Genomic DNA, 46,085 nt, shown 5'->3' on the forward strand with positions numbered 1-46,085 from the left:
ATCACGGGCTCTAGGCTCAAAAAAGAACCGGTCTTATACCGTCTATTCAATTATAGCATACGGATTGCCGCTATGAATCTAAACTTTTCATTTATGATGGTGCCCTTAGGCATGTAAGTTTGTATCATTTTCTAAATTTTTTTGCTCGACCTGTCATTTATGACAGTATCCATTTTTTTTGTATTGTGTTACAATATAGGAGAACTTTCAGAACACTCACGTTTATTCATCCAAAGGAGGAAGAAGCATGGGACTCATCCAAGCAGCAGTTGGCTCTGTCGGCGGCGTGCTCGCCGACCAGTGGAAGGAATATTTCTACTGCGACAGCCTTGACAAGGATTCGCTCGTTGCAAAGGGGCAGAAGCGCGTCAGCGGCCGCAGCTCCAATACGAGCGCGACGGACAACATCATCACGAACGGCTCCGTCATCGCGGTCAACGAGGGGCAGTGCATGATTATCGTCGAGCAGGGCAAGGTCGTCGAGATCTGCGCAGAACCCGGCGCGTTCACCTACGACAGCTCGACCGAGCCGACGGTCTTCGGCGGCGACCTCGCGAACGACCTCAAATCCGTACTGAAGAACATCGGCAAGCGTTTCACATTCGGCGGCGATGCGCCCAAGGATCAGCGCATTTACTTCTTCAACACGAAGGAGATCATGGGCAACAAGTACGGGACGGCGCAGTCGATCCAGTTCGAGACCATGATCGGCCAGTATATGCTGAACGTCAACATCCGCTGCTTCGGCGAGTACAGCTACCGCATTGTGAACCCGATCCTCTTCTATACGAATGTCTGCGGCAATGTCGAGGGCGTGTACGAGCGCAGCGAGATCGACTCGCAGCTCAAGAGCGAGCTGCTCACCGCCCTGCAGCCGACGTTCGGGCGCATCGCGGCAAAGGGCATCCGCTACACGCAGCTCATCAACTACACGAAGGACATCCGCAACGAGCTGTCCGCGGAGCTGTCCGACGAGTGGGGCAAGCGGCGCGGCATTGAGATTGTCTCCTTCGGTGTGTCGAGCGTCAAGGCGGACGAAGAGGACGAGAAGCGCATCAAGGAGATCCAGGACAGCGCGATCATGAGCGATCCGAACCTGCGCGCCGGTCGTCTCGCGAGCGCGACGGCAGACGCCATGCGCACCGCCGCCGGCAACGAGGCGGGCATGGGCGGCGCGTTCGGCTTCATGGGCATGGGCATGGCGGGCAATGCCGGCATGAGCGCGATGGGCGCGTTCGGCCCGCAGGGCGGTCCGGCACCGCAGGGCAATCCGCTCGCAGGCGGTGCAGCAGTCGGCGGCATGGCAGCGGGCGGCGCGGCAGCAGGATGGTCATGCTCCTGCGGACAGACGGGCAATACCGGCAAATTCTGTGCGGGCTGCGGCAAGCCGAAGCCTGCTCCGGTGAATACGTGGAACTGTCCCTGCGGGCACACGGGCAACACGGGCAAATTCTGCGCCGAGTGCGGCAAGCCGCAGCCGTCTGCCGAGGGGTGGCAGTGCTCGTGCGGCACAATGAACCAGGGCAGGTTCTGCGCGAACTGCGGCAAACCAAAGCCGGCGGGCGCACCGCTCTATGCGTGCGACAAGTGCGGCTGGAAGCCCGACGATCCCACCCACCCGCCGAAGTTCTGTCCGCAGTGCGGCGACGTGTTTGACGAGAACGACAAGCAGTAAATTTTTCTTTTAAAAGAGAGGTGATTGATATGGCAGATACAAGCGTCAGCTACAAATGCCCCAACTGCGGCGCGCCCCTCTCCTTTTTGCCCGGGCACGACCACGTAACCTGCGAGTACTGCAACACCGAGCTTGACGTTGCAACCGTTGAGTCGCTCTTCCAGAAAGCACAGGAAAAGGCAGCCCTCGCCGCTGAGGCAAAGGAATCGAAGTGGAAGACCGAGGGTGCGGGCAGCGAATGGGATACCGGCGAAGCAGATGCCATGAAGATCCAGACCTGCTCCTCCTGCGGCGCAGAACTCGTCTCCGACGGCAACACCATGGCGACCGAGTGTGCCTACTGCGGCAGCCCGAACATGATCCCAAGCAAGTTTGACGGCATGCTCCGCCCCGACTTCGTCATCCCCTTCCAAAAGACGAAGGAGGACGCCATTGCCGCACTCAAGGAGTTCTACAGCGAGGGTCTCAGGAAATACATCCTCCCGAGCGCATTTACCTCCGAGAACCGCATCAAGGAAATCCAGTCCATGTATGTCCCGTTCTGGCTGTTCGACTCGAAGGTGCGCGCGAGCGCGACCTTCCGCGCCGAGAACGACAGCGTGCGCGAGACCTCGGACGAGATCATCACCGAGACCAGTCACTACAGCTGCGAGCGCAGCGGCTCCATGGCGTTTGAGCGCATCCCCGTCGACGGCAGCGAGCGCATGGACGACAAATACATGGAAAGCATCGAGCCGTTCGACTACAGCGAACTCGTCCCCTTCTCCGCCGCCTACTTCACGGGACACATCGCGGACAAATACGACGTGGACGCAGAGGCGAGCGTCCCGCGTGCCGACAAACGCGTCAACAGAAGCGCTGTCGGGGTTCTCGAGAGCACCGTCAAGGGCTACGACCGCTGCTCTCTCGACGGCGAGGCAAGCGTCATCAAGGAGGACGGCACCGTCAGCTACGCGATGGCACCCGTCTGGATCCTCACGACGAAATATCACGAGAAACCCTACACCTTTATGATGAACGGACAGACCGGCAAGGTCGTCGGCTCCGTCCCCATCGACCGGGCGAAGGTGCTGCTCTACTCCATCATCCCCGCGATCGTGAGCATCCCCATCTTCTACTTCCTCGCGAAGTTCGTTCTGTCGGATTAAGGAGGCGCAGCAATGTTTACGAAAAATAAAAAGAGCCTCAGCGCACTCCTCGCCCTCCTCCTGCTCCTCTGCCTGACCTCCATCGCCCTCGCCGTGCCGAAGCAGGCACCTCCGCCTAAGGCACAACAGGAACAGGGCCTCGAAGCAGCACGCGTCGTCGACGAGGCGGATATCCTCACGGCGGATGAGGAAAAAGCGCTTGACGCAAAACTTGCCGCCGTCGAACAGTCGCATAAGGTACGCATCCTCGTCGGCACGATGAAAGATACGGGCGGCGCAGCACTGGGGAAGGTCGCAAACAATGTCGTCGACCAGATCCCCGGTGAGAACGGCACCATCGTCCTCCTCCTCTCGATGAAGGAGCGCGACTGGTATATCTCCACCGACAACAAGATGCGCACGCGCATCACCGACGGCAAGGGCGTGGACTACCTGGCAGGTGAATTTCTTCCCGATCTGAAGGAGGGCAAGTACGCCGCCGCATTCACCGCATTTGCGGCAACCACGGACGAGATGCTGACCTACTACGAGAAGGAAGGCGAGCCGTACGATCCCGCCAATGCCTTTAACCTCATGGCACTCGGCATCGCTCTCGCGTGTTCGCTCATCCTCGGCGGCACCATCTACTACATGCTGTACGAGTATGAGAGCAACGTCAGGTCCGCCGCCGAGGCGGATGCCTACCTCAATCAGGACAGCTTCCAGCTCACGCGCAGCGAGGATGACTTCCTCTACACCACCGTCACACGTCGGACCAAGGAAAAGAAGGAATCCTCCTCCGGCTCCAATGTCAGCACCTCCAGCAGCGACAGCAGCCACGGCGGCGGCGGCGGGAAGTTTTAGGAGGCAACCCTATAGCAGATACAAGCGTCAGCTACAAATGTCCCAAATGCGGTGCACCGCTCACCTTCCTCCCGGGACACAACAACGTCACCTGTGAGTTCTGCAATACGAACATCAGCATCGCCGAGATGGATGCCCTCTTCGAAAAGAAGCAGGAACAGGCAGCGCAAGCAGCAAAGAAGGCGGAGGAAAAAGAAGCGCAGTGGAACACCGAGAATGCAGGCAGCGCATGGGACGGCGCCGAAACGGCGCACATGATGATCCAGACCTGCTCCTCCTGCGGTGCAGAGCTCGTCTCCGACGGCAACACCATGGCGACCGAGTGCGCCTACTGCGGCGGCCCGGACATGATCCCGCGCCGCTTCGACGGCATGCTGCGCCCCGACTTCATTATCCCGTTCAAGAAGACGAAGGAGGAGGCAGTCGCCGCACTCACGGAGTTCTACAAGGGGAAACGCCTGCTCCCGAAGGAGTTCACCTCCGAGAACCGCATCAAAGAGATCCAGTCCATGTACGTCCCCTTCTGGCTGTTCGACGCGCAGGTAAGCGCCAGCATGGACTTCAGCGCGGAAACGAGGAGTCGGCGTGAGACGGCGGACGAGATCATCATCGAGACCAGCCACTATCGCTGCGAGCGCAGCGGCGAGATGACGTTCCGCGGCATCCCCGTCGACGCGAGCAAACGCATGGACGACAAGTACATGGACAGCATCGAGCCGTTCGACTACAGCGAGCTCCGCCCCTTCTCCGCTGCGTATTTCACGGGACACCTCGCCGACAAATTCGATGTCGATGTCAAGGAATCCCTGCCGCGCGCCGATACGCGCCTCACGGCGAGCGTCATCCACGCGCTGAGCAAAACCGTCAGCGGCTACGACTGAACCGCCCCGAGCGGCAGCTCGAAGATCTGAAAGCAGTCGGGCGATGTCTGCTACGCCATGATGCCCGTCTGGATCCTCACCACGAACTATCAGGGCAAGCCCTACACCTTCATGATGAACGGACAGACCGGCAAATTCGTCGGTGCAGATCTGCCCAAGGATACATTCAAGGAGTATGTCTACCCGCTCATCCCGTCCGCCCTCGTCTTCGCCGTCCTCTTCTGGATCGGCTGCCTCATGTTTGATCTGTAGAGGTGCGGCACATGATGAACAAAACAACCAACGGACGCAGTGCGCTCCTCGCCCTGCTCCTCCTCTGCCTCAGCATTCTCCTCGCCGTCCCCAAGGCGGCGGATGCCTCAGGCACCGGAAACGCACGCGTCATCGACGAGATGAACCTCCTCTCCGATGCCGAGGTGCAAAAACTCGATGCGCAGCTCGCGGCAGTGGAACGGACACACCGCATCCGCATCCTCGCGGCAATCGTCGGTGATTGGAAAGACAAGCCGCTGAAGCCGCTCGCGGAGAACATCATCAAGACCATCGCTCCCGGCGGTGAACATGGCGCAGTCCTGCTCCTCCTCTCGCCCGAAAACAACACCTACTACGTCGCCACCGATGCAAAGCTCAGGACACGCATTACCGACGAGGGCATTGAGCACCTCACGGAGAAATTCCTGCCCGCCTTCGAGAGCAAGAAATACGCCGATATGTTCACGGCATTTGGTCAAGTCGCGGGCGAAATGCTCACCTACTACGAGAAGGAAGGCAAGCCCTTCACCACGGGCGGCGCGCTCAGTGCCGTTGCACGTGCAGTCGCAGCTGGGGGGACACAGACAGGGGATGCGGGACTAGGTGCTTTGCGCGTGATCGACGAGTCCGACCTCATCACCGATGCCGAGGAGCAGGCACTCGACGCGAAGCTCGCCGCCTATGAAGCGGCGCACGGCATCCGCATCCTCATCGGTACGGTCAAGAACACGCACAAACAAGTGCTCGGCAAGGTTGCCAACGGCGTTGTTGACCGCATCGCGGACGGCGGTGCAAACGGCACCATCGTCCTCCTCCTCGCGCCGAAGGACCGCGACTTCTACATCTCCACCGACAACAAGATGCGCACGCGCATCACCGACGACGACGGCATCGAACACCTCGCCGGGCAGTTCGTCCCCTCCCTGAAGGAGAACAAATACGCCGAGGGATTCACCGCATTTGCTGCCACTGTGGACGAGATGGTGACCTACTACGAAAAGGAAGGAAAGCCCTTCAACCCGGATGCCTTCCTGCTCACCATCGTCACCCTCGTCGGCGCGCTGATCCCTGCTGCCATCGTTTACTGGTTCGTCTTTGCCAATCTCTCGGACAGCATGCTCAGTGTGAGGGGCGCCCACGAGGCGGACGACTACGTCGAGCGGGGCAGCTTCCGCCTCACGCACAAAGAGGACGTCTTCCTCCGCACCACAGAGGCCCGTCGGACGAAGTACAAGGAGACCTCCTCCTCCTCGTCCTCCTCGGGTTCCTACATCTCCACCTCCAGCCGCGACGAAAGCCACGGCGGCGGCGGCGGGAAATATTAGGGAAGCGCCGATAAATTCAGCCGCGCCATCTTAGTGCATCTTTTTTGCCCGAACAATGCCTGCAAATCCTCCACATAGCTTTTGCTATGCGTCCGGTCTGCCTCCTTGTTCGGACGAAAAAATCTATGCCAATCTGACGGACTTCATTATTATCAGCGATTCCCTGGAGGTGCCCATGCCCGATACAAGTGTCAGCTACAAATGCCCCAAATGCGGTGCGCCGCTCACCTTCCTCCCCGGACATAGCCACGTCACCTGTGAGTTCTGCGATGCCAAGATCAGCATCGCAGAGATGGATGCCCTCTTCGAAAAGAAGCAGGAAAAGGCAGTGGATGCGGCGGAGAAAAAAGAGGCGCAGTGGAACATCGAGAACGTCTCCGGCACATGGGATGATGCCGAAACGGTGCACATGATGATCCAGACGTGCTCATCCTGCGGTGCAGAGCTCGTCTCCGACGGCAACACCATGGCGACCGAGTGCGCCTACTGCGGCAGCCCGAACATGATCCCGCGCCGCTTCGACGGCATGCTGCGCCCCGATGTCATCATCCCGTTCAAGAAGACGAAGGAGGAGGCAATCGCCGCACTCACCGAGTTCTACAAGGGAAAACGCCTGCTCCCTAAGGAGTTCACCTCCGAGAACCGCATCAAAGAGATCCAGTCCATGTACGTCCCCTTCTGGCTGTTCGACGCACATGTGAACGTCGATGCAAATTTCAATGCGGAGCGCAGGAACACCCGCGAAACAACGAATGAGACCGTCACCGAAACATCCCACTACCGCTGCGAGCGCAGCGGCGAGATGACCTTCCACGGCATCCCCGTCGACGCGAGTGTGCGCATGGACGACTCCTTCATGGACAGCATCGAGCCGTTCGACTACAAGGAGCTCGTTCCCTTCTCCGCCGCATATTTCACAGGGCATCTCGCGGACAAGTACGATGTCGACGTGAAGGAATCCCTGCCGCGTGCCGACAGCCGTCTCGCAGAGAGCGCCTCCTGGGTTCTCGCCACCACGGTCAAGAACTACAGCAACATCACCCCCGAGGGCGCGCCGCTGATCCATAAGGAAGAGGGGAATGTCTGCTATGCGATGCTGCCCGTCTGGATCCTTACCACGAATTACAAGGGAAAGCCGTACACCTTCATGATGAACGGACAGACCGGCAAAGTCGTCAGCTCCTCGCTGCCGCGGGACAAGTTCAAGGAACGCTATTACCCCCTCGTGCCCGCCGTCCTCGTCTTTCTCATCACCTGCTACATCGGCTGGCTGATCTTGGACTGGTAGGAGGTACGGCACATGACAATCGAAAAAAAATCACGATACAGCCCCATTCTCGCCCTGCTCCTCCTCTGTCTCAGCCTTTTCAGCCTCACCGTACCAAGGGCGGCGGATGCCTCTGACATCGGAAACGCACGCGTGATCGACGAGGCGGATCTCCTCACCGATGCCGAGGAGCAGGAACTCGATGCCAGCATCGCCGCCTTTGAAAAAGCGCACGGCGTGCGCATCCTCGTCGGCAACATCAAGGACACGCACGGACAGGTGCTCGGCAAGCTTGCAAATGCGGTCGTCGATCGGATCATGGATGGCGGCGCAAACGGCACGATCGTCTTCCTCGTCGCGCCGAAAGACCGTGATTTCTACGTCTCCACCGACAACAAGATGCGCAAGCGCATCACCGATGAGTACGGCATCGAGTACCTCGCAGACAGCTTCGTCCCCGATCTCAAGGACAACGAATACGGCAAGGCATACACCGCATTTGCCGCCACCGTGGACGAGATGCTGACCTACTACGAGAAGGAGGGCAAACCGTACATCCCCCTCGATCCGTGGGCGATCGTCGGGATTCTCGGCACGGCTCTTCTCCTCGCAGCGATCGTCTATGGTTCAATTTCCTCCTACCTTGAGGAGGGGATGGATACCACCGAGCACGCCTCCGAGGCAGATGACTACCTCTCATACAGCAGTGTCCGCATCACACACAGCAAAGACATCTACATCCGCACCTCAGAATCCCGGCGGGCGAAATACGAGCCAAAAACCTCGTCCTCCGGTTCCCACATCACCACCTCCAGCAGTGACAGCGATCACGGCGGCGGCGGTGGAAAATACTAAAGGAGTGATTATCATGAAAACACGATTCCTCAGCCTTCTCTGCACCGCCCTGTTTGCCGCAGGCATCCTCCTCGGTGCAGCGACAGCATCGGCCCACGGCATGACCTATTGGGAAGCGACACTTGTCCTGGATGATACGGCTACGGGCGAGCAGAATCGACTGGAACCACGCAAAGCCACACTCGCTGATGCCCGCAGGGCTATCGTCCGCGCAGGGCTTGCGGACGACTACCAGGGCAAGGACTTCACGGGCGACGGCATGCGCTTCATCACCTTTACCTTCAACGGTGCCGAGCCCTTCGTCTTCCGCGCCGTCACAGGCGCGAAGGATACGCGCGACGCCGGTGCGCTGACCGTGACGAGCTACGATATCATGGGCAAGAGCGTCCGCACCCTCAGCGGACTCTGTGTCGGAAAGAGCTACGAGGACATCGAGGAGATGTACGGCGAACCCTCCTTCTCCGAGACAAACGAGGATGGGCTCACCGCCTGCACATACGCATTTGATGACAAAGCCGCTACGCTCACCTTCGATATCGACGATGCGGGCATCATTCAGGCAATTCACTTCCGCACCGAGATCTGAGTATTTCTGCACACAAAAAACCACCCGCATTTGAGTGGTTTTTCGTGCTTATGGGAAGCACTGATAAATTCAGCGATTCCTTAATAATTTTCGTCCTATACTCCCGTCGTTCCTGCCAACCGTTCCACCTCTTCCTGCGATAGCTGTGTCGCCTCAGCAATCTGAGAAAGCGTGAGTTTTCCCAAAGCGAGCAACGCCGTAGCCGTCCGGCGAGCCGCCTCGATGCGTCCTTCCACACGTCCTTCCATACGCCCCTCAACACGCCCTTCAGCACGACCTTCCAGAAGCCCCGCCTCACGGCCCTCAATACGCCCCTCTTCCAGCTTCTTCTCTCCAAATTTCTCCATCAGCTCGCACATGGCATTTACCCCCTCTGCTTCTGCCTTAAAGTAATCAGCGCGTTTGGCAAGTTCTTGGTAATTCATCTGCTCCGGGCTCTCACAGAAAAAATCCTGCATAAGCCGTCCGAGCGGAGTGTCTTCACGGTTTGCCCCGTTGACGTAAAGGATATGCGCCCCATCATCAAATGACCGCTGTAACTCTTGGACGATCCTTTCAACATGATAGAGCGGATATCCCGCACCATAGACATCATTTTCCGTGATAAAGATCACCCATGTTGCCGGAAGTTCGGAAAAATCTGCACCTTTTGCCAGCTCTCGCGCATCCATCATACTGCTGTTGTAGCGTGCTCGACATGGCACCGCACCTTCGTTGGCACGCTGAACCTCACAGTTGTAGAGTCGTCCCTCACTGTCCTCCGCCAGCACATCAAAACGCACACCACGTCCATAAAGATTGTCTGCACTCTGCTGCGTAACAACATGCTTGACGACAAGGTCGTCCCGTCCAAAGAAGATACGCAGCAGAAGCTGCATTCCTTCGGTGAAGTTGTCAAAACATACGTTGAAAAACGTATCATCAATCAGGCGGAACTTTTGAATCAACACACCATATTCCGCAGGAACATCCTTCTTGAGCATTCTCACTGTGTCGATCCTCCTCATATTGTTCTACCATCATAGTATGCACTGCACCAAATATTGTCAAGACTGAAAATAGTTCCTGCAATAAAACGAGCTTCCAATCACCGGATCGGACGAATGGAAGCTCTCTTTGCGTCGATAACATAAAGCCAACGAAAGGTATCATGTCGCTCGATATGAATCAGCAGAAACGCCCTTCATCCATAGACAACATCATCCTCCGCATCATCGAATACGTCTTCGTCCGCGTCTTCCTCCGCCTCCTCCATCTCAACCCAATCCGCCGAATCATCCGAGGAGCATTCCTGCTCATCCTCATCCTGCATCACCTTATAGATGCCATAGCCAAGGAGACCTGTTACAAGAAGTGCCGTCGTGATTCCAACCGTTTTCAATGTGCTCATTTCTCTGCCCTCCGCTCCGTTACCGCGTCCGCAGATCCGTCGTGAGTGCCGATATGGCGTTATACGCCACGGCCGTCCCTGCGGCATTCGCCATCCAACCTCGCGCGAACTCCGCGCCAATGCCGATTTTCGCCGCCTCCGTGACCGCGTCCATATTCGCGCCGAAGAAGACGAACTCCCAGCCGTACTTCTCCTTCTGGTGCTCGATCCGCTCCTTGATCTGCGCCGCCGAATACTTGCGGCTGGAGTTCTCCTCCCCGTCCGTGATGATGACAAAGAGCACCTTCTCCGCACGGTAGTCCTCCGCCGTCTGCTTCTGCACCGCACGGATCTTCTCAATCGTGCGCCCGATGGCATCGAGGAGAGCCGTGCCGCCGCCCACACGATAATCCTTCTCCGTCAGCGGCGCAACTGCACGGATGTCTATCCGGTCATGCAGCAGCCGATACTGATTGTCGAACAGCACCGTCGTCACTCGCGCCTCGCCGGCAAGCTCCGCCTGCTCCTTCAGCATGGAGTTGAATCCGCCGATCGTATCCTTCTCAAGCCCCGCCATCGACCCGCTCCGATCGACAATAAACACCAGCTCCGTCAATCCCTTCTTCATGACAAATCCTCCTTCGTCTCGATACCATAACCTGCGGCTTTCGCCTGTCTATGGTTACAGTATAGGGAGGAAGGAGGACATGTTTTGTCTATTTTGATTTTTTGATCCACGCAAAAACTTTTCGGACTCAATCATCGAGATTTTCAAGCACATCCTCACCCAAGAGATCCGCAAGCTTCGCCTTTGCCTGCGCTTTGATCTCGTCTGTGATATAGATCTGGGCGAGTGCAACCGCCGTTGCAACCGCGACGGCATCATCCGCATAGCCAATGCCGGGCATGATATCTGGAATCAGATCAAACGGCGAGATCAGATAACCGAGCGCACCGATGATGCCCGCCTTGATCTTCGGCGGGCAGTTTGGCGACTGCGCCACATAGTAAAGGAGCAGTGCCTGATAGATCACCTTCACACCGATCTTTGCGATGTTCTTGCGAATCTTGTCCCACAGCCCAGACTCAGAGTATTTTTCCTCATACTTCTCAAAGTCCAGATTCTCAATCTCCTCGACTTTGATATCATCATGTGTGCTCATACGATAACCGCCCTTTCAAATAGACCAATCCGATGACACGTTCACAGCAGCTTTCTAAAAAAGCCAATCATGAGAGAGATTCCACCACCTTCACTGCATCCCCCTGACTTCGTAGCCACATATCAATCCCATTTCCATACACCTCGGCGGTAATGCGATACACACCGTTCTCCTGCGAAATAATCTTCGCCGTGGGGAGGCGGTCAAGGACAGCCTCGACGGAGGTGCCGCTGTAGTCGAAGGTGACACGGCGGAGTTCGCCAGCATACATGAACTGGATGCGTTTGCGGAACTCGCCGTCACTGAATTTCTTCCTGCCGTGAATCACGCGGAAGGTCGCGCCCGTCGGCTCGAAACGTACGATTCGATCGATGCGGAAGATGGTCGGGAACTCCTTGCGCCCGTCTGCCAGATAGGCGATGAGATAAAAGTAATACTCGGAGAACATGATGGCGACGGGGTTCACATCGTGCATGCGTTCCGTGCCGTCCTGACGGCAATAGGAAATGCGGATGGTTTGCTGTGCCGTCATGTGCTGCGAGAGTTCCCAGATCGCAGAGAGCAGTTTTTTCCCGTGGCGCAGCGGGACATAGTAATGCCGCTCGCTGCGGATCAGCTTCCCGACCTGTGCGCGATCCTGCGGTGCGGTCTGTCGCAGCATCTTCTTTAGGAGAGCGTCGAGCTCCTCCTTGCAGAAGGCACGGCTCTCAAGGAGGATCTTGCAGACGGCAAGCACATTCTCATTCGTCAGCCACTCGCTCGCGGCGCGCGTGAGCAGATAGCCGCCGCGATTTCGGTCATAAACGATGGATGCCTCGCCCTCATCGACGCGCGTATCTGCAAGATAGGCGCGCAGCTCCTCGATGTCGCGCTGAATGGTCTTGTCCGTAACGGCAAATTTTTGCGCGAGTTCCGCCTTGCGGACGATCTCACCCCGACTCAGCCGCTCATAGAGACTCAGCAGTCGAAAGCCCTTGTTCTCTCTGTAGTCAAGCTCCACGATCTCCCCTCGTTTCACGTTCATTTCTCGGTCGCATCATCGCTGCTCGTATCCAGAAAGGCCATCGTTCCAACGACGATTACGACCATTGCAAGAAAAATCAGTACACCCATGACACCGAACATGTCATATATCGAGTAAAACAGTGCCATGATCGGTATAACGATCAAGTTCAAAATGATTGCCATATCGCCACTCCATTCTATCGCAAAAGAAAATTTCCAGTGAGAGGATTCTCTGATCTATTACTATCATAATCCTTTGCATGGACATATTGTGGGATGGATAACATTATTTGCAAATCGTCAACGAACTTTCAATATAATCAAATTATAACATAAAAAAAGTCGTGTTCCTAATAATTCTTTACGTAAAAAATACCTTCCGGATGCCAAATATGACAAATGGAAGCTCTCTTTTGCGTCCTTGGGACATTACCCTCCAACATCAACCTCAATCCCACCCTTGAAAACAACGACTGCCGCTCCGCCCTCCTTAACCACAATGTGCTCGAGCAGCCCACTCCATAGCTCCTCGTCAAACTCGACTTGTTCTCCGTTGATACCATATACCACTTGAATCATGGTCTCCAAGGTCTTTCTCTTGCTCTCCCTCTCGGCAATTCGCTCGTCCAACCTCGCCAGATGCCCCTGCTTTTCCACATAGAGTGCGCGAATCTCATTTTCCTGTTTCAGATATGCCGTCTGATCCTGTGCCACCCGTGCGTTTTCGCGAATCAGTGTTTCAAGCTGTTCTGCCAAAACGCCGAGCTCCTGCTCTACGCTATCGTGCTCCTCCATCAACTCCCCTGTTTGACAAACGCCGTCAATAAAGGAGCGGAGTTCTGTAATCACGTTCTCTTTGACTTCCATCAAGGAGTTCAGTGCCTTGACGAAAATCTGTTTGATCTCCTCCTCGGTCAGATGCCTTGTACTGCACGGCTTCCCTTTGTGGGCATATTTCTTGTTGCAGCGGTAGATGACCCTGCGGTACTTATCTGTGGAGTGCCACACTTTCGCCCCGTACCATGCGCCGCAGCAGCCGCATTTGATCTTGTTCGCGAAAATACTCACGCTGCTGTGTTTTCCGTTCTGCTCTCTACGTTTTATCTCCAGCTGCACAAAGTCGAATAAGTCCGGAGAGATAATTGCCTCGTGGTGCTCTTCCACATAGCACTGCGGAATCTCACCCGTATTCTTCCGTCTCGTCTTATCGAGGAAGTCCGCCGTATACTCCTTCTGAATCAACGCATCGCCACGATACTTCTCGTTGGTAAGAATGGAGCGCACCGTAGAAATGTACCACTTGTTCTTTCCCGACGGGGATTTGATTCCCCGCTTCTCCAACTCCTTGGTGATGGCATAGAAGGATCGACCTCCAACGAATAGCTTGTAGATGAGCCTTACGATTTTCGCCTGTTCTTCGTTGATTTTGAAATCCTTGTCATAGCCTAGAAACGCACTGTAGCCCACACTGGTCTTGCCCTCGGCGAACTGCTTGCGCTTGCCCCATGTGGTGTTCTCCGAGATGCTGCGGCTTCCTCCTGAGCCAGGCTGGACATAATCGTGATAAGGAGTTCCGTCTTACCCCTAATTTTGATACAATCTAACGATGCACCCCCTATACCCGATTAACGATGCACCCCCTTGCACCCCCCTGCCTATCGTTAAGCGAGTATCATTCATGAAGCCGCATAAATCAAGGCTTCTCGGCATAGCAAAAGGGGGGTGCATTTGCACCCCCCTAAGTCGAGATTTTGCACCCCCTAGCGGCAAAACCAGACACGAAAATCTAAAAATTAGTCATTGAAGCCACGTTTCCTAATGACTTTTTGTAGTAGGGCTTCTCATCATACATAGACAACATCATCCTCGTAGTCATCACCTACTTCCTCATCATCCTCCATCTCATCCAAATCCGTCAAATCATCCGAGGCGCATGCCTGCTCGTCCTCATCCTCCATCGCCTTGTAGATGCCATAACCAAGGAGACCTGTTGCAAAAACTGCCACCGCAATTCCGACCGTTCTCAACGTGCTCATTCGTAATGCCCCCTATCCTTAGCGCATCCGAAACGCCGCTGTCATCGCCGACATATCGTTATATGCAATCGCTGTCCCTGCGGCGTTCGCCATCCACCCCCGCGCGAACTCAGCTCCAATGCCAATCTTCGCCGCCTCCATGACCGCATCCATATTCGCTCCGAAGAAGACAAACTCCCATCCGTGCTTTTCCTTCTGATGTTCGATTCGTTCCTTGATCTGCGCTGCCGAATACTTGTGACTGGAGTTTTCCTCTCCGTCCGTGATGATGACAAAGAGCACCTTCTCCGCACGGTAGTCCTCTGCCGTCTGCTTCTGCACCGCACGAATCTTCTCAATCGTACGCCCGATTGCATCGAGGAGCGCCGTGCCGCCGCCCACACGATAATCCTTCTCCGAGAGCGGCGCAACCGCACGGATGTCGATGCGGTCATGCAGCAGACGGTACTGATTGTCGAACAGCACCGTCGTCACACGCGCCTCACCTTCAAGTTCCGCCTGCTCCTTCAGCATTGCGTTGAATCCGCCGATCGTATCCTTCTCGAGTCCCGACATCGACCCGCTCCGATCGACGATGAACACCAGCTCCGTCAATCCCTTCTTCATAAAAAATCCTCCTTCATCTCTATACCAAACCTGTGGCTTTCGCCTGACTATGGTTATAGTATAGGGAAGAAGAAGGATATATAGTGTCTATCAGATGTGTAAATTGTAAATTTTCTTGTTTACTTTTCTATTGAAGCTCTAAAATCTTCGCCTCTGATAATCGTCAGTTCCTCACAAGAAGACTTCTTAATTTGAGAGCTATGCCTCGCACACACAATACATCACAACTATACTAATCCCATCGGGATCGCCAATCAGTTTATGCTCTTCTGTTAGCTGTTCAAGACCGGTCAAATTATCTCCGAACTCTTCCGCCAGCTTTTGCTCCATTGCATCGAGATCAAAGGATTCCTATTCATATTCATCCACTGTTATTACTGCATTTTCTTTGTCATTCATTATGAACGCTCCATTTTAATAAATCTGCATACATCAAAATAAGACACACTATTCCTCAATTACATGTACCCGGTCCCCCTGACTCCGCAGCCACATATCAATCCCGTTGCCGTAGACCTCAGCGGCAATTCGATACACACCGTTCTCCTCCGAAATAATCTTCGCCGTGGGAAGGCGGTCGAGGACGGCTTCGACCGAGGTGCCGCTGTAGTCGAAGGTGACGCAGCGGAGTTCACCTGCGTACATAAACTGGATACGCTTACGAAACTCTCCGTCACTGAATCTTTTTTTGTGAATCACGCGGAAGGTCTCACCTGTCGGCTCGAATTTCATGACGCGGTCGATGCGGAAAATGGTTGGGAACTCTTTGCGCCCGTCCGCCAGATAGGCGATGAGATAAAAGTAATACTCGGAGAACATGATGGCGACGGGATTCACCTCATGCACGCGCTCCGCGCCGTCCTGACGGCAGTAGGAAATGCGTATCGTATGCTGTGCCGTCATGTGCTGCGAGAGTTCCCAGATCGCGGAGAGCAGTTTTTTCCCGTGGCGCAGCGGGACATAGTAATGCCGCTCGCTGCGGATCAGCTTCCCGACCTGCGCGCGATCCTGCGGCGCGGTCTGCCGCAGCAGCTTCTTGAGGAGGGCATCGAGCTCCTCCTTGCAGAACGCGCGGCTCTCAAGGAGGATCTTGCAGACGGCGAGCACATCCTCATTCGTCAGCCACTCACTTGCCGCATGCGTGAGCAGATAGCCGCCTCTTGCACGATCATAGACAACGGATGCCTCGCCCTCATCGGTACGCGTCTCCGCGAGATAGGCGCGCAGCTCCTCGATGTCGCGCTGGATGGTCTTGTCCGTCACGGCAAATTTCTGCGCCAGCTCCGCCTTGCTGACGACCTCGCCCCGACTCAGCCGCTCGTACAGCTGCAGCAGACGAAAGCCCTTGTTCTCTTTGTAGTCAAGCTCCACAGCCTCACCTCATCCGTACTATTTCTTCCTCAAATGCCAATCCCAACAACCATCCCAATCTCCATCCACATATCCCAGATGGTGTAGCAGACGAAACAACCAACACCGCCCCGCAAAAAAGAGAAAGACCATAAGCAACGCTGCAGGGATGCCAACAACAACAAACAAAATAGTCGCAATAGGATCCGTCACCAATCCATAGAGGAGCAAAATCACTGCACCTATTATCGGTCCAATAACAAAGATACCTGCGATGTAGCCCATACCATTCGCCTCCCATTCAAGTCATCCACTGTAAGCTCATCATAGTAATCGACATGGACAGACCATGGGTAAGATAATGTTGTTTTTTCATGTGAACATAAAGTTGTTTATCTATTTTTTTATTTGTTTCCCGATTATTATGGTATAAGGAATATCAATCATACAAGATTATTCTCACATAATACAAAACCATCGCACATTCTTTTTCAAAGGTGGAATAATTTATAGGCATAACCGATGTCTTGGATGCTTGGAGTATTACACAAAGAAGCTGTATATCTGCGCGAAGCACAATGGGGGTTCAAAGACATATCTGCGGCAACCTTCACGCGGATGAAAGAAGATGCAAAGATACAACAGAACACGGTAGCGTGACATCTCGCACCACTAGAAGATTCAGCATAAAGGTAAGCGAAATAAAAACGAAACAGCGGGACACGAATATGGGCGAACACATAAGGCGCCTGTATCCGTGTCCTCTTTTTCCGTTGTTCTGAGAAGGTTTTCCTCTGTTTTTTGAAATTGTCCTCCCCTATACCCCTATTTTTATAGGTACAAGTAGCGCAGAAACTTCAAGCCCGCTTACGGCAAAGGTCAAGATAGTCGGAGATGCTGTCACAGATTTTCGTCCACCGATCCCGCTGCAGGAGGTATACCTCCCCCGCCTCATTGACGATTGCTTTTTTCGCATCCACTGCTAAATCTTCGAGGACGAAGAAGCCACGTGGAAACGCAGGATTCACCGACTGCTCCGCCTTCGTCGCCACAACCGTGTTGAGTCGGCCCTCAATGTTCAGCCCCGTCCACTCTGTTGCCATGAAGTCAATGCAGCCGAAGGCTTTCACATAGTTCATGTACTCCTCGGGAAAGGTCAGATTCAGAGCCTCCTGAGCCTCCTTGATCTGCTGATTCGTACAGCCCTTGATTGCCTCAAGTTCGGGAATCTCCCTCATCTTTGCAACGATATCACTCATGATACAGTCCTCCTTACTGCGTCGCACGATCTTTCCAATGATCGGCTCGTTCCTGATTCCATGTGCTTCCTTCGCCATGAACCTCGGTTTCAACCCCCTTATTATGAAGGATAGTGTCGTTGCCGTTGCAGCGATGCTCCTCAAAGGTCAGCTCGGCAAGCGGAGAATCCGCATGCTGTCCGATATGGTGCAGTTCAATGGGCTTGCCGTTCTCGTCCAGCGGGGAAAGTCCGCGCTCGACGCGTTCACGGTTCGTCCGTCCCTTCTCATCCACCTGATCCCAGTTGATATCTGTGCGGACGAGGCATTTCTTCCCATCCACCTCCGCCTCGACCAGCCCCGCTTTCTTGTAGATCTCATATTCCTCCATGCTTCCGATGGCATCAACGATCTCATCCGACCACCCTGTTTCATCCTTGATCCGCTGCTTCTCCTCATCTGTCAGCGAACGAATTTCCCCCTTCGTCTCACTAGGCGCTTCATATTCGCCCTGCCGCAGGATTTTCTCCATCCGAAGCTGCAGTTGCTCCGGTGAAAGCGTCCTGATGTCCTCCATTTTCTCCGCGAGCGGGCCACGCTCTTCATGAATGTGGATATTATCCAAACGCTTCCCCCAAGACTCTATGTCCTTTTTTGCCGCCTCTGCTACGACGCGCCCCTTCTCGGCGATTGCTGCAGCGATTTCCTGAACCATCGCTACGCCCTCCTTTCATAGACGCACTTTACATCCTTGTAAAAATTTTTATCCGGCAGGAGCAGATACTCCGTCACACTGTGCGCGAGGTCTTTTCCCTGCTTATAATCTATGGCGAACAGTCCCGCAGCAGTCTTTACTGCCATCCCCTTTGTGTCCCTTCCATAGAACGCCGCGAGTTCCTTCTGCACTGCTTCCAGTTTTTCCTGTGTCGAAGCGCCGACCAGATTCGCACGGACTGCCGCGAGCAGTGTATCCGTCGGTATCCTGTCTCCCGAAAACACCCCATGCGCCAGCAACGTACCCACACCCTCACAGACGCACTCTGCAAGACGATCATGTACTGCTTTCTCAGGGATGAGGCTCACATTCTCCTCGCGCAGACGACGTTCCAGCCGCTCCCTGAACATCTCGCAGCCGCGATAGATCTGATCCGCATCATCGACGTACAGGAGCGACATGAGCGCCCGCCCGCTATAGTCAAGGATCTCCCTGTGCAGCGCCGCTGTCATCATAGCGCGATTGATAGCGGCGATCTTCTCTGCCGCCCCCTCCGCAAAGAATTTAACATCCAGCACGTGATTGGAGGACACCCTATCAAATTTTACGATAACAGGCTGTACCATCCCCTCCGTGTGACAGAGCGCATACCCCTGCCGACTGTTCCCAAGGTAGATCGCATCTGCGGGATGAACCCCGATGGTATTCGCGACTGCCTCTTGATCGTCCTTCGCCACAATTCGATGGATGATCTTATTCGAGGAGTTCTTGATGACATCGGGGGCAATCTTCGTTGGGATCTGCTCCGCAACGATCACGCCCTGCCCGTAGGAGCGCATTTCGGCAAGCATATTCGTGAAATGCTCGACCGCCTTACCCTTCGCATTTCCGACCTCCTTGTCCATCTCTGCGGGGACATTCTTAAGTAGGCGGTGCGCCTCCTCAATCACAAGCAGATGCTGCAGCCCCTTCTCTGCGCCCAGTTCCTTTGCCGTCTGCCGGCACTCGTTGACGTATATGATCAGAAGCCCCAGTCCGAATGCCTTGTCCGCATCATCCGCCAGACCCTCGAGTTCGATCACGACATTACTGCCGAGCATTTCCTTCATATTGGGAAATTCGACCGTATTGAAGAGATAACCTTTTGCGCCGACGCAGAGGCTGTCAATCCGCGCCTTGATGGCACTCTTGATGTTACCCTTCAGCTCATGGTCATATTCCATCCCATGCTCGAGATAGTAGTCAATCTCCTCTTTCAAGTCCTGCATCGTCGGGAAGAAGAAATGATGGCCCTCCTGCTCATAGCTGCGGCGCAGCGCCTCCTCCTCAAACAGTCCGCTGATGCGACTGCGATCTCCAAAGCACGGATGGAAGCCAAAGACCAGGTTCCACCCCCTGCGCTCATAGATGCGGTACAGGCATTTTTCAAAGATATACGGCATGGGACCGTAAAATCCGAAGGAGGCACTGAACAGATCCTTCAGTGCGTCGATATGCTGCTGGGGACTGATGCCCGGCATGATGTAGAACGGATTCATGCGCAGGCTATTGAGTTCCGGTCGTCCCAGCGTATATACAGTGAGTTCGCCGTTGATGACGATATTGCGGTATTCCTTTTTGGCAGGTTCGACAACGAGGAACGGCTTCTTCGCCACTGCGAGGATCTTCTTCACCGTATTCGTTTTCCCGCTCCCCGTAATCCCGCAGACAAAGGTATGCTTGTTCAGTGCCTCATCGTCCAGCCCAAATGGGACATTCCCGAGCAAACGGTCATACTCGCATAGCTTCCCCAGTACCCGTTTCGCAGGGACACCCCCATAGTTCAGTGCATACCCCTTGGACTCACGCAGCTCGAATCCGACCGTATTGTCCATCGGAATAGTGCAGATCCCACAGAGTTCCTCCGAGGTGAGCAGACTAGACAGCTTCGACGCTCCTCCCGAGAAAAAATCCTTCGGAATCATCATCTGCACAGCGCCACCCTTGCGCTGTACTCTGCGCGAAAGGGTGACAGGCGGCAGCACCTCCGGAAGCCCCGCAGCCATTTCGCTATAGAGATAGCCCCGCAAAATACTGTCCGCCACTGCCCGATCTGAGGAGAACGACACAAAGGACTCCCACATCCCGATGTTGCGTCCAATCTTCAACCGCTCGACCTGCGTTTCCGCCATCTTCATAAGTTCGAGGGCAAAGCCGTTCTGAACATCCGCCGTCACGCTCTTATTTTTGCTGATGGTCCGACTGATGGCATCGCTGTAGCCGTAGGTCTCCTGATGCCCCGTATTTTTCGACACATTGATGCCGCAAAGCGTACCGATCAAGCCACCGGCAAGCGCCCCCTTTGGTCCCGCAGCCGCCAGCCCTGCAAGTGCGAACAGGGGCGCAGCGGATACGCCCATCGTCGTTCCTTCGGACTCCGTCTCGTTGTAGGAGTCGGTATGCGTATTCCCCTCACTGTAGCCCTCCTGCATGGATAGGGTACGCTTGGAGATGGCAAAACTCTGATCCTGTATGCGGATTGCAGCGTTGATCTTGTCCGCGATCTGCTTCGCAGGTATGGGACGACAGAGTGTGAGCATCGTATAGTTCTGCCCGTTCAGTGCGCGCATGAGGACAGAGAGGTCTCTTTCCTGATACGCCCCCTCAATCTTCAGCGCGGGGACACCGCTGACACAGCCCTCATAGCGCTCTGCCGCTGACTGCACCGTATGGGAAAGCGCCGCATTACACTCCTCGAGTTTGATGCCGGGAAAGATTCCCTGCACAACAATCTTTACATCGTCGCGCTGTACTCCGCCCTCTGCGTTCTGCAGACCGAGAACGAGCGAGGTTTCCCCTTCGCGACTAACGAGTCCGTAGCAGATCGCCTGTTGCATTGCATAGGCGGCGGTAAAAATCTTCTGCATCTTATCTGCAAAGTAGGCAAATTTGTCCTCTACATCGTAGATCGTACACTCCACGATACGGTAAAAGACGAACTGACGCAGGATCTCCTCCTCCGACACTGTCTCGATTGCCTGAAATTCGGTCTGCGTCAGTTCATAGACAGGATAGAACTCGCGCAGGAATGTCTCCGTGTGCCGTCCGAGCGTCAGCGTATCGTTCTTGAACGACCGCAGTTCCGTCTTCTCAGTCGATCGTACTTCTGTACTCATTGCTCCACCAGCTTTCTCTCCAATGCCGAGATTTTTTCATCATAGTATGCGTCAATACTGTCCACCCATGCGCAGAGGGACTGCGTAACGTTCTGAAAATATGCATCCAGCAGGGCGGCGGCACTGTCACGTCCCGCTCCTCCTCTCCTCCGGAGCATACCGCCTCTAAGGAGAATCGCCATCAATGCCACAATCAATGCGGCAATTCCGACGGGCGGCATCACTATCATGGTGATGATGATGACCCCACCAACCACTATGACCGCGCCAGAACGAACCCATTTGTTGAGTGTGGCTCTGCTCTCCTCATAGTTGATCTGCGCGGGGATATCGAAGACGAATTTCTCGTTCAGCTCCGTCAGGATATCCAGTTCATAAAATGCTGCTTGATTGTGTGGTGTGCTGTAAAGCTGCTTGGCAAGCGTCTTCTTCATGAGCATATTGTAGACGCCCGAGAGGAGCATCTTGCTCTCCGGCGTGAGCCTGTTCACCGTGGCACGCACCGTCTGATCGAGCAATGCGTGCCCCTCCAGACCGGAGGAGAGTGCATCTGTGCGAAGGGATTTGATCAGGAGGTCAATATGCTGACGAATCTTCTCCTTTTCATCGTACGTCAACATAGTTCGCGATCACACCTTTCAGCTTCATCGTATTGGTCTGCTCCTCCGCAATCAGATGCAGATTCTGCTCCAGACGCGCGATATCCCGCTGGCGCTTTTCATTGTCCTCCTTGTCCCGTAGCAGTTTGTCATATTCCTGCTCCATGCTCTCTTTATTTTCTGTGAGTTTTTTTGTGTATACCTTCCTACACGCTTCGATATAGTCAATCACATTGTCGACCATCTTTGGGACGATGTCTGCTTCCAGTCTCTCGCGGATGCTTTTCGCCACCAGTCTGACATGCTTACGCCGGGAATAATAGGGGGTTCGCTCTACGGATTTGAATGTATACCCCGTCTCTATCTCCTTGTATTCATCGGAATACATTTGTGTCAGAGTTCGAATCAAATCAAAATCCGATTCTGTAAAATTCGGCAAATAGATGTCTGCCGAAATAGCGTCGGATGCCTCCAGCTGAACCAGTCGCTCATTGCACGCTCCAAGGAATGATTCTGCAATCTGCGCACGAACATCCTTGGAGCGCTCAATGGCATCAAACGTCATTGTTTTCATTTGCCGAAAGGTCTGATCGTTAATTTCATATTCGGGCAGATCGCTAAAATTGTTCAATTCCCTTGCATATTCATTCTTCAGTTTCTCTGCAGTCAGATGAACGATGCCATTCCTATTCAGGGTATCTGTGTACTCATTGTATATTTCGACAACTCCATCATTTATTTTATTGTATATCACCTGGATTTCTTCTTTCTTTTCGCGAATGGCATGCTCCAGCGCCGCAGGGTCGTGAAGATGCTTTTTCGCCATCTGAAGGGCATCAGAAAATTTGCCCTTATGCCGCCTGTATGCACTGTCGATATTCTCCACAAATCCCATGAGCTGAATATAATGTGCTTTTCGTGCAAACTTCTCCAAAGAGGCATGCACATCATCAAAAGAGGACAATGCTTCCATCTTTGCTATATATTGAGCCACGTCGTCGCGACTCTGCAGCCAGCAGATACTTGCCGGAGCAAAGTCATTGCCCTCCGCATCCATCTGTTTATAATACGCACCAATGCGCTCCGCAGTCTCAAGCATGCGACAATGGTTCAGAACAAGCTGGATCTTGCTGTCGACAAAGAGGAGTTTTTCCTTGTCAATATCCTTGCTGTACAGATTAACCGCCTGATCCCTAAGACGGTCGAAGTCCTGTTTAGAAAGATCGGCTATCCGTGTGAACGTGAGAAACAGGGACTCCTTCTGCTTTTCCTTGCATCCGTTATGGAAAAAGTTCATGAACGAGGTAGATTCCAGTGCCTGACCGCTCAGGGATTTCACAAAGATGACCGCATTCGCGTGAACAAGGTATTCCTCGGCAATGCGCCCCACGCTCCCGTTTGCGCCCGTTCCAGGGCTGTCAATGATCGTGATGCCACGCATGGCATCCGGCAGCGGACACTCGATCTCAATCTCCGTGATGATCTTCTTCCAATTCTGCTGCTCCTGTTTGATGTACTGGCGAATCAGATTATTGTATGTATCTTCATTGAGATTGTAAAAATTATTCCCCCGTTCAGCCTGCAGGAATGCACTGATCTCGCTCTCCGGTATCGCCTTCCCCCGTGCCGGCAACAGCAATTCGCTGTTGATGGTCGAAACGGGAATCTGACGATAATCATCGGAAAGGGCTGCGTGCTGTTTCAGGAAATTCCGGATGCCCTCCGCTCCACGCACGCGTGTTTGCCCGCCGCCTGCCATCCGTGCCAGCAGACAAAAATCACCGCCATGCCGGATTTTGATAATCGCGCTCGTACACTGCCGCACGTCCATCGGCACGACCTCTGTGCCAAGGTATGCATTGATAAAGGTGGACTTGCCGCTCTTTGCCTCGCCCAGAACCATGAGGACGAATTCTTCATCCTTAATCTTCTGTGCCTGGATTTTCATGCTCTCATCTACGCTCACCCCTGCTTTTTGGCAGAAGTTCTCGTATGCGTGATAGAGCGAGAGAACTTCTTTTTTGTTTTGCTGATAATCTTTTGCAATCATCTTCATACCTCCACACCATAGCAAAAGGACTCATGCGAGAGATTTTCTTGATTTTATATAAATTCTATCTTTCTGTATCATTACCCTTCATTGATTTTTATCTTCATCAAGAACTCGTATCAAGGCTCCGCATATGTCATGAGATGCTCGGTAATCGATTTCGACCATGTCGGAGGTATGCCCGCACCTTTGGCAAACGAGGAGATCATCGCACTGAGTGCCTCAAAGTTCGTGCGCACGCCCGCCACGTCACAGGCGAACGTGGCGGCATTCTCGGTGGGGATGCCGATGTCTCCTGCGACCTTCACTGCGTCGATGTTCGCACCGAGAAGGATGAACGCCCAGCCCTCCTCTTCCTGCTGCTGTACCAACGCCCGCACTCTGTCAGGTGTCCAGTAGTCCCCGCTCTCGGGCTCGATCTTCGCGTTGTCCGTGACAATGATGAACATTGTACGCATGGGGCGATCCTCGGGGCGCGTCCTCCGGTACTCCTGCCGAGCCATGTGAATGCTGGCGCCGATGGAATCGAACACTCCCCCTCTGCCACGCGAGCTGTCCTGCTCTACGAAATCTTCGGGATGTTCACGTCTATACTGTCTCGCAAGGGTAAGGAGACGCGTAAAGCAGCCCTGTTCGATGAGCGCGGACTCCTCGGTGATCGGCACGCGGGTATTATGGTCAATGCAATGGGTGATCTTTTTATGGTCGATGCAACCGGCGATCTCTTTCCAGAGCCAAACAAGGATATCCGACCGCTCCTCCCTGAGCCGCACGATCATATCGTTGAATCCGTCGATCACATCGGACTCAAGATCCACCATCGGTCCGCTCAGCTCCAACAGGAATACGAGTTCCGTCATCGCCCCGCTGCCGTCCACTTCGAGATAGCCCCTCCGACTGTCCGCCTGTCCCTTTGCCTCTGCCATGATGATTTCCTCCTCTGTACATGGTTGCTCTCTCCTAATAAAACAGCACCTCAGATTGGATGATGATGCTGAACTTATCAGTGCTTTTGTAAGTATATTGAATTGCATGGACAAATAAAGTCTATATCAAGCATATCTCAAAAACTTTTTCTCATCTGCATAGATATCCTCTATACTGTAATTTATCACTCGTTTTAATTTCCTGATAATTATAACATAAGGAGTATCAATCATACAAGATTCTTCTCACATGACACAAACCATTGTGTTCTCTTTTCCAAGGATCACACAATGGTTTGTATATGCCCGTCTATTTCTTTTTATTCTGTGGCACGACGAATTTCTGATACCATTCTTCGATCGGCTCGGGCTTGCCCGTATCGTAGATGAACATCTCTCGCGTATTCGGCTCCACCAGAACATCATGGAGACGGGTCATGCCACGAATCTGGAACATATAGTATTCTCTGTCCGAGCCGGAAACCTTGTGGAGTTTCTGGTCGCTGCCACCGACTTCAACGACAACGGGGAATGTGTGTGCGTCGAGCCATGCCTGAAAGAGCCCCTTTGCCTCACTGTAAGAGATCGGCTGTCCATTGTTCCCTGCCGCGCTCTGCGGACTTTGAACCGACGAAAAGGCTTTCTCGATCAGCGCCGACAAGATCAGCTTGTTCTGCGGCACCTCATTGAACGCCAGATATGCTGTCTCAAACGTCCCCTGCTGCTCGTTGACGACGAATTGAATCCGCGCTTTCACCGGTGCATCCTGATAGGTGCAATCTCCCGTAAACTCGACAACCTCTCTGCCGTCCTCCGCCTTAAAATGTTTCCACTGCGGACTGCCGAAAAAGGCGGTGAACGCCTGCTCATAGCTCACAGACGGATGACTGCTCGGATAGCCGTTCCTGACCATCTGCACGTATTTATCGTTGGCACTTTGCGAATGCGCGATGGTATCCTCCACATCTTTCCCGATGCTGTCCACAACACTGCTGGAGCAGGCAGTGCACAGAACAAGGATCAGTATGGAGGAAATCAACATTAGCTTTTTCATTGGAATACCTCTCTTTCAAAAATTCTAAACACGAGCGAATCGCCGCGCCACTGCCAAAGCTGCTGCAGTGCTGCGGAGAACTTATGAGAACCTATGATATCTCCCAAGAGTGCACCGCACACGAGCGTTCATCCCGCTTTGAAATTATAGATCGGCTTCAGCACCTCGATCACGTCCACGCTGTCCTCGATTACGTCAATGATGTCTGCGAGGGACTTGTACGCCATCGGCGCCTCGTCGAGCGTGTTCTCGTTGACGGCGGTGGTGTAGACATCCGCCATTGTTTCGCGGAACTCCTCCATTGAGAGGCGTTCCTTTGCTGCCGTGCGTGACATGAGGCGCCCCGCCCCGTGCGGCGCGGACCAGTTCCAGTCGGGATCACCGCGCCCGACCGCGAGGATGCTGCCGTCGCGCATATTAATTGGGATGAGGACACGCTCGCCCGCATGCGCCGCAATCGCGCCCTTGCGCAGGATACGCTCGTCGGTCGCAATGTAGTTGTGTACCGTGTGGAACGCCTCGCCCGCCGTGAGTCCCGCGCGCTCCAAGAGGACGCGTGCAATGACCTCGCGGTTTCGCCGTGCGAAGTTTTGGCAGATCTCGATGTCGTGCAGATAGTCCTCGAGATAACTGCCGAAGAGGAAGGCGAGATCGGCGGGAATCTCCGCAGCCCTTGCCTTGAAGTCCCGATTCAGCGCCTTGATCGCCTCCTGCAGCTCACTGCGCCGCCCCTCTGCCTTGTAGCGACGGATGAGTTCGTCGCGCGCACGGAACAGTTCGTCCTTGCCGTGCGATAGGTCAATGGCGATATTCTGGTAGTATTCGGCAACCTGCTTGCCGAGATTGCGGCTGCCCGTGTGGATGACGAGGTAGTTCGTGCCGTCCGCGCTGCGGTCAATCTCGATGAAGTGATTGCCGCCGCCGAGTGTGCCAAGGCTGCGTGCGATACGCTTCGTGTCCTTGAGGGCGCGGTAGCAACGCAGCTCCGTGAGGTCAAATCGCTCCTGCCGCCCATCCCAGAGATTGCGCCCCGACGGGACGAAGTGTGCCGCCTCATCAAAACGAGCGAGGTCGATCTCCCCCTTGCCGAGGTCGACCGTATACATCCCGCAGCCGATGTCGACGCCGACGAGGTTCGGGACGACCTTGTCCCACACGGTCATCGTCGTGCCGATCGTGCAGCCCTTGCCCCAGTGCACATCGGGCATGATGCGGATGCTCGCCCCCTCCGTGAACTCATAGTCGCACATCCGACGGATCTGCTCGACCGCCTCGTCCTCGATCACCTTTGCGTATGCAATCGCGACGCCGCAGCGGCCGCGTATCTCCATTCGATCCATTGTCATTTGTGTTCCTTCCCTAGTTCAAAGAAATCACGAGCGCGATCAGAAATTTGACGCCCATGACGCCCCAATACAGTACTTTTACGATGGCGTATGCGACCAGCAGTGCAAGTACAGAGACGCATTCGCCAACGAGCTTCAGCATTCCTTTGATCGTTTCCATCGCTCACCTACCTGCGGAAAATCCGCCCATCATCCGCTCCGTCGTGAAATATGCCGCCGCGCCAGATGCCGGGAAAACTGTTCCACCCGTGCGTGAGTGCGTCGAATGTGCGATAGCCATCCAACATACATGCCGGGCATGGGCTTTGCACGAATTTCACCAGTCCAAGGCGGTAGGGGCAGCGCGCGCAGGGTGGACGCACGGCACGAAATACGTTCTGCAAATTCTTCAAAATTTCCATCTCACTCGCCTCCGAACGATTTCTCCTTCATCTATGCTCATTCTAGCAGAACATCCATCGCCATAGGTCGCCTAGCGGGCGACATTTTCTTTATCGGTATCGTAAAGGAATCACTGATAAATTCTCACGTCACAGCACATCCATCCCCATCTCGTACAGGATTCCGTTCACCGTATCGATGTCGCAGCCCTCCAGGATGCAGAACTCCATGACGAGGTCGTATGCGCGCGCGGGCGAGATACTGTACCCCGCGCTCGCGAGAAGATCCCGTGCCTCGTCGATATTCAGCCTGAGTGCAAAGATGAATGCGTAGATGACCTTCGCGGACGGTGCCTGTCCGTTACGGATCTTGGAGAAATACTTGCGATCAATGCCCGCGCGCTTGTACGCCTCCGCATCGGTCATACCGCGCTCGCTGATGAGGCGCAGGAGGCGATCGGAGAAAGTTTCCTGCGGTTTGTCCAGTTTGCTTTTGAGGCGTGAGAGGATGTTGTCAAGATGTGTGCCGATACCGGGAGCGATGGCTCCCGCACCGAACACCACCGGCTCTTCCATTGCGTCGCGCCGCCGAATGCCGTGCCGCTCGCGTGCCTCCTCAAAGGGACGCGGCGCAGGGTGCGGCATCTTGCGCGATGCTTCCTCAATCACGTCGCCGACATCAAGCAGATGCTCGGCAATATAGCGGCGAATCTTTGCAAGAAGCTCTGCGGATGGTGTTTTGTGCGGCGGTATCATGGACATTCCCCTTTCTGTTATTTCTTTCATAAAATTTTAACACAGGGGTTTTGTCCCTGCAAGAGATTTGTGGCACTATGATAAACGTTACAGACAAAAGCAAATGCAGTACTCCAAAGCAAACCCTAGTGGAGCAAGCGGCGTAGAGTGTGCGACCCGCCCCCTGCGGATTTTAATCGGAGGGGCGCAGCGCGTTTGGAATCCGCAGGTATTGGGGAATCACGAACGCAATGATGCTGTTCAGATTGGTGCAGATTTTCCGTCCTATCAAGGAGATTAACCGGAAGCATAGCGGTGGCTATGCTGAGGATTGATCGACGCAGAGAGGGCGAAAAAGATGTGCCAAGATGGAGAGCTGAATGCGTCCGTGATTCCCTCGCGGACGAGCACACGTCCGCTTGCGCAACGAGGGTTCTGCGTGGAGTACGCAGTGCGAATCCGTAACTGTTGCCATAGACCTAGATTTGTTTTCATTGATTTATCACAGATACAACCATCCTAGTTTATGTTTGCGATATCGCTGCAAGCGCCCCCACCGGCTCACTTTGTTCGCCACCTCCCCCGCCTTGGCAGGGGAGGCTTTTCGTTCCCGCTCAGCTGCGAGCGTCCTTGCTCTGCGCGAGATGCTCGCTGATCTTCTGCGACCATGTCGGCAGAGCAACACCCGTCGCGGAAAACTCCAGAATCATCGCCCCGAGCGATGCGAAGTTCTCGCGCACGCCCGCCGCGTCACAGGCGAACACGGCGGCGTTCTCGGCAGGGATGCCGAGATCTCTTGCAACCTGCGCTGCATCGATGTTCGCACCGAGGAGGATAAACTCCCAGCCCACCTCCTTTTCCTGCCGCTCTAGCAGATCCCGCAGCCGGTCAGGCGTCCAGTAGTACAGGCTCGCGTTATCCGCTCCGCCCGTGATGATGACGAACATCGTACGCGCGGGGTTCTCGGGATAATGCTTGTACACGTACCTAGCGCGGCAGACAACACCGCCTATCGCATTGATCAGCACCCTTCTGCCGGGCTTGCCGTCCTCTAGTGTGATGGGCGCGGGAGCAGCTTGGCGTGCAACCTGCTCCCGCATGATACGGAGGCGCTCAAAGAAGTCCTGTTCCATGCGTACGGAGTCCGCGGTGATCGGCACACGTTCATCAACGTACAAGCTAAAATCAGCGAACTGCCAAGTAGTAACAAGGATATCCGTCCTCTCCTCTCTGAGCCGTGCAATCATGCCGTTGAACCCGTCGATGATATCGGACGCAAAGTCCGCCATGGGCTCGCTGACGTCCATGAGGAATACCAGCTCCGTCTGTCCGTTTGTCTTTGCCTCTGCCATGATGATTTCCTCCATATCTCTTGACCGCTTCCGTAAGTATAGCGAATGGCATGGACGAAAAAAGTCCATGCCAAACGTTATTTCAAAAAACTTTTCACGCTCTCTGCTTAAGGAATCGCTGATAAAATGAAGTCTGTCAGATTGGTACAGATTTTTCGCCCTGTCAAGGAGACAAACCGGACGCATAGCAAGGGCTATGTGGAGGATTCTAGGGCACAGAGAGGGCGGAAAAGATGTGCCAAGATGGCAGTGCTGAATTTATCAGTGCTTCCTTAACTGCGTCCGCTCTGACGCTTTGCAAGGTGTTCGCTGATCTTCGTCTTCCACCCCGCTCCGACGATACCCGTATGTGCGAATGCACACGTCATGTGCGAAAGCGACGCGAAGTTCTCGCGCACGCCCGCCGCGTCACAGGCAAACTCGACGGCATGATCGGCGCGGATGCCAAGTCCGTCCGCGACCTGTACGGCGTCGATGTTCGCACCGAGGAAGACGAACTCCCAGCCCGCCTCCTTTTCCTGTTTCTTCACCATCGCACGCACCTGATCCGCCGTATAGCGCGTGCTTGCGTTCTCCATGCCATCGGTGGTGATGATGAACATGGTGCGTGCGGGGCGGTCTTCGGGGCGGGCGTACTTGTGCACGTTTTTGATGTGGTGGATCGCGCTGCCCATCGCGTCGAGCAGAGCCGTCGAGCCGCGCGTGTAGTACTCCTTGTCCGTGAGTGTTGGCACCTCTGCGATCCGCACGCGGTCGAGAATGACCTCGTCCTCGTGGTCAAAGAGAACCGTCGAGACGAGTACATCTCCCCCATCCCCTTTGTGCTGCGCGATCATGCCGTTGAACCCGCCGATGGTATCGGACTCCAACCCCGACATCGACCCGCTCCGATCCAAGATGAATACGAGTTCCGTCTGTCCGTTTGTCTTTGCCTCTGTCATGATGATCTCCTCCTCTGTACTATATGACCTCTTCTATGGTGTCGAGTATAGCAGGGAAACGGGGACGGGTGGTCGCATGACAGGCGACATTTTGAAAAAAGACAGTTTTCTTCTATAATAGAGTAACAACAACAGTAGGAGGGATTCCAATGATCTACACAACACACTACACCTCCCCGCTCGGCGGAATCACGCTTACAAGTGACGGCACGGCGCTCACGGGGCTGTACTTCGATGGGGAGAGGGATTTCCCCGATCTCTCGGCAGGGCGCAAAAAAGACCTCCCCGTGTTTGGAGAGGTCATACGGTGGCTCGATCTGTATTTCGCCGGCAAGGAGCCGGACTTCAGCCCTGCGCTCAAGCCCACGGGCACGGCGTTTCAGATGTCGGTATGGGAAATCCTGCGGACAATCCCATACGGGGAGACGACGACATACGGAGCAATCGCACGCCGCCTCGAAGAACAAACGAAAAAACGCATGTCGGCACAGGCGGTCGGCGGCGCAGTCGGGCGCAACCCGATCTCGATCATCGTCCCCTGCCATAGGGTGATCGGAGCGGACGGCAGCCTCACGGGCTATGCGGGCGGCCTGGACAAAAAGGAGTATCTGCTGCGGACGGAGGGATTTTATTCATAATGTCCTTTGCAGGAAAGAATTTCCAACCCGTTTGGGACAATGCGATAGATCAGTCGATTCTTTTCATCAATTCTTCTGCTCCAAAACCCACCGAGTTCACCCTTGAGTGGTTCCGGTTTTCCAACGCCGTCAAACGGATGCCGCTCCACATCCTTGAGCAGGAGATTGATCCGTTTCAGCGTCTTCTTGTCCTCTGACTGCCAGCCGATATAATCCTCCCACGCCTCATCCGACCATGTCTTATTCACCGTCTGCGACCTCAATCAAGTCATGCTGCACGCCCATGCCGGCATTGAGCTGGGCAATTCCACGACGCAGGTGTGCCATATTGCTTTCCGAGTAGAACGGATCCGGGTCCGCAGAGAGTTCAAATGGGATTTTGCGATCTCGTGCGACGCGCTTCGCAAAAATCAGAAATGCGGTGGAAACAGGCAGCCCGATCTCGTCACAAACTTCATGCAGACGCATCGACAAATCATCATCCATACGCACCATAACATCCTGCGCCATCTGTATCACTTCCTGTCATATATCCGTCAAATACTGCATGTTATTATACCACAAAAATTCTCCCTCACACAAGAAAACGCAGCCCCGCGCGGAGCTGCGTTTTTTTCGTCTCTATGCCTCAATCGCCGCATACCGTTCGCTGCGCAGCACCTGCTCCATATACTCGTACGGGGTAATGCGCCCGTCGACGACCATGGAAAAGATGCTCGGGCTGCAGCCGGAGACGAGCATGACGCCCTGCTCGTTCATCGTAACGGGCTGCTGACGGCTGCGGCTCTGGACGTTCCAGAACACGATGCGCGGCAGCGCATAGCCCGCCTCTGCGAACAGTTCCTTTGCCCGCTCGAAATTCATCACGTCCGCGTCCACGGTACAGGCATCGAACTCCATATCCGTGATGATGTAGAGTACGGAGGGCAGTTCCTCCTGCGGCACACGGTTCTTCACCGCTGCACGCAGGAGGAGACGGAACACCGCTTCAAGATTTGTGTTTGCCACCTCGTCAAAGCTTTTGCAGTAGTGTACACGCTCCACAATCGTCGCGCCCTTGATCTCGACAAGCCGCGGATTCTCGGAAAATGTGATAAAGTGCCCATGAAATGCGCCCGTATTGCGTTCGGCGAAGTAGATGGCAAGCGAGAGCGCGACGCTGCTCGGCAGGGGGTTCCCGCCCCAGTACATCGAGCCGGAGCCGTCGAGCACGACGAGTGCATTCTCTCCATGCGTATAGTCGGGCAGTGCGCTCCATGTGACATCAAGGGTACGCGCCTCCTCTTGCGGGATGTGCGGTGTCACTGCTCCACTGAGCGGGCGGATGATCTCGTAGGGATAGAGCGTTCCCGTATGCAGCTGCTCCTCCCCATGCTCCACGCGCGACAGAAACGCCTTGTACCGCTCCACGTCGTTGCGCCAGAACGCCGCGCGGTACTTGAACATCGCCTTCGACGGCTGCTTTGTGTAGTCAAAGGTATAGTCCCTCGTGCGCAGGGCATTCTCGATGAGTGCAATGCGGCGGCGCAGACGGACGAGCATCCTGCGGTAGTCCGCCTCCCTCATCCCGAACAGAACCGCGAGCCGCCGCGCCTGTCTGCGCGCCGCACGCGAGGAGGTGTTGACGGACGGCAGCCACTTCGCGAGAAGGGAGACCGGCTTTTCCTCCCATGCGGCACGCAGATCTTTTTCAAGCTGTGCGCGGATGAGTCGGACAGCGGCGACCTCCAAGGGCGTGTCGAGGAGGACGAGCAGATCGTCCCAGCGACCGTACCCCGGAACGAATTTCAGATTCTTTTCGAGAGATGCGGGCGAAGCGAAGGCGAGATGGCTCAGCAGCACGCGAAAGAGCCGCCGCTCGCCGAGTCCCCCGCGCACGTCGCGCGCGTAGAAGAGTGTGCGCAGGGCGTACAGTGGATGCGCGGCAAAGGCACGCGTAAAGCGCACGATGATCTCCGCCTCGCCCGCCTCCCGCAGCGCGCCTGCCGCCGCAAAGAAGTCAAGTACGTCTGAACCGGAGCTTGCATACGTCGCGGCATCGTTCTCCGTCCGCGTATAGGTTCGGTTGCTTCCCTCTTTCAGCGCGTCCAGCATCGCTTATCCTCCTTTGCGCAAAATGTCCGACCCAGATGCGGATGCACTGTGCCGGACACATTCATTCACCGCAGCAGACTGCGGACATATACGGACAAGATGCCGCAGACGGAGGCGACGCGCCGCCCCGTCCTGCGGGGTCGTCGAACCCCGCTGCTGTTTTACAGACAGTTGATGTATTGCTGTTGGCATCTTTTGCAAGACACGATTTCACGCCGACGATCCCCATAGGGAATCCCTTCGGTATTCCGAAGATTGCTGTTCATGTCTTGCATTTATTGTAGCATAAACGCTCCTTTGTTTCAAGGAACACTGCTACTTCTTCACCTCGTTCGCCGTGTGCGCGGCATGCGCCGCCTGTGTCTGCTGCGCAATCGCATCGCAGACGCACCCGCCCGCAGGCGTAACGGTGCCGCGCTTGCGTGCCTTGTGCGCCTCATAGCGGCGCTTGCCCTCCTCGAAGGCGGCACGCGCCTCCTCGGTGTCGAGTGTGAGCGGCGGGACGGTCTTCGGACGCGCGTTGCGATCCAGCGCGACCATGGTGAAGTATGCCGAGAGACCGAGCTGCGGATCGCCGCCGTCGTCCAGATCCTCAACGATGACGTTGACGGCGACCTCCATCGAGCTGTGCCCGACATAGACGATGTCCGCCGTCACAACGACGAGGTCGCCAATGCGGATCGGCAGATGGAACTCCAGCTCGTCCACGCGTGCCGTGACGACGTTCGAGCGCGCATACCGCCGCGCCGCTGCGTACGCCGCCGAGTCCATCAGCTTCATGATCTCGCCGCCGTGCACGTTCCCGTTTGGGTTCGCCTGACTCGGCATCATGACCTCACTGATGACGATGCGGCTGTCCTTCATCTTGCATTCTTTCATTTATATATCTCCCCTATCAAAATATTTTTTATCAGAGCATCCACTCTACCACGCTTTGCTGAAAATAATCCGTTGCATTTGCTACGTTCCTTGACAGGCACGTACATTTCGGTGGTATAATTTGCGCAGGGAAATGATCTGACAAAGGGGGATTTCAATGTATCTGGAAAAAATCACATCGCCCGCCGACATCAAGGGCTATACGGCGGAGCAGCGCAGGGAGCTCGCGCGCGAGATGCGCGGCGCACTTTTAAAACGTGCAAGCATACACGGCGGGCATTTCGGTCCGGACTTCGGCATCGTCGAGGCGATCATCGCGCTGCACACGGTCTTTGATTCGCCGACGGACAAGATTGTCTACGACGTGTCGCACCAGTCCTACCCGCACAAGATGCTGACGGGGCGCGTGGAGGCATACATCGACGAGGACAAATACGACGAGGTGTCGGGCTATACGAATCCGGAGGAGAGCCCGCATGACTTCTTCAACGTCGGGCACACGTCGACCTCGATCAGCCTTGCCTCGGGGCTTGCAAAGGCGCGGGATCTCGCAGGGCGAAGCGAGAACATCATCGCGCTCATCGGCGACGGCTCCCTCTCGGGCGGCGAGGCTCTTGAGGGGCTGAACGTCGTCGGAGAGATGGAGACGAACTTCATCATCGTGTTCAACGACAACGGTCAGTCCATTGCGGAGAACCACGGCGGCATGTATAAGGAGCTGCGCCGTCTGCGCGAGACGAACGGGACTGCGCCGAACAACCTCTTTCGTGCGATGGGGCTCGACTACCGCTATGTGGCGGACGGCAACGACTGCGAGGCACTGATCGCCGCGTTCTCCGCAGTCAAGGACAGCGCTGCGCCCGTCGTCGTACACATCGTCACGCAGAAGGGCAAGGGCTACCAGTTCGCCGAGGAGGATCCCGAGACGTGGCACTACCGTATGCCGTTCGACGTGGAGACGGGCGCGTTGAAACATCCATACAAGGATCCATTCCAAGCGGCGACCGTTGATTTCATCAAGGCAGAGGCAAAGGTCCATCCGAACGTTGTCTTTCTCGCGGCGGGCACGATGGGCGGCATCGGACTCTCCCCCGCAGACCGCGCGGAGCTTGGCAGTCAGTACGTTGACGTGGGCATTGCCGAGGAGCACGCCGTTGCAATGGCATCGGGGCTGGCGCGCGGCGGTGCACGCCCGATCTTCGGCACATACAGCACCTTCTTTCAGCGCGTCTATGACCAGATGGCACAGGATGTCGCCGTCAATACGAGTCCGGCGGTCTTTCTCTCCGTCGGTGCATCACTCTACTACATGAACGATGTGACACACCTCGGCTTCTTCGACATTCCCCTCTTTGCGAACATCCCGAACCTCGTCTTTCTCGCGCCCGCGAGCCTCGACGAATACAAGGCGGTGCTGCGCTGGTCGGTCGCGCAGACGAAGCACCCCGTCATGATCCGCATGCCGGTCATGGGCTACGAGGAGAGCCCCTACCCCGTGCGCACGGACTACAGTGACCTCAACAAATATCAGGTTGTCACCGAGGGCGCGGAGGTCGCACTGATCGGTGCGGGCAATTTTGCGCAGCTTGCAAGTGCCGCCGCCGACCGACTTGCGGCGGAGGGCATCAAGGCGACCGTCGTGAGTCCGATCTTTCTCTCGGGGCTTGATACGGCGCTCCTCGAGCGGCTCAAGGAAAAGCACCGCCTCATCCTCACGCTGGAGGACGGCATCCTCGACGGTGGCTTTGGGCAGAAGATCGCCGCGTACTACGGCATGGACACAGCCGTCCGCGTGCGCTGCTACGGGCTTACGAAGGAGTTCCACGACCGCTACGACGCGACCGAGCTTGCGCGTGAGCACCATCTCACCGCCGAGCAGATCGCGGCGGATACACTGATGGCATTGAAGAATTGACGCGCCAATGCGTAAAACATAACGATAGGAGCTTTTATGAAAAAAGTTTTGATTATCTCAGGTCACCCCGACCTTGCAAATGACTCGTTTGCGAACAAGATCATCATGGAGGATCTGGCGAAGCTGCTGCCGGACGCCATCCTCGACGATCTCGGCGCCCTCTATCCCGACTACCAAATTGACGTTGCGGCGGAGCAGAAAAAGCTTGTCGCAGCGGACATCATCGTGCTGCAGTTCCCGATCTTCTGGTACAGCTGCCCGGCACTGCTCGCAAAGTGGCTGGAGGATGTCTTCGTGCGCGGCTTCTCGCACGGCTCAACGGGCAAGGCGCTCGCCCACAAGAAGCTCGTCCTCTCCTTTACCACGGGCGCACCCGAAAGCGCGTACGGCGAGGCGTTCCCCGCAGAGATGATGACGGGGCGCTTTTCGCAGACGGCAGGGCTGACGGGCATGGTCTACGAGGGTGCTGTCGCCACCTACGCCGTTTCCTACGCCGACCGCACCGATCCCGCGCGCGCTGCTGCCATGACGGAGGCATCTCATGCGCACGCAAAACGCCTTGTGGAAAAGATCACGTCCCTGCTCTAATCTTTGGATTTTGACAACCTCGGAGACACGCGCTCCGAGGTTTTTCTCTGTCTGCGTGTGGAAAGTTTACGAATTTTATCAGCGATTCGTTAGAATTTGTGCTATAATAAAAAGCAAACACTATTATAGGTCAATGGAGGGCTTTTCCCTTGTATCTTGAGAAGATCAACGAACCCGAGGACATACGCGGCTACAGCCCCGAGCAGCGCCGCATCCTCGCCCGCGAGATGCGCGATGCGCTGATCACGCGCACAAGTCTCATCGGCGGGCACATCGGTCCGAACCTCGGGATCATCGAAGCGACCATCGCACTCCACACGGTGTTCGACTCACCGCACGACAAGATCGTCTTTGATGTTTCCCACCAGTGCTACCCCCACAAGATGCTCACAGGGCGCGCAGGCGCGTACGTCCGCGCGGCAGAGTACGGCGATGTCTCAGGCTTTACGAATACGGACGAAAGCGCACACGACTTCTTCAACATCGGGCACACCGCAACGGGCATCAGCCTCGCCTCGGGGCTTGCCAAGGCGCGTGACCTTGCGGGCGGCACGGAGAATGTCGTTGTGGTCATCGGCGACGGTGCGCTGTCGGGCGGCGAGGCGTTCGAGGGGCTGAACGTCATCGGCGAGATGGGCACAAACTTCATCATTGTTCTCAACGACAACGACCAGTCCATTTCCGAAAATCACGGCGGGATGTACCGCAAATTCAAGGAGCTGCGCGATACAAACGGCACGGCGGAGGACAATCTCTTTCGCGCGCTGGGACTCCGCTACCGCTATGTCGCGGACGGACACGATACGGAGGAACTGATCCGCGTCTTCTCCGAGGAAAAAGACAGTGAGTGCCCCATCATCATTCATATCCGCACGCAGAAGGGCAAGGGACTCTCCTTTGCCGAGGACGATCCCGAGGGCTGGCACCGTCACGCGCCCTTTCATATTGAAAGCGGCATCCCAAAGCAGCCGTCCACACCTGATCCATACGCCGTCGCGACGGTGGACTTTGTCCTCGAAACGGCGCGGAAAAATCCGAACTTCGTCTACCTGTCGGCAGGCATCGTTGGGGGCATCAATCTCAGCCCCGCCGACCGCGCGGCACTCGGCAGTCAGTACGTCGATGTGGGCATTGCCGAGGAGCACGCCGTCGCGATGGCATCGGGGCTGGCACGCGCCGGAGCGTGCCCGATCTTTGGTACATACAGCAGCTTCTTTCAACGCACCTACGACCAGATGGCGCAGGATGTCTGCATCAACCGCAGCCCCGCCGTCTTTCTCGCGACGGGCACGTCCCTCTACCGCTCGACCGACGTGACGCACCTCGGCTTCTACGACATCTCGATTTTCTCCAACATCCCGAACCTCGTCTATCTCGCGCCGACGAGCGTCGCGGAGCACATCGCCGTCCTGCGCTGGGCGGTGGAGCAGCGGGAGCACCCCGTCATGATCCGCATGCCGTTCGCGGGCTATGAGGAAAGCCCCTACCCCGTGCGTACGGACTACAGCACGCTCAACAAGTCCATCGTCGTCACCGAGGGAGCGGATGTCGCGCTCATCGGCGTCGGCAACTTCGCCGCGCTCGCATCCGAGGCGGCAGACGAGCTCGCGCGTAAGGGAATCCGCGCGACCGTCGTGAATCCCCTCTACCTCTCGGGACTCGATACGGAGCTGCTCGATGCGCTGCGTGCAAAGCACCGCCTCATCCTAACGATTGAGGACGGCATCCTCACGGGCGGCTTCGGACAAAAGGTCGCATCGCATTACGGGAGAAAAGGCGATGTCCGCGTCATGAACTACGGTCTGCCGAAGGCGTTCTTCAACCGCTACGATCCTGCCGCGCTCGCACGCAAGTACCACCTTACTGCGCCGCAGATCGCGGCGGATGTGCTGCAGGAGCTGCGGTGACGGCTTTCTCGATTCTTTCAGGAAGCACTGATAAATTCAGCGATTCCTTAAAAAACAGCTTGCATTTTCCCCGGCGGCGCGTTATAATATCCTCTGTCAGCCACGGGGACGTAGCTCAGCTGGGAGAGCACCAGGTTCGCAATCTGGGGGTCGAGAGTTCAATCCTCTTCGTCTCCACCATCATTGACATCGTATGGAGGCATCCGAAGGATGCCTCCGTTTTTTGGTAGGAAGGTGCATGATGTTTCACAAAATGCGGCGCAGCGTCCAGCAGCTTTCATACGAGGACGCTGAGGCGGTACTCCTACGCGGCTCGGCGGGTGTACTCGCACTCACGGGCGACAAGGCGTTTCCCTACGCCGTTCCCATCAGCTACGTCTATGACGGTGAGCACATCTATTTCCACAGTGCAGCCGAGGGTCACAAGATCGACGCGATCCAGAAGAACCCGAATGCGTCCTTTGCCGTCATCGATCAGGACGAGGTCATCCCCGAGAAATATACAACCGCATACCGCAGCGCCATCGTCTTCGGCAGCATCCGCATCATCACGGACGATCATGAGAAAATGGCGGCGATCCACAAGCTCGCCGTGAAGTACGCACCCGAGGCCACAGAGGCACAGCATCGGGAGATGATCGACCGCACGTGGGATCGCTTCTGCATGCTCGAGATGAGCATCGCCCATATCACGGGCAAGGTTGGGAGCGCACTCATCGCAAAGAAATAAACACTTCCGCTTGCATCTCTGGACGCACACAGGGGCTGCTGTACGAAGCGAAAAGCTTCGTACAGCAGCCCCTGTCTTTATGGAAGCGGTGATAAATTCAGCCCTACCCATCCCTCAACAGCCGCACATGTTTCGCTCCGTCCTCGACAGTGACGCACGTCCGCACGCCGTACATCGCGGCGACACTATCCTCGGTCAGCACCTCCTGCGTCTGCCCGTGTGCATATACGTGCGCGTCCTTCAGCATGAGGAGCGTATCGCAGAACAGCGAGGCGAGGTTGAGGTCGTGGATGGTCATGAGGACGGCGATGTTCTCCCGCCGCGCAATCTCGGTGATCGTGCGCAGGATGAACAGCTGATTGTGCAGATCGAGGCTCGCCGTCGGCTCATCGAGAATGATGACGCCGGTCTCCTGCGCGAGCGCGCGTGCGATAAAGACACGCTGCCGCTCACCGCCGCTCATCTCCTGGATGTTACGAAAGGCAAAGTCCGTGAGATCCATGCGCGCAATCACATCGAACGCAATGCGCTCGTCCTCTGCACGATAGCGGTGTCCCGCATATGGGAGACGCCCCATCAGCACCGCCTGCAGCGCCGTCATACCGAACGCCGCATTCGTATACTGCGGCACATAGGCAATCCGCTTAGCGATCTCACCGGCCGAGAGTGCGGCGAGATTTACATCGTCAACGCGTATCGTTCCTCCCTGCGGGCGCAGCAGCTGTGCGATGCACTTGATGAGCGTCGTCTTGCCCGTGCCGTTCGGGCCGAGGAGGCCCAGCACCTCGCCTGCGGCAACGCTGAGCGACACATCATCGAGGATGCGCCGATCCGCCCGATAGCCGAAGATGAGGTGCTCCGCCGAGAGGCGCTGTTCTCCGCTCATTCGAATGACCTCCTCCTGCGCAGAATCAGATGGATAAAGAGCGGCACACCGAGGAATGAGATCACGATCCCCACGGGAATGGTCACCGGGTAGAGGATCAGCTTGCCGACCGTATCAGCCACGAGAAGGAGCGCCGCGCCGAGCACCGCCGTGAACGGCAGGTAGAAGCGATGATCCGTCCCGATCAGAAAGCGTGCCATGTGCGGTGCGATCAGTCCCACGAAGCCGATCACCCCCGTAAAACTGATGATCGTCGCCGTCATCAGAACGGCCGTCAGCCCTGCAATCGTGCGCAGGCGTGCGGGATTCACCCCGAGGCTGCGCGCCGTCTCATCGTCGCTCACCGCCATCACATTCAGCGGCAGCGCGTAAAAGAGCGCTGCGGCAATCCCCAGTGCGACAATGACGCCGCCGATGGCGACGTACTCCCACGATGCGCGGTGCAGCGAGCCGAACGTCCACTGAATGACCGCCGCCAGCTTATGCTCCTGCGCGAAGAATTCAAGCGTCGCCGTCAGCGCGCTGAAGAAATAGTTCAGCGCGATGCCGACGAGCACGATCGTCGTCGGACTCAGCCCCGAGCGCCGCGCGATGCCGTAGACGATGATGCCGCAGGCGCACGAGAGCAGAAACGCCGATGTGATGATGCCGAGGTCACTGTCGAGTGCCGTCCCCGCCGCGAGAACGATGCAGAGCGAGGCGCCGAGTGCCGCTGCCGCCGAGATGCCGAGCGTGAACGGACTGACGAGATAGTTGCGCGTCACGGACTGCATCAGTGCGCCCGCGAGCGCAAGCCCCGCACCCGCGATGATCGCCAGCAGCACGCGCGGCAGACGCAGCAGCAGGATGATCTTGTTCATCGCCGTGTCCGCACCGCCGTCGAGCGTCCCGTCAAAATATCGCGTGACCGCCTCCGCCGTCTGAAACATCGCCGCGTCCTTCATCCCAAGGGTTGTAAAAATATAGGCGGCGACAAACGTCAGCACGATGCCCGATGCGATCATCAGATACTTCCTGCGGCTGTGCGCGTGGTATTCCTGTTCCAGCATGGTGTTACTCCCCCGACAGTGGGAATGCGGGATAGGTGTGCCCCTCGATGTACGGGAGATGCTGATATTTTTCCAGCCACACCTTGAACACATCCTCGGGATGCAGATCCGGCAGCTGATCCGGATAGAGGAATTTCGCGATGTACATCGTCCCCACGAGCTTTGATGCGCCGCCGTGTGCGTAGTGCGAGAGCAGGAGGATGCGATCGCTTTTCACCGCGTCAATCGTATCCCAGCCCTTTCGCGTCTTGATCTCCTCCAGGATGCGCCTGTGATCCTCCGGCGTCGGCGGGATGTAGGACGAGTTCACCTTCGGCTCCGAGACCTTCACAATGTACGCGGGATTGCGCTCAATGACCGCCTCCGGATTCACCTGCACATTCTTCGCATCACCAAAGATATTGTGTGCGCCCGAATACTCCACCATATCATAGAAATAGTCGCCCGGCACGGTCGTCTTGCCCTCCGTGCGGTACTCGAAATAGAGATTCTTCTTCGGCACATTCGCTGTCTGCTGCTTGATGTAGTCGAGTTTCTCGGTGAAGAACGCCGAAAGTTCTGCTGCCTCCGCTTCCTTGCCGAAGAGTTTGCCGATCAGCGCACAGTTGTCCTGAAACTCGCGCGTATAGTAGGCATCGACCACAATGACCGCAATGCCGAACTTTCCGAGCTTGTCCGCCGCATCCTCCCAGCCGCCGTTGCCCGTGAGGATGAGCGCCTGCGGCTGCAGCTCGATGATTTTTTCGTAGTTCAGCTCCCGCTGGTTTGCGCCGATCACCTGATCCTGCCTGAACTTCCCCTTGAAGCCCGCCTCATCGTTAAAGATGTAGTTGTCGACGCCGATCACCGTGTCGATCGCTCCGACCGCGTTGATCAGCTCGGCGTTGTAGGCATTCGACACGACGACGCGCGTCAGCGGATAGGGCACCGTCACCTCGCGCCCGATGCTGTCCGTAACTGTGATCGTATCCGCACCCTTCGCCTGCTCTGCGGTCTCCTTCCCGCAGCCCGCGAGCGCGATCAGGAAACAGAGAACGAGCCCATACAGCAATAGATTCTTCTTCATCATTTCCCCCTGCAGAAAAGGGAATCCGCTGCAGTGCAGCGAATCCCCCTACATTTTTATCAGCGATTCCCTAGATATCCATCTGCATCGACAGCATGAAGCTGCGCGGATAGCCTTGAATCCCGTAGTTGTAGCCCGGACGCGACATCCAGTAGCGTTTGTCGAGAACGTTGTACGCCGTGAGGTTGAAGGTCGTCGGCACCGTTCCGAGCGTCGTCTTGTACGTCACGCCGAGATCAACGGTCACATAGGCAGGCACGTCGAGCTGGTTCGACGCATTTGCATAGATCGGAGCCTTGCCGGAGTAGACCATGCGCAGGAACGCCGAGGTCTTTGCATCTGCTGTGTACTCGGCGGCGAGCATCGCGCTCCAGTCCGCAATGCCGCTGACAGACTTGCCATTATATGCAGTGTTTGTCTTCTGCTCTGTCGCGATGTGCATCAGGCCGCCTGTCAGCGTCCACTTCGGTGCAATTTGTCCGGAGACGCTCAGCTCAACGCCCTTGAGCTTATTCTTGCCCTCCATCACCCTCGTGTCCTTTGGATCTCCCGCATATCGCACATCTATCGTACGATCCTGCTCGATCTGGAACAGGCTCATCCCTGCGCTGAGACCGTTCTTCCGATACTTTACGCCGAGTTCATTCTGCTTCGTCTTGGCAGGTGCAAGCATTGCGCCCGTATTCATATAGCCGCCTCCGACCGCCGTGCCTTTGTCAAAGCTCTCCGAATGATTCGCATAGAGGCTGAGATCCTCCGTCGGCTTGTAGACGATGCCGTAGGTCGGCGAGTTCGCGCTGCTGCTTACGGTTTTCCCGTCCTTGTAGCCGGACGTATTGGAATAGGACGTGGCCTTTACACTGTGATGATGAACGCCCAGCAGGACAGACGCCTTGCCGTAGGTGAGCGTATCCGTCACCGACACACCGGAATAGATCGTTGCCGCCGACTTGAACGGCCCGTTGATCGTGGCAGGATCATAGTTCTGAATGAGCGTGCGGATGCCGTCACGCAGCGATCCGGTCACACTGCCATACACGGGAACCTGATTGCCGTACCTTCCATACTGCTCATAGCCCCAATACCCGTAGTACCAGTCGCGGTCGAATGCGAGGACCATATCGTTCTTCACCCGGCCGATGTCGAATGAGCCCCGCACCCCGAGCTGCGCATAGCTGTTTCGGACCGCAAAGGGATTCGTCCACAGCGCATTCCGGAAGTCGCCGTCCTCGTTCAGCATAAAGAGCCGGCTCGCGTTTGTCATCACGTAGCTGCTGCCGTGGTTGTAGCTGTATCCGGCATTCAGGAACGCCTTCCATTTCTCACTGAGCCGCTGCTCGTGGTTAAGAACCGCCGTCCACGTAGACATGGTGAGATGTGCCCCATTGAAGCTGTAGTTGTTTCGCCCGCTCGGCGGCGACGGCAGACGGTTTCCCGTGTACGCGTTCGCGCCCGTGCCGTCAAAGGCGAAGTAGCGCTGTCCGCCCTCATTCTTCGAGTAGCGGTAGCCCGCGAAGAGGTTCGTCGTGCTCTTTGTGCCCGCATGGTCGAGGTTGACATAGAAATCGCGTGTCGTCAGCTTCTCGCGGTCAACGGCGGTCTTGCCCTGGATGTTCTCCGCATTGATGCGCAGCCCCCACTGCTCATTTTTGCCGAAGCGCTTGCCGATGTCGAAGATCTCGCCGAGTGCGCCGCGCCCATTGATCGTCTGCTTGTAGGTGATGCGCTGCCTGCCGTACTCTGCCTTCTTCGTCACGAGATTGACCGAGCCGCCCGCCGACTCCGAGCTCGTCGTGCCGTGAATGCCGATCGCGGGACCCGCAATCACCTCGATGCTCTCCACGAAATTCGCGGGCGTATTCATCTGCGTGAACATCCCCGGCACGCCGTTGGTCTTGAACTGATAGGCGTTCATGGCAAAGCCGCGGATCGAGAAGTCATTGTACAGTGTACTGCCGCTCGTACGCACGGACGACGATGTGAGGAATGCGTTCGGCAGCGTGTTCATCCCATCGTCAAACTGCGAGATCGCCTTGTTTGTGATGTTCGTCTGCCGGAACGGGACATCCATCACATCCTTCGTCCCGAGGAAGCCGGTGCCGCCCGTGCTGCTCACAAGGGCATTCTCCTCCTCCGCAGCCGGACGCTGTCCCTCCACATCGACGGGCGAGAGTTCGTAGGAGTCCAGCGCCTCCGTCTTCTCCGCAGCGCTTGCCGCGCCCATCCAGACCGAACTTGCCGTCGCCAGTGCGACCGCGAGAGCCAGCTTTCTCTTCGTCATTTCCATTTCCTCCTTGATCCGGACGGGCACAAGCTGCCCATCCTCTCCTAAACTACACATTCCTAACCACATCGTGCGTTCCATGCAAAAGCCCCGTCGACGGCTGACGGGGCTTTCTCACACGAAAAAAGCCTGCCGTCCTGTCCATCGCAGGATGCAGAGGAGGCGGCGCTCCCCCACGGGGCGCGGCACTCCGGCGCACGAGATTCGGTAGGTCTTCCGGCTCTGCATCATCGTCCGCTCCGCCTTCCCGGTTTCCCAGTGACATCTTGGGAAGCGAATCAGCGCTTCCCTTGGAGCATCCTCAGCATTACGGCGGCGGGACCGCATCGGCTTATGGAGTCGCAGCACAAAACCGCGCTCCCCGATTTCCCTGTTATGCCCGTTTGGGCACCGAATCTGCTTATGAAGAAAACGCGGATTCATCCTGCGTTTCCTAAATTGGAATCTACAAAAACTGTGTTGTAGTATAATTAAACATGATCGGCTTTGTCAAGCTTTTTAAGGAAGCACTGATAAATTCAGCACTGCCACCTTGGCGTATCTTTTTCGCCCTCTCTGTGTCGACAAATCCTCCACATAGCCTTTGCTATGCGTCCGGTTTGTCTCCTTGTTCGGACGAAAAAATCTACGCCAATCTGACGGACTTCATTTTATCAGCGATTCCCTAGGAATTTCCAAGAACACGATGTATACATGGACACGTGCACAACGTCTTGGATATTTGGATCTTGGGTGCGGCACGCAAACACCGCAGAGTGCCCTGAGCTTGCATGAGGAACTCGTGCAGCTGCGCGCCCAGCTCAAGGCACAGGATAAGGAAATTCGACGTCTGAAGAAAGAGAATGACTTTCTGGAAGAAGCAAGCGCTTTTTTCGCCGCGAGCCGTCTGAAGTCAACAAAAACGAACGTATGAAGTTTATTGCGTTCAAGACAGCAGACGGCGCACACAAAGGAAATATCAGTTTTTATTGCAGACTGCTCCATGTCACAAGACAGGGATTTTATCAGTATCTGGTGAGCAAAGACCGCCCCTGGAAATATCAGGAACTTGCCGATGCCATGATGCAGATCCATGCAGAGGATGAATGCAACGATACCTACGGAAGAATCCGCATGTATCAGGCACTCAAGATCAAGCAGCCAGAAGGCATCCATGTTCCGAGTGGACGCACCGTTTACCGCATCATGGAAGAGATC

General features: G+C 55.8%; 48 protein-coding genes, 1 tRNA gene, 2 pseudogenes and 1 riboswitch. Of the genes and pseudogenes, 18 read left to right on the forward strand and 33 right to left on the reverse strand.

Features of this window, described 5'->3' with window-relative positions:
- Positions 1 to 247: 247 nt before the first annotated feature.
- The 9 genes from C8273_RS00005 to C8273_RS00045 all read left to right on the forward strand — a co-directional run bounded on the left by C8273_RS00005 (position 248) and on the right by C8273_RS00045 (position 8,832).
- On the forward strand, positions 248 to 1,675 hold the full coding sequence (locus C8273_RS00005) for an SPFH domain-containing protein (RefSeq protein ID WP_106625858.1): 1,428 nt from the start codon (positions 248 to 250) through the stop codon (positions 1,673 to 1,675).
- A 29-nt stretch (positions 1,676 to 1,704) separates the two neighbouring features.
- Positions 1,705 to 2,823, forward strand: coding sequence for a hypothetical protein (locus tag C8273_RS00010; protein ID WP_106625859.1), 1,119 nt, complete (start codon positions 1,705 to 1,707; stop codon positions 2,821 to 2,823).
- A gap of 12 nt (positions 2,824 to 2,835) precedes the next feature.
- Positions 2,836 to 3,666 carry a TPM domain-containing protein gene (locus C8273_RS00015; protein WP_106625860.1) on the forward strand — a complete coding sequence of 277 codons (831 nt, stop codon included), beginning with the start codon at positions 2,836 to 2,838 and terminating at the stop codon, positions 3,664 to 3,666.
- Positions 3,667 to 3,794: 128 nt separating this feature from the next.
- Positions 3,795 to 4,547, forward strand: coding sequence for a hypothetical protein (locus C8273_RS00020; RefSeq protein WP_234343734.1), 753 nt, complete (start codon positions 3,795 to 3,797; stop codon positions 4,545 to 4,547).
- Between the two features lie 60 nt (positions 4,548 to 4,607).
- Positions 4,608 to 4,799: a hypothetical protein gene (locus tag C8273_RS12765; protein ID WP_234343735.1), complete on the forward strand. Its 192-nt coding sequence runs from the start codon at positions 4,608 to 4,610 to the stop codon at positions 4,797 to 4,799.
- A gap of 11 nt (positions 4,800 to 4,810) precedes the next feature.
- A complete protein-coding gene (locus C8273_RS00025; RefSeq protein ID WP_106625861.1) occupies positions 4,811 to 6,124 on the forward strand; it encodes a TPM domain-containing protein in 1,314 nt (437 codons plus the stop codon).
- 175 nt (positions 6,125 to 6,299) lie between these two features.
- Positions 6,300 to 7,412: a hypothetical protein gene (locus C8273_RS00035; protein WP_106625862.1), complete on the forward strand. Its 1,113-nt coding sequence runs from the start codon at positions 6,300 to 6,302 to the stop codon at positions 7,410 to 7,412.
- 12 nt (positions 7,413 to 7,424) lie between these two features.
- Positions 7,425 to 8,246 (forward strand): TPM domain-containing protein, encoded by an 822-nt coding sequence (locus tag C8273_RS00040; protein ID WP_106625863.1) that lies wholly within the window; start codon positions 7,425 to 7,427, stop codon positions 8,244 to 8,246.
- 13 nt (positions 8,247 to 8,259) lie between these two features.
- Positions 8,260 to 8,832: a hypothetical protein gene (locus tag C8273_RS00045; RefSeq protein ID WP_106625864.1), complete on the forward strand. Its 573-nt coding sequence runs from the start codon at positions 8,260 to 8,262 to the stop codon at positions 8,830 to 8,832.
- Positions 8,833 to 8,927: 95 nt separating this feature from the next.
- On the opposite strand, the gene C8273_RS00050 is transcribed toward C8273_RS00045, so the two are convergent.
- From C8273_RS00050 to C8273_RS00155, 23 genes and pseudogenes are all read right to left on the reverse strand, one after another.
- Entirely contained in the window at positions 8,928 to 9,821 is an 894-nt protein-coding gene (locus C8273_RS00050) for an Rpn family recombination-promoting nuclease/putative transposase (RefSeq protein WP_106625865.1), read from the reverse strand.
- A gap of 194 nt (positions 9,822 to 10,015) precedes the next feature.
- Positions 10,016 to 10,222, reverse strand: coding sequence for a hypothetical protein (locus C8273_RS00055; RefSeq protein ID WP_106625866.1), 207 nt, complete (start codon positions 10,220 to 10,222; stop codon positions 10,016 to 10,018).
- Between the two features lie 19 nt (positions 10,223 to 10,241).
- Positions 10,242 to 10,829: a vWA domain-containing protein gene (locus C8273_RS00060; RefSeq protein ID WP_106625867.1), complete on the reverse strand. Its 588-nt coding sequence runs from the start codon at positions 10,827 to 10,829 to the stop codon at positions 10,242 to 10,244.
- Positions 10,830 to 10,956: 127 nt separating this feature from the next.
- Entirely contained in the window at positions 10,957 to 11,364 is a 408-nt protein-coding gene (locus tag C8273_RS00065; RefSeq protein WP_106625868.1) for a YkvA family protein, read from the reverse strand.
- Between the two features lie 67 nt (positions 11,365 to 11,431).
- On the reverse strand, positions 11,432 to 12,388 hold the full coding sequence (locus C8273_RS00070) for a helix-turn-helix transcriptional regulator (protein WP_234343736.1): 957 nt from the start codon (positions 12,386 to 12,388) through the stop codon (positions 11,432 to 11,434).
- On the reverse strand, positions 12,385 to 12,552 hold the full coding sequence (locus C8273_RS12590) for a hypothetical protein (RefSeq protein WP_234343737.1): 168 nt from the start codon (positions 12,550 to 12,552) through the stop codon (positions 12,385 to 12,387). The genes C8273_RS00070 and C8273_RS12590 overlap by 4 nt, the downstream gene beginning before the upstream one ends.
- A gap of 246 nt (positions 12,553 to 12,798) precedes the next feature.
- Positions 12,799 to 13,943 (reverse strand): annotated as a pseudogene (locus tag C8273_RS00075) (recombinase family protein); the annotation flags it as partial.
- A gap of 270 nt (positions 13,944 to 14,213) precedes the next feature.
- The gene (locus C8273_RS00080) at positions 14,214 to 14,405 is read right to left on the reverse strand and encodes a hypothetical protein (RefSeq protein WP_106625869.1); all 192 of its coding nucleotides are present in this window, start codon (positions 14,403 to 14,405) and stop codon (positions 14,214 to 14,216) included.
- A gap of 18 nt (positions 14,406 to 14,423) precedes the next feature.
- Complete coding sequence (locus tag C8273_RS00085) at positions 14,424 to 15,011, reverse strand: vWA domain-containing protein (protein WP_234343739.1); 588 nt, start codon at positions 15,009 to 15,011, stop codon at positions 14,424 to 14,426.
- 447 nt (positions 15,012 to 15,458) lie between these two features.
- Positions 15,459 to 16,382: a helix-turn-helix transcriptional regulator gene (locus C8273_RS00090; protein ID WP_106625870.1), complete on the reverse strand. Its 924-nt coding sequence runs from the start codon at positions 16,380 to 16,382 to the stop codon at positions 15,459 to 15,461.
- 18 nt (positions 16,383 to 16,400) lie between these two features.
- The gene (locus C8273_RS00095) at positions 16,401 to 16,646 is read right to left on the reverse strand and encodes a hypothetical protein (protein WP_106625871.1); all 246 of its coding nucleotides are present in this window, start codon (positions 16,644 to 16,646) and stop codon (positions 16,401 to 16,403) included.
- Positions 16,647 to 17,218: 572 nt separating this feature from the next.
- Positions 17,219 to 17,620, reverse strand: a complete 402-nt coding sequence (locus C8273_RS00100) for an SMI1/KNR4 family protein (protein ID WP_106625872.1) — start codon at positions 17,618 to 17,620, stop codon at positions 17,219 to 17,221.
- Positions 17,621 to 17,633: 13 nt separating this feature from the next.
- Positions 17,634 to 18,314, reverse strand: coding sequence for an HNH/ENDO VII family nuclease (locus C8273_RS00105; RefSeq protein WP_106625873.1), 681 nt, complete (start codon positions 18,312 to 18,314; stop codon positions 17,634 to 17,636).
- A gap of 2 nt (positions 18,315 to 18,316) precedes the next feature.
- Positions 18,317 to 21,469: an ATP-binding protein gene (locus C8273_RS00110; protein WP_106625874.1), complete on the reverse strand. Its 3,153-nt coding sequence runs from the start codon at positions 21,467 to 21,469 to the stop codon at positions 18,317 to 18,319.
- Complete coding sequence (locus C8273_RS00115; protein WP_106625875.1) at positions 21,466 to 22,089, reverse strand: hypothetical protein; 624 nt, start codon at positions 22,087 to 22,089, stop codon at positions 21,466 to 21,468. The genes C8273_RS00110 and C8273_RS00115 overlap by 4 nt, the downstream gene beginning before the upstream one ends.
- Positions 22,073 to 24,118 carry a dynamin family protein gene (locus C8273_RS00120; RefSeq protein ID WP_106625876.1) on the reverse strand — a complete coding sequence of 682 codons (2,046 nt, stop codon included), beginning with the start codon at positions 24,116 to 24,118 and terminating at the stop codon, positions 22,073 to 22,075. The genes C8273_RS00115 and C8273_RS00120 overlap by 17 nt, the downstream gene beginning before the upstream one ends.
- A 119-nt stretch (positions 24,119 to 24,237) precedes the next feature.
- A complete protein-coding gene (locus C8273_RS00125; RefSeq protein ID WP_106625877.1) occupies positions 24,238 to 25,044 on the reverse strand; it encodes a hypothetical protein in 807 nt (268 codons plus the stop codon).
- Between the two features lie 310 nt (positions 25,045 to 25,354).
- Positions 25,355 to 26,098 carry a hypothetical protein gene (locus tag C8273_RS00130; protein ID WP_106625878.1) on the reverse strand — a complete coding sequence of 248 codons (744 nt, stop codon included), beginning with the start codon at positions 26,096 to 26,098 and terminating at the stop codon, positions 25,355 to 25,357.
- Between the two features lie 128 nt (positions 26,099 to 26,226).
- Complete coding sequence (locus C8273_RS00135; RefSeq protein ID WP_407695394.1) at positions 26,227 to 27,444, reverse strand: RtcB family protein; 1,218 nt, start codon at positions 27,442 to 27,444, stop codon at positions 26,227 to 26,229.
- Between the two features lie 13 nt (positions 27,445 to 27,457).
- Complete coding sequence (locus C8273_RS12595; protein ID WP_159060718.1) at positions 27,458 to 27,604, reverse strand: hypothetical protein; 147 nt, start codon at positions 27,602 to 27,604, stop codon at positions 27,458 to 27,460.
- 7 nt (positions 27,605 to 27,611) lie between these two features.
- A complete protein-coding gene (locus C8273_RS00140) occupies positions 27,612 to 27,845 on the reverse strand; it encodes a molecular chaperone DnaJ (RefSeq protein WP_106625879.1) in 234 nt (77 codons plus the stop codon).
- 129 nt (positions 27,846 to 27,974) lie between these two features.
- A complete protein-coding gene (locus C8273_RS00145) occupies positions 27,975 to 28,586 on the reverse strand; it encodes a hypothetical protein (RefSeq protein ID WP_234343740.1) in 612 nt (203 codons plus the stop codon).
- Between the two features lie 587 nt (positions 28,587 to 29,173).
- Positions 29,174 to 29,911, reverse strand: a complete 738-nt coding sequence (locus tag C8273_RS00155) for a hypothetical protein (RefSeq protein ID WP_106625881.1) — start codon at positions 29,909 to 29,911, stop codon at positions 29,174 to 29,176.
- A gap of 126 nt (positions 29,912 to 30,037) precedes the next feature.
- Here C8273_RS00155 and C8273_RS12775 point away from each other — a divergent pair, with 126 nt between their 5' ends.
- Positions 30,038 to 30,187 (forward strand): secretion protein HlyD, encoded by a 150-nt coding sequence (locus C8273_RS12775; protein ID WP_106625882.1) that lies wholly within the window; start codon positions 30,038 to 30,040, stop codon positions 30,185 to 30,187.
- Here the strand turns inward: C8273_RS12775 and C8273_RS00165 are convergent.
- Entirely contained in the window at positions 30,184 to 30,852 is a 669-nt protein-coding gene (locus C8273_RS00165; protein WP_106625883.1) for a vWA domain-containing protein, read from the reverse strand. The two genes, C8273_RS12775 and C8273_RS00165, sit on opposite strands and share 4 nt — an antisense overlap.
- Before the next feature lie 149 nt (positions 30,853 to 31,001).
- Here C8273_RS00165 and C8273_RS00170 point away from each other — a divergent pair, with 149 nt between their 5' ends.
- Entirely contained in the window at positions 31,002 to 31,490 is a 489-nt protein-coding gene (locus C8273_RS00170) for a methylated-DNA--[protein]-cysteine S-methyltransferase (RefSeq protein WP_106625884.1), read from the forward strand.
- Here the strand turns inward: C8273_RS00170 and C8273_RS00175 are convergent.
- The 4 genes from C8273_RS00175 to C8273_RS00190 all read right to left on the reverse strand — a co-directional run bounded on the left by C8273_RS00175 (position 31,481) and on the right by C8273_RS00190 (position 34,463).
- The gene (locus C8273_RS00175; protein WP_106625885.1) at positions 31,481 to 31,738 is read right to left on the reverse strand and encodes a Txe/YoeB family addiction module toxin; all 258 of its coding nucleotides are present in this window, start codon (positions 31,736 to 31,738) and stop codon (positions 31,481 to 31,483) included. The genes C8273_RS00170 and C8273_RS00175 overlap by 10 nt on opposite strands.
- Positions 31,731 to 32,000 (reverse strand): type II toxin-antitoxin system RelB/DinJ family antitoxin, encoded by a 270-nt coding sequence (locus C8273_RS00180; protein WP_106625886.1) that lies wholly within the window; start codon positions 31,998 to 32,000, stop codon positions 31,731 to 31,733. Before C8273_RS00180 ends, C8273_RS00175 begins: the two co-directional genes overlap by 8 nt.
- A 111-nt stretch (positions 32,001 to 32,111) precedes the next feature.
- Entirely contained in the window at positions 32,112 to 33,584 is a 1,473-nt protein-coding gene (locus tag C8273_RS00185) for a DUF2828 family protein (RefSeq protein WP_106625887.1), read from the reverse strand.
- A gap of 315 nt (positions 33,585 to 33,899) precedes the next feature.
- Entirely contained in the window at positions 33,900 to 34,463 is a 564-nt protein-coding gene (locus C8273_RS00190) for an acyl-CoA thioesterase (RefSeq protein ID WP_106625888.1), read from the reverse strand.
- Positions 34,464 to 34,620: 157 nt separating this feature from the next.
- Here C8273_RS00190 and C8273_RS00195 point away from each other — a divergent pair, with 157 nt between their 5' ends.
- The 5 genes from C8273_RS00195 to C8273_RS00215 all read left to right on the forward strand — a co-directional run bounded on the left by C8273_RS00195 (position 34,621) and on the right by C8273_RS00215 (position 39,603).
- Positions 34,621 to 36,378 (forward strand): 1-deoxy-D-xylulose-5-phosphate synthase, encoded by a 1,758-nt coding sequence (locus C8273_RS00195; RefSeq protein WP_106625889.1) that lies wholly within the window; start codon positions 34,621 to 34,623, stop codon positions 36,376 to 36,378.
- A 36-nt stretch (positions 36,379 to 36,414) separates the two neighbouring features.
- Entirely contained in the window at positions 36,415 to 36,966 is a 552-nt protein-coding gene (locus C8273_RS00200; RefSeq protein WP_106625890.1) for an NAD(P)H-dependent oxidoreductase, read from the forward strand.
- A gap of 149 nt (positions 36,967 to 37,115) precedes the next feature.
- A complete protein-coding gene (locus C8273_RS00205; RefSeq protein ID WP_106625891.1) occupies positions 37,116 to 38,873 on the forward strand; it encodes a 1-deoxy-D-xylulose-5-phosphate synthase in 1,758 nt (585 codons plus the stop codon).
- Between the two features lie 104 nt (positions 38,874 to 38,977).
- A tRNA-Ala gene (locus C8273_RS00210) sits at positions 38,978 to 39,053 on the forward strand.
- 61 nt (positions 39,054 to 39,114) lie between these two features.
- Positions 39,115 to 39,603, forward strand: coding sequence for a pyridoxamine 5'-phosphate oxidase family protein (locus C8273_RS00215; protein WP_106625892.1), 489 nt, complete (start codon positions 39,115 to 39,117; stop codon positions 39,601 to 39,603).
- A gap of 103 nt (positions 39,604 to 39,706) precedes the next feature.
- Here the strand turns inward: C8273_RS00215 and C8273_RS00220 are convergent, their stop codons facing one another.
- The 5 genes and pseudogenes from C8273_RS00220 to C8273_RS13390 all read right to left on the reverse strand — a co-directional run bounded on the left by C8273_RS00220 (position 39,707) and on the right by C8273_RS13390 (position 45,537).
- The gene (locus C8273_RS00220) at positions 39,707 to 40,489 is read right to left on the reverse strand and encodes an ABC transporter ATP-binding protein (RefSeq protein WP_106625893.1); all 783 of its coding nucleotides are present in this window, start codon (positions 40,487 to 40,489) and stop codon (positions 39,707 to 39,709) included.
- Positions 40,486 to 41,538 (reverse strand): FecCD family ABC transporter permease, encoded by a 1,053-nt coding sequence (locus C8273_RS00225; protein ID WP_106625894.1) that lies wholly within the window; start codon positions 41,536 to 41,538, stop codon positions 40,486 to 40,488. The genes C8273_RS00220 and C8273_RS00225 overlap by 4 nt, the downstream gene beginning before the upstream one ends.
- A 4-nt stretch (positions 41,539 to 41,542) precedes the next feature.
- Positions 41,543 to 42,604, reverse strand: coding sequence for an ABC transporter substrate-binding protein (locus C8273_RS00230; RefSeq protein ID WP_106625895.1), 1,062 nt, complete (start codon positions 42,602 to 42,604; stop codon positions 41,543 to 41,545).
- A 70-nt stretch (positions 42,605 to 42,674) separates the two neighbouring features.
- Positions 42,675 to 44,885 carry a TonB-dependent receptor gene (locus C8273_RS00235; protein ID WP_106625896.1) on the reverse strand — a complete coding sequence of 737 codons (2,211 nt, stop codon included), beginning with the start codon at positions 44,883 to 44,885 and terminating at the stop codon, positions 42,675 to 42,677.
- Between the two features lie 192 nt (positions 44,886 to 45,077).
- Positions 45,078 to 45,298: riboswitch (cobalamin riboswitch) on the reverse strand.
- Positions 45,299 to 45,386: 88 nt separating this feature from the next.
- A pseudogene (locus tag C8273_RS13390) lies at positions 45,387 to 45,537 on the reverse strand (secretion protein HlyD).
- Positions 45,538 to 45,573: 36 nt separating this feature from the next.
- On the opposite strand from C8273_RS13390, the gene C8273_RS00245 reads away from it, so the two are divergent.
- Positions 45,574 to 45,801, forward strand: a complete 228-nt coding sequence (locus tag C8273_RS00245; RefSeq protein WP_199820952.1) for a hypothetical protein — start codon at positions 45,574 to 45,576, stop codon at positions 45,799 to 45,801.
- The coding region (locus tag C8273_RS00250) for a transposase (RefSeq protein WP_106625897.1) at positions 45,798 to 46,085 on the forward strand (288 nt) is incomplete at its 3' end. The genes C8273_RS00245 and C8273_RS00250, both read left to right, overlap by 4 nt.

The organism is Candidatus Centipeda massiliensis, assembly GCF_900290285.1.
GTDB lineage: Bacteria > Bacillota > Negativicutes > Selenomonadales > Selenomonadaceae > Centipeda > Centipeda massiliensis.

What these genes read in the sequence shown, in the direction of transcription:
- C8273_RS00065 (WP_106625868.1), bottom strand. Translation starts at nt 11,364, where the DNA reads ATGAGCACACATGATGATATCAAAGTCGAGGAGATTGAGAATCTGGAC.
- C8273_RS00235 (WP_106625896.1), bottom strand. Translation starts at nt 44,885, where the DNA reads ATGACGAAGAGAAAGCTGGCTCTCGCGGTCGCACTGGCGACGGCAAGT.
- C8273_RS00010 (WP_106625859.1), top strand. Translation starts at nt 1,705, where the DNA reads ATGGCAGATACAAGCGTCAGCTACAAATGCCCCAACTGCGGCGCGCCC.
- C8273_RS00045 (WP_106625864.1), top strand. Translation starts at nt 8,260, where the DNA reads ATGAAAACACGATTCCTCAGCCTTCTCTGCACCGCCCTGTTTGCCGCA.
- C8273_RS00215 (WP_106625892.1), top strand. Translation starts at nt 39,115, where the DNA reads ATGTTTCACAAAATGCGGCGCAGCGTCCAGCAGCTTTCATACGAGGAC.
- C8273_RS00035 (WP_106625862.1), top strand. Translation starts at nt 6,300, where the DNA reads ATGCCCGATACAAGTGTCAGCTACAAATGCCCCAAATGCGGTGCGCCG.
- C8273_RS00105 (WP_106625873.1), bottom strand. Translation starts at nt 18,314, where the DNA reads ATGGTTCAGGAAATCGCTGCAGCAATCGCCGAGAAGGGGCGCGTCGTA.
- C8273_RS00085 (WP_234343739.1), bottom strand. Translation starts at nt 15,011, where the DNA reads ATGAAGAAGGGATTGACGGAGCTGGTGTTCATCGTCGATCGGAGCGGG.
- C8273_RS00125 (WP_106625877.1), bottom strand. Translation starts at nt 25,044, where the DNA reads ATGGCAGAGGCAAAGGGACAGGCGGACAGTCGGAGGGGCTATCTCGAA.
- C8273_RS00120 (WP_106625876.1), bottom strand. Translation starts at nt 24,118, where the DNA reads ATGATTGCAAAAGATTATCAGCAAAACAAAAAAGAAGTTCTCTCGCTC.
- C8273_RS00055 (WP_106625866.1), bottom strand. Translation starts at nt 10,222, where the DNA reads ATGAGCACATTGAAAACGGTTGGAATCACGACGGCACTTCTTGTAACA.
- C8273_RS00080 (WP_106625869.1), bottom strand. Translation starts at nt 14,405, where the DNA reads ATGAGCACGTTGAGAACGGTCGGAATTGCGGTGGCAGTTTTTGCAACA.
- C8273_RS00230 (WP_106625895.1), bottom strand. Translation starts at nt 42,604, where the DNA reads ATGAAGAAGAATCTATTGCTGTATGGGCTCGTTCTCTGTTTCCTGATC.
- C8273_RS00190 (WP_106625888.1), bottom strand. Translation starts at nt 34,463, where the DNA reads ATGAAAGAATGCAAGATGAAGGACAGCCGCATCGTCATCAGTGAGGTC.
- C8273_RS00070 (WP_234343736.1), bottom strand. Translation starts at nt 12,388, where the DNA reads ATGAACGTGAAACGAGGGGAGATCGTGGAGCTTGACTACAGAGAGAAC.
- C8273_RS00170 (WP_106625884.1), top strand. Translation starts at nt 31,002, where the DNA reads ATGATCTACACAACACACTACACCTCCCCGCTCGGCGGAATCACGCTT.
- C8273_RS12775 (WP_106625882.1), top strand. Translation starts at nt 30,038, where the DNA reads ATGAAGTCTGTCAGATTGGTACAGATTTTTCGCCCTGTCAAGGAGACA.
- C8273_RS00005 (WP_106625858.1), top strand. Translation starts at nt 248, where the DNA reads ATGGGACTCATCCAAGCAGCAGTTGGCTCTGTCGGCGGCGTGCTCGCC.
- C8273_RS00135 (WP_407695394.1), bottom strand. Translation starts at nt 27,444, where the DNA reads ATGACAATGGATCGAATGGAGATACGCGGCCGCTGCGGCGTCGCGATT.
- C8273_RS00115 (WP_106625875.1), bottom strand. Translation starts at nt 22,089, where the DNA reads ATGTTGACGTACGATGAAAAGGAGAAGATTCGTCAGCATATTGACCTC.
- C8273_RS00130 (WP_106625878.1), bottom strand. Translation starts at nt 26,098, where the DNA reads ATGAAAAAGCTAATGTTGATTTCCTCCATACTGATCCTTGTTCTGTGC.
- C8273_RS12765 (WP_234343735.1), top strand. Translation starts at nt 4,608, where the DNA reads ATGCCCGTCTGGATCCTCACCACGAACTATCAGGGCAAGCCCTACACC.
- C8273_RS00060 (WP_106625867.1), bottom strand. Translation starts at nt 10,829, where the DNA reads ATGAAGAAGGGATTGACGGAGCTGGTGTTTATTGTCGATCGGAGCGGG.
- C8273_RS00165 (WP_106625883.1), bottom strand. Translation starts at nt 30,852, where the DNA reads ATGACAGAGGCAAAGACAAACGGACAGACGGAACTCGTATTCATCTTG.
- C8273_RS00200 (WP_106625890.1), top strand. Translation starts at nt 36,415, where the DNA reads ATGAAAAAAGTTTTGATTATCTCAGGTCACCCCGACCTTGCAAATGAC.
- C8273_RS00140 (WP_106625879.1), bottom strand. Translation starts at nt 27,845, where the DNA reads ATGGAAATTTTGAAGAATTTGCAGAACGTATTTCGTGCCGTGCGTCCA.
- C8273_RS00095 (WP_106625871.1), bottom strand. Translation starts at nt 16,646, where the DNA reads ATGGGCTACATCGCAGGTATCTTTGTTATTGGACCGATAATAGGTGCA.
- C8273_RS12590 (WP_234343737.1), bottom strand. Translation starts at nt 12,552, where the DNA reads ATGGCAATCATTTTGAACTTGATCGTTATACCGATCATGGCACTGTTT.
- C8273_RS00145 (WP_234343740.1), bottom strand. Translation starts at nt 28,586, where the DNA reads ATGTCCATGATACCGCCGCACAAAACACCATCCGCAGAGCTTCTTGCA.
- C8273_RS00225 (WP_106625894.1), bottom strand. Translation starts at nt 41,538, where the DNA reads ATGCTGGAACAGGAATACCACGCGCACAGCCGCAGGAAGTATCTGATG.
- C8273_RS00015 (WP_106625860.1), top strand. Translation starts at nt 2,836, where the DNA reads ATGTTTACGAAAAATAAAAAGAGCCTCAGCGCACTCCTCGCCCTCCTC.
- C8273_RS00245 (WP_199820952.1), top strand. Translation starts at nt 45,574, where the DNA reads ATGTATACATGGACACGTGCACAACGTCTTGGATATTTGGATCTTGGG.
- C8273_RS00020 (WP_234343734.1), top strand. Translation starts at nt 3,795, where the DNA reads ATGGATGCCCTCTTCGAAAAGAAGCAGGAACAGGCAGCGCAAGCAGCA.
- C8273_RS00110 (WP_106625874.1), bottom strand. Translation starts at nt 21,469, where the DNA reads ATGAGTACAGAAGTACGATCGACTGAGAAGACGGAACTGCGGTCGTTC.
- C8273_RS00040 (WP_106625863.1), top strand. Translation starts at nt 7,425, where the DNA reads ATGACAATCGAAAAAAAATCACGATACAGCCCCATTCTCGCCCTGCTC.
- C8273_RS00180 (WP_106625886.1), bottom strand. Translation starts at nt 32,000, where the DNA reads ATGGCGCAGGATGTTATGGTGCGTATGGATGATGATTTGTCGATGCGT.
- C8273_RS12595 (WP_159060718.1), bottom strand. Translation starts at nt 27,604, where the DNA reads ATGGAAACGATCAAAGGAATGCTGAAGCTCGTTGGCGAATGCGTCTCT.
- C8273_RS00025 (WP_106625861.1), top strand. Translation starts at nt 4,811, where the DNA reads ATGATGAACAAAACAACCAACGGACGCAGTGCGCTCCTCGCCCTGCTC.
- C8273_RS00185 (WP_106625887.1), bottom strand. Translation starts at nt 33,584, where the DNA reads ATGCTGGACGCGCTGAAAGAGGGAAGCAACCGAACCTATACGCGGACG.
- C8273_RS00155 (WP_106625881.1), bottom strand. Translation starts at nt 29,911, where the DNA reads ATGGCAGAGGCAAAGACAAACGGACAGACGGAGCTGGTATTCCTCATG.
- C8273_RS00100 (WP_106625872.1), bottom strand. Translation starts at nt 17,620, where the DNA reads ATGAGTGATATCGTTGCAAAGATGAGGGAGATTCCCGAACTTGAGGCA.
- C8273_RS00195 (WP_106625889.1), top strand. Translation starts at nt 34,621, where the DNA reads ATGTATCTGGAAAAAATCACATCGCCCGCCGACATCAAGGGCTATACG.
- C8273_RS00220 (WP_106625893.1), bottom strand. Translation starts at nt 40,489, where the DNA reads ATGAGCGGAGAACAGCGCCTCTCGGCGGAGCACCTCATCTTCGGCTAT.